This window comes from Jannaschia pagri, from assembly GCF_019655435.1.
In the GTDB taxonomy this organism is placed as follows: domain Bacteria; phylum Pseudomonadota; class Alphaproteobacteria; order Rhodobacterales; family Rhodobacteraceae; genus Jannaschia; species Jannaschia pagri.
The window spans coordinates 449,671-504,509 of record NZ_BPFH01000001.1; the positions used below are offsets into that span (position 1 = coordinate 449,671).

Sequence of the window (54,839 nt, forward strand, 5' to 3'; positions counted from 1 at the left end):
GAACCCGCACGGGGCGAACCCCTTCAGATTTTAAGTCTGATGTGTCTACCATTCCACCACACCCGCATGCCACGGAAGTAGGGCGAATGGTCCCAGCTTGGCAAGTCAGAGTTCGACGCCGCCCTGGTCGGGGGCAACGGGTAGGTCAAGAAAACGTCGTTCCGACAACCAGGGGTTCAGGGCCAAGGCCTGTCTGATCACCGCTTGCCCTTCGGCCACACGTCCCATGGAGATCAGGGTCAGACCCTTGCCGGAGATCGCGGCGACATGTCGTGGGTTCAGGGCAATGGCGCGGTCCAGGTCTGGCAAGGCCGCCTCATACCGGGCGGCCAAGAAATTCGCGAAAGCCCGTTGGTTGTAGCCCTCGGCGTAGGTTGGGCAGTAATCGATCAGGGCATCGAAGGCGTTCACCGCCCCCACCAAATCAAACGCTGCGCGGCGGGCCATACCGTCATCCAAGAGCGCTTGGGCCGTTTCGTCCGGTGCCCGGGTCCATTCGGCCCAAAGCAGCGCCGAGATTTGCCGCGCCTCCGCCTCCGTCTCCACCGATTGCACCCGTTGCAACAAGGCATCGACCGCGCCCGTGATATCAGGGGTCGGTGGGCACGCGGCGCTCACTGGCGCAGCGCAAAGTGTCAGGGCGAAGAGAACGGAACGCATCATACGGAGAGGATGTGTCCCGAAGGGCCGTTCAATCAAGAGCGTGGCCGAAGCCGCCTAAAAAGGCGCCACTTAACGGTCCGCTGCGGTTTCGACCGACACGGTCTTGCCAACGGGGGCAAAGGCCGGCGTGCGCGCGAACTCCGCGATCAGGGCGTCTAACTCCCCTTCCATCACGGCGGCTAGGGCGACCGGGCGTCCGTCCCATTCCGCCTTGGCCGAAATGACGGAGACGATCCGCACCTCGTCGTTATAGCTGACAAACACGGGCGCCCCGGAGGACCCAAAGTCGACGGAGCACGACAGCACCAAAATGTCCGCGTCCCGCGTCAGGATCTGGCAGGCTTCTTCCCGCGTGGGAGCCTCGGCCCGGTCTTTGGCGTAGCTGACGACCTGGACCGTCTGACCGGCGTTCACGCGAAACTGCGTTCGGAAAGGATGAACGTGGCCATTGCGAACGGGCCGGTCCAGTTCCAACAGGGCCATGTCACTGCCGACCCGTCCCAAGCGGTTTGCCTCGGCAAAGTCATAGTCGGGGTGCAAAACGATGCGGCGGATCCCGCGATAGGCCTCTGCGCGACCAAACCGCAATCCAGCCTGAAATTCGATGTCGGCAGCCTCCACACGTTCGCCGGTTTGTTTGTTGTAGAGGCAATGGGCGGCGGTCAGCACAACGTCAGGGGTCACCAGCGCCGCCGTACAAAAGCCCTCGCTGCCGAAGTTGAGGCGGCCCACGGCCTCCCACCCTCGGTTATCGTCAGCCGTGCTCAGCGTCTGTAGCCCCGTTCCCTGGGCGGCGAGCGGCAATGCCCCCGCGCACATGAGACCGGCGGCGATAAAAACCTTGCGCACAACTGACATAAACATGGAATGCCCTCCTTACCTTCACGTCAGGCGTAGGGGGGGAAACAGGCAGGACAGGGACCGGATTACCGCGCAGGTTGGAAACTTTCTTGGCGAAGGGTGACGGATTGCGTCGGTATTCAGGCACAATCGGGCATAAGCGCCGGGATCTGCCATCTTTCAGCAGCGCCTGGCCAGATCCGGCCGCCACCCCGCGCTACGAGAGGGCACCCACAGCGCGGCATTGGTCAAATGAGCGGATGCCCCAACCACCAGCTGGAGCACTTTGGTCTTTCAGGCGATCGACCTAGCGCAGCATCGGGACGGCAGGCTTGGCTGCTGCGCCCGGCTCAAAGGTCGCGATAGCGGGGGGGACCGGACCACCGGTTGCCCAATCGAGCAACTCCACCGTGTGAACTATCGGGACAGAGGCGGCAGACCCAATCTGCATCATACATCCAATGTTGCCAGCCGCGATAACATCCGGTTGCTTCGCCTCAAGGGTGGCGACCTTGCGGCGCTTCAACTCCTGACTGATTTCGGGCTGCATCAGGTTATAGGTGCCCGCACTGCCACAGCAGAGATGGGGATCCTTGGGCTCCAACACCTTAAAACCAGCCTGTTTCAGCAGGTCCTTGGGCGCCCCTTTGATCTGCTGTCCGTGTTGCAGGGAGCAGGCCGCGTGATAGGCCACGTGGAGCGGCCCAGAGCCATCGGGCCGCTTGGGCGTTTCAACAACGTCTTGCTTCTTCAAAAGCTCCAGCAGGACCTCAGAGACGTCCATGGTCAAATCGCTGACCGTTGCCGCATCTTCGGCCAAAGCATCGTTGCGGAACATATGGCCGTAGTCCTTGACGGTTGTGCCGCAGCCCGAGGTGTTGACCACGATGGCATCTAAGCCAGCCCCCCGCTTTTCCGTCATCCACGCGTTGATGTTGGCCGCCGCAAACCCGTGGGAGCTTTCGGTTTTGCCCATATGGTGGGTCAGCGCGCCACAACAGCCTGCGCCCTCGGCGACAACCACCTCCGCGCCCAGGCGCGTAAGCAAGCGGATCGTTGCATCGTTGATGTCCGTGTTGAGGGCCTTTTGAGCGCATCCGGTCATCAGCGCCACGCGCATCTTTTTGTCGGTGGCCGGAAACGTCTGCGGATCGTCGTTGCGGCTGACCGGAGGGATGGTCTTGGGCGCCATCTCCAGCATTGCGCGCAGGCGCGCATCGGGCATCATGAACGCGAAGGGACGACCAAGCTTGGCACCCAGCAGAGCTGCGCGGAAGCGCATGGGATAGGGCAAGATTTGCGCCAGGGTCCAACGCAACACCCGGTCCATCAGGGGCCGCTTGTAGGTCTTCTCGATATGCTCCCGCGCGTGATCGACCAAGTGCATGTAATGCACCCCTGATGGGCAGGTCGACATGCAAGCCAAACACGACAGGCATCGATCAATGTGCTTGACCGTCTTGGCATCCGCCGGACGGTCGTTTTCCAGCATATCCTTGATCAGGTAGATGCGCCCCCGGGGGCTGTCTAACTCATCCCCCAACACCTGATACGTGGGACAGGTCGCGGTACAGAACCCGCAATGGACGCAGGACCGTAGGATCTCGTTGGAACGGGCTGTAGAAGGATCAGCCAATTGCTCGGGGGTAAAGGTCGTTTGCATGTCAGGCCGCTCCACTCAGGAGACCACGGGGGTCGAACTTGGCGCGGATGCTGTCTGTCAGGGCCGCCAAGGCAGGCGCCTCAACGGGCAAAGCGCCGGATGCCGGACCGGTCACGCGCGTCGCATGTCCCGGCAGATCGCCGAGACGGGCCCGCAGGTCTGTCCCCGCTGTCACCCGCAGCCAGACAAGCCCCCCACCCCAATCGAGCAGCGATGCCTCGGCCTGTGCGCGGGCCACAACCTCGGGGCCATGGCTGGCCCGGACCGACACGCGCCAGATATCCCCTGCGCCTTGCACGGCCTGGGCATCGCGGATGGCCCGCCAATGGGCCTCGGACTCCCCCGGATCCAACCGGGTGACAGTGCCAAAGGACGCGATCACCTCCGCGAGCGCGGTGGCGCGATAATCGACCGAACCGTCGAGGCCTTCTAGCCGGAGCGATGTCTGCCCTGCCGCCGGATCATGGGCAGCAGCCGTCACCTCAAACGGGGAGCCAAGCGCGGCGGCCATGGCGCGCACCGCCGTCTCAACCGTGAGGCCGTTCACCACAAGCGTGGTCTGGGTCACCGCCGCAGGCAGCACCTTGAAGCTGACCTCCGTCAGCACACCGAGCGTGCCACGCGACCCCGCCAGCAATTTCACGAGGTCATAGCCGGTGACGTTCTTCATCACCCGCCCCCCGTTCTTGATGATCTCGCCAGCGCCATCGACAAACCGCACACCGATCAAGCTGTCGCGACAGGCCCCGGCCTGCACTCGGCGCGGGCCGGATACATTCATCGCCACTGCCCCCCCAATCGTCGGCTCACCCGTGGTGCCCAAAAGACCGCGATGGTCCAGGGGCTCGAACGGCAAACGCTGGTTTTCGGAGGCCAGCGCGGCCTCGATCTCAGCCATGGGTGTTCCAGCGCGGGCCACCAGGGTCAAAGCCCCCGGCTCATAGAGCGTGATCCCCGTCAGGCCGGAGGTCGACACGGGCGTCCCCTCCGATGGCACGTGGCGCGTTCCCCCGCCCCGGATGGACAGCGGCCCATTGGCCGTGCGGACGATCTCAGCCAGATCGGCCTCTGACGTGGGTTTCAACATGGGGGTCCTCAAATCGTCTGTGTGGCGCCCGTGATCGGGGCCAAATCGTCTCGCTGGTATGGGACAGTCCGCGCTGTCAGTGGCCTGCGGTTCGGCGCTCGGCTGTGGTGTCCAGAGGGAACACCTTTGCGGGGTTCAGGAGCCATTTGGGATCGAAAACATCCTTGACCCGCATCTGCGCTTCCATGTCGACAGCCGCGAATTGGTGGGTCATCAGATCCCGCTTTTCAATGCCCACGCCGTGCTCACCCGTGAGGCAGCCGCCCACATCCACGCAGAGCTTCAGGATCTCCGCACCCAGCGCCTCGCACAGCTCCAGGTCACCGGGCTTGTTGGCGTCATACATGATCAGCGGGTGCATATTGCCGTCGCCCGCATGGAACACGTTGCCCACCGCGAGCCCGTACTTCTGAGACAGCTCCGTTATGCCCGCCAGAACCCGGGGCAACTCGCTGACCGGGATTGTGCCATCTAGACACATGTAATCGCTGATCCGGCCCGTAGCGCCAAAGGCCGATTTCCGTCCCAGCCAGATCTTGGCCGCCTCGTCTGAGGACTGCGACTGGCGCAACTCAACGGGGTCATGCCGACGCGCAATCTCTTCGATCAGAGACAGCTGTTCGTCGATCTCATCGTCGGAGCCTTCCACTTCGACGATCAGCAGCGCCTCGCAGTCGGGATAGCCCGCCTTGGCGTAATCCTCGACGATCCGAATGATGATCCGGTCCATGAATTCGATGGCCACCGGCAACACGCCCGCCTTGATGATGTCGGCGACGCAAGCCCCCGCCACTTCCAGACTATCGAAACCGATTAGAACCGGTCGCGCGCCCTCGGGTTTGGGAAGGATACGCAGGGTGGCCTCAGTCACGACCCCAAGCTGTCCCTCGGATCCGCAGATCACACCGAGGAGGTCCAGCCCACCCGCGTCCATATGGGCGCCGCCGATCTCGACCACGGTGCCGTCCATCTGGACAAGCGTCACACCCAACAGATTGTTGGTCGTCACCCCATACTTCAGGCAATGGGCACCACCAGAGTTCATGGCGATGTTGCCCGCAATGGCACAGGCCAATTGGGACGACGGGTCCGGCGCGTAGAAGAAATCATCGGCCTCCACGGCGCCAGTCACCGCCAGATTGGTGCGCCCGGTCTGCACGCGGATGATGCGGTCGTCATAGTCGGTCTCCAGCACCTCCGTGAGGCGGGCGACACCCAAGATCACACTATCAGCCGTCGGCAATGCCCCCCCTGCAAGGGACGTGCCGGAGCCGCGCGGCACGACGGGCACATCCATCTCGTGGCAGATCCGCAGAACATCGGAAACTTCCTGCGTGCTCCGGGGCAAAACAGCCGCAAGAGGCGGGCAGCGATAGGCGGTGAGCGCATCGCATTCATAGGCGCGCGTCTCTTCCACGTCGGAGATCACCGCATCCTCAGGCAAGACGGTCAACAGTCGAGAGACAAGCTCGGCCTTGCGATCCAAGACAAGGGGATCTGGCTTTGGCATTTCCATGGGGACCCTCCCAGAGGTGCGCGGCTGGATTGGTAAAATAATATAACCAATTTCCCAGAAGGCAAGCGGAACGGCCTTTGCTAAGGGTGCGACATGCTCACGCTGCTACAATCGACCTTCACGCCGCTCGATCTTATGGCGCTCGGCTTCCTGCTGATGGCCTGGGCCGGGAGCGGCTGGTTGATCGAGAACCCGCCCGCCAAGCGCACCTCGGTCACGGTCCTTATGCGCGCCTATCGCCACGATTGGATGGTCGAGATGCTGACACGGCAACCGCGCATTTTCGACGCCGCCATACTGGACAGCCTGCGCCAAGGGACGACCTTCATGACCTCCGCCGCGATCATTGCGGTCGGGGGTGTCTTGGCCCTGGCCGGGAACGCGGAGCGGCTGGACAGCATCGTTATGGGCGTCGGAATCCAAGGCCATCCGGCGGTGTTTTGGCAAGTAAAGCTGGGCGTTGTGGCCCTGTTACTCACCTACGCGGTCTTCAAGTTCATTTGGTCAAACCGGTTGTTCGGCTACTGCGCGGTGGTCATGGCCTCGGTGCCCAATGACGTCGAAGACCCCCGTGCCCTGCCCCGCGCCAACAAGGCGGCAGAGATCAACATTCGCGCGGCGTTGAACTTCAATCGCGGTCTCCGCTCGGTGTATTTCGCCTTCACCGCGCTGGCCTGGGTGCTGGGGCCTTGGGGGCTTTTGATTGCGACGGCGGTTACCCTCCGAGCGGTGCTGTCACGGGAATTTGCCTCGACATCGCGGGGTGTCCTGCTGGATGAGTAGCCTATGAGATACGCCCTGCCCCTGCTGGCCTTTCTGGCTTGCCCCGCCTTTGCCGATTCCCCCGTGGTGGAGGGCGCAGTCGCAACGCCCTCGGCCAACGGATGGACCTTTTCTGTCACCGTGCGCCACGCCGACACCGGGTGGGATCATTACGCCGACGGTTGGTCGGTCCACGCCCCCGATGGGACGGAGCTGGGCTATCGCAAACTACACCACCCCCACGAGACTGAGCAGCCCTTTACGCGGTCGCTCGGCGGTGTGGAGATTCCGGATGGGATCGAGACCGTCGTGATCCGCGCCCATGACAACGTCCACGGCTGGGGCAAGGATCTCGTCTTGGAGTTGCCAGACGGGTAACCCGTCGTTCGGGTCAGACTGATGCGGTTTCCGGCCTTAGATCCAAGCAATGGCCTCAGAAATTGCCGTCGCGCGCATCTGTGGTTGCCACATAGGCCCTGTGCGCTTCACAAGAGTATAGAGAACGCGCGACCGCGGATAGGTGTGGCCACCTTCGCTGAAGTAAATGCGTGGCATTTGAAGGCCTGAGGTTGGGACACCGAACCGACACAAGGGGTGCGATTGAGGTCCCGACCGAAGCGCTTGGGAAGGTCCTGCGCCGATCTCGTCCGTGCCAGTAACCCTACAACGGGCCGACTCATCCCCAAATTACGAACGGCCTACGCCCGCCGTCAGGCGGAATGGGCGCCGTCTGCCAAAGACTTCACATATGCGAGCACGTCCGCGACGCTGTCGCCCTTTGCAATCCGTTCCACGATGGCAGAGCCGATGACGCAGCCATCCGCAACGCTGGCGATGTCCCGGGCGGCGTCGGGCGTTTTGATCCCAAAGCCGACGATCACGGGCAAATCCGTCGCGTCTTTGATGCGCGCCACCTCTGGCGCGACCTTCTCCGCGCTGGCGGAGCCTGCGCCTGTGATCCCCGTGATCGAGACGTAGTAGACGAAGCCCGAAGTGTTCTGGAGCACTGTCGGAAGCCGCGCGTCGTCGGTCGTGGGGGTCGCCAGGCGGATGAAGTTCAGACCGGCTTTCTGGGCGGGAATGCACAGCTCGCTGTCTTCTTCGGGCGGCAAGTCGACAACGATGAGACCGTCGATCCCGGCCTCTTTGGCCTGTTCGAGAAAGCGATCCACGCCGCGCGAATAGATCGGGTTGTAGTACCCCATCAGGACCACGGGCGTCGTGTCATTCTGCTTTCGCAGGGTTCGGACAATATCCAGCGTCGCATCCAGGGTCATGCCCCCTTCGAGCGCGCGCTGGCCTGCCAGTTGGATCGTCGGACCATCGGCCATGGGATCGGTGAAGGGCAGACCCAATTCGATGATATCGACGCCCGCCTCGGGCAGGCCGCAGACGATTTCGGTCGCGGTGGCCACATCGGGGTCGCCTGCCATGACGTAGGACACGAAGGCGCGGCGGCCTTCGGCCTTGAGACGGGCAAAGGTGTCGTCGATGCGGGTCATGGGCCTCTCCGGTTTGGTCGGCACGGGAGTGCGCCAGGAACGCGGGAAGGTCAATCGTTGGCCCCATCTGCTGGCGTGGGAATTGGTCAGGTGAGTGACCCAAGGCGCGCAATGGGCCGATTATTGGATGTATGATCTGGGTATGACCAGGGGGTGATCCCCGTCGGACGGGGTTTCGCGCGCCCTGCCCCGGCCCGATTGGTCAGAAAACCGGAGCAGGCCCTGGACCGGCCAGCCTCGCACCCCCACGTAAGACGTATGAATTATGTGCTCGCCATTCTGCTGCCGCCGCTGTCGATCTTTTTGGCGGGGCGCCCAATCCTGGGGATTGTGACATTCCTGATTTGGATTCCCGCTCTGCTGTTTTCGGGCGGGCTGACCCATCCGATGTTCATATTGCTGGCCTGGTTCATCATCTTTGAGCGGCGCAATCGGCATTTGCGATAAGGTCACGGGACGGCGCCCAGCCTGACCGGCGCGCCGGGGGTTTCACACCCCCGGACCCCCGTGGAGTATTTGCGCCGAGAAGAAGACAAGGGCCGCGCGGGCGCGTCAGAGTGGCTTGCCCCATGGCGGGTGCGAGGCTATGGCGGCGCGGGCTGTTAGCGCGGAGGGTGCCATGGGCTTTAAGATGGGGATTGTGGGGCTGCCGAATGTGGGCAAATCGACCCTGTTCAATGCGCTGACCCGGACAGCGGCGGCCCAGGCGGCAAACTTTCCGTTCTGCACCATTGATCCGAACGTGGGCGATGTGGCCGTGCCGGACGCACGGTTGGACAAACTGGCAGAGATTGCCCAATCGAAGCAGAAGATCGCGGCCCGCATGACGTTTGTCGACATCGCTGGGTTGGTGAAGGGCGCCTCCAAAGGTGAGGGGCTGGGCAATCAGTTCTTGGCCAACATCCGCGAAACCGACGCCATTGCCCATGTTCTGCGCTGTTTCGAAGACGGCGACGTCACCCATGTGGAAGGCCGGGTGAACCCGGTGGAAGACGCCGAGGTCATTGAGACCGAATTGATGATCGCCGACATGGAGTCGATCGAGAAGCGTCTTCAGGGGCTGCAACGGAAGGTGCGGGGCGGCGACAAAGAAGCCGTGCAGCAGGAGCGGCTGCTGAAGGACGCGCTGGCGGTTCTGGAAGACGGGCGGCCGGCCCGCACCGTCGATGTGGCAGAGGACGACCTCCGCGCTTGGGAGTTGCTGCAACTGCTGACGGCGAAACCGATCCTCTATGTGTGCAACGTGGACGAAGGCTCGGCCGCCGAGGGGAACGACCATTCGGCCGCCGTGGCCGCCATGGCCGAAGCCCAGGGTGCCGCGCATGTGGTGATCTCGGCCCAGATCGAGGAAGAGATCGCACAGCTGCCCGAAGACGACGCCGGGATCTTCCTAGAGGAAATGGGCCTGGCGGAAGCTGGCCTCGACCGGCTGATCCGGGCTGGCTACGCGCTGCTGTCGTTGGAGACCTACTTCACGGTCGGCCCCAAGGAGGCGCGGGCCTGGACCATCCCGGTGGGCACTAGCGCGCCGAAGGCGGCGGGCGTCATCCACGGCGATTTCGAAAAGGGATTCATCCGGGCCGAGACCATCGCTTACGATGATTTTGTAACCCTGGGTGGGGAACAACCCGCTAAGGAAGCGGGCAAGATGCGGGCCGAGGGCAAGGGATACACCGTCAAGGACGGTGACGTCATGCATTTCCTGTTCAACACCTGAGTCGCATCCGCCTGACGCAGGGGACGGTGCCACGACGCTCTGGCGGGGGCGGCGCACCGGTTCAGCCCACCGATAGGCGGGTCTCTGCCGATCTAGGGCCGCGCCTCCTCGTAATTATGGCCGAATTGTGGCGGCAGAACCCCAGTCCTCTCGGTTCTGTGATGGCAAGGCTCTGAAACCTTGCGCGACAGGGCGCGTTTTTCGCAGTAGCTTGTCAACGCGCCCCGCCGGACTAGGGGCCAGGTAAAGGAGCGAGAGATGCACAGACGCGATGTGATCATGGGTGGGGTGGCCGTGAGCGCACTGGGCCTGTCGGCAGTGGAGCCAGCAGCGGCCCAAACCATGCCCTTGTCGATGCAGCCCGTCGAAGTACGGATCCGCCCGGAAATCGCCCCGAACGAAGTTCACGTGATCCCCGATAGCTTTATGCTGTATTGGACGCTGCCTGGCGCGCGCGCCATCCGCTATATGGTGGGCGTTGGACGACCGGGGCTCTACGAAGCGGGCGAGTTCTATGTGGGCGCCAAAAAGGAATGGCCAAGCTGGACGCCGACGCCGGACATGATCCGCCGCGATCCGGCTGCCTACAAGCAGTATGAAGATGGGATGCCCGGTGGCCCAAACAATCCGTTGGGGGCCCGCGCGCTTTATCTGTTTGAGCCTGGCCGGGGCGACACCTTCCTGCGCATCCATGGCACGAACGCGCCGCGCACGATTGGCACGGCAGTGTCCAACGGCTGCGCCCGACTGGTGAACGATCAGGCCGTGGATCTGTATAATCGGGTGCCTATGCGCTCCCGCGTGGTCCTGCACCAAAAGCTCGCCTAGCGCGGCTATCGCAACAGGCCGCTTAGCTACGAAGGAAACGCTGCTAGATCTCTTGGTTCCGCGGCGTTTGATTTTGGGCGATTTGGATTCTGTCGTTTTCGGACAAGATAAACCGGTCACACGCAGATGTAAGAAACGCCTTGCGGGCCGGGCGCATCACGCATACCACCACAGGCGGAGGCGTGGCCGAGTGGTCGAAGGCGCTCCCCTGCTAAGGGAGTAGGCGGGAAACCGTCTCGAGGGTTCGAATCCCTTCGTCTCCGCCACTAATTCCAGACTGGTATGTCAGTTGGCGGTTCTGCAAGGGCGGGGCTCAAAAGACCCGCGCCCTGAACGTGTAAGTGGGAAAGCAAAAAGCCTCGGTGTGGTGTCGCGCGGAGGCTCGTTCTTATCTCGGCAACGTATCTGTCTCACGGCTTACGACCAAGCTGAAGCAGTGGAGCCCGCCGATACATGAAGTGTCGACCGCTCCTTACAAGGCCCCACAGAGAATCCAGCACATGTCACGTGACATCGTTTGGGACCGCAGTGACGGGATGTTTGCTGGCAACCTAGAGACCGCCAGCGCGATGATTTCAGGACCAAGGAACGTGTAAAAGCAAATGGATACGCAACCGTTGTGTCATCCGACCCGTGCACGATGCCCGCTCATGGGTCGACGCGCGTCATGACGTGCGCCGCCCACCTAACGCGATGGGTACAGTGGTTCTCGCCAGGTCAGGGCAAACAACATTCGCGGCGGTCTGACGAACGAGAGACAAGAAACACCAGCCCGCCCTTACTTGCCGTCCGGGTCCGGTTGACCCGTCCCCTTGAAGATGGCCTTGAATGGGAACACCCAGATGATGCCGAGAACAACGTACATCACGAACTCGACCGCCACCGGCAAGCGCGGCAGAAGGGCGACCAGGCTCACCGCCAGGATAATGTAGAGCGGCAGGCCAACCAGGAGGATCAAAAAAGACAGCCGCTTCCGCGCTTTATACGACAATGCCATGGCTGTCTCCTCCGATGGGTTTAGACCGATCAGTCTTCAAACGGATCGGTGACCAGGATCGTGTCCTCTCTCTCTGGCGAGGTGGAGAGTAGGGCGATCGGGCACTGGATCAATTCCTCGACCCGCCGCACGTACTTGATGGCTTCCGCTGGCAAATCGGCCCAGGTGCGTGCGCCCTCGGTCGACTGGGACCATCCCGGCATGTCTTCCCAAATAGGCGTGCAGCGGGCCTGCGCGTCGGCGGCGGTCGGCAGGTGGTCGATCCGCTCGCCGTCCAACTCATAGGCCACACAGATCTTGAGCGTTTCGAACCCGTCCAGCACGTCCAGCTTGGTGAAGGCGATGCCATTCACGCCGGAGGTGGCGCAGGTCTGGCGCACCAGCACGGCGTCGAACCAGCCGCAGCGCCGTTTGCGCCCCGTGACCGTGCCAAATTCATGCCCCCGCTCGCCCAGCCGCTGACCGTCCGCGTCATCGAGTTCGGCGGGAAAGGGCCCCTCCCCCACACGGGTGGTATAGGCTTTCACGATGCCCAAGACAAAGTCGATGGCGCCTGGGCCCATACCCGTGCCGGTGGCCGCTTGGCCTGCAATCACGTTGGACGAGGTGACGAAGGGATAGGTGCCAAAATCCACGTCCAAAAGGGAGCCTTGCGCCCCTTCAAAGAGAATGCGCTTGCCCGCGCGGCGCTTGGTGTCGAGCACCTTCCAGACCGGCGCCGCATATTCCAAGACAGACGGTGCGACCTCCTGAAGCGCGGCGACCAGGGCCGCACGATCCACCGGGTCCAATCCCAAGCCGCGGCGCAAAGCGTCATGGTGCGCCAGGGCGCGATCGACGCGGGCCTCCAAGGTGGCGGAGTCGGCCAGATCGGCAACACGGATGGCCCGGCGCCCGACCTTATCCTCATAGGCCGGGCCAATCCCGCGACCGGTTGTGCCGATCTTGGCAATGGCGTTCTGGCCCTCGCGCGCGCGGTCCAACTCAGAGTGGATCGGCAGGATCAGCGGCGTGTTTTCGGCGATCATCAGCGTGTCGGGCGTGATCTCGACACCTTGGCCACGCAGTTGGTCGATTTCCTTGACGAGATGCCAGGGGTCCAAAACGACGCCGTTGCCAATGACCGACAACTTGCCGCCCCGGACGATCCCCGACGGCAGCAGCGATAGTTTGTAAACCTCACCGTCAATGACCAGCGTGTGACCGGCGTTATGGCCGCCCTGGAACCGCGCGATCACATCCGCCCGTTCGGACAGCCAATCGACGATCTTGCCCTTGCCCTCGTCGCCCCACTGGGCGCCGACCACCACGACGTTGGCCATGCCTGACGTTCCCTTCGTTTGAAAGACCGCGCTCCCCCTAACGGACGATGACGTGACGCGAAACCCCAAGCCGTGCGCCCTGGGGTCTTGCGGTGCCGGGGCGTGGTCTCTAGGTAGCCTCTGATCCGAACCGAATGGGCCCCCCATGGAAACCGTCCTGCTTCTCGTCCACTTGATCGTCGCGGTCTGCCTGATTGGCATCGTGCTGCTGCAACGCTCCGAAGGGGGCGGCTTGGGCATGGGCGGCGGGGGCGGTGCCGTCACGGGGCGCGCCGCTGCAACGGCGATGACCAAGCTCACGTGGCTGTTTGGCACGGTCTTTCTCGTCAATTCGGTGATCCTGACGGTGTTGTCGGCGCAAAACGCCACCGGCAGTTCCGTCATCGACCTGCTGCCTGATGACGGTGCAGTCGAGGCGCCGGTTGTCCCGTCGGGCGAAAGCCTGTTGCCGCCGACGCCGGGCGACGCCCCTTTGACGCCGCCCCGGTCTGAATAACCAACACCTTGGGCCCACGCCCAGAATAGCCGCAGGATGTGGCCGGGCGCTGTTGCGGCCCGAGCGCTCTTGGTGTTATTCTTGAGTCCCGTGGGGTCGTGACTGGCAGATGCCAGTGCAACGCAATTCGCGGAGATTTCGAACATGGCGCGCTTTATCTTCATCACCGGCGGTGTGGTGTCTTCGCTCGGGAAAGGTCTTGCATCGGCGGCCTTGGGGGCCTTGCTACAGGCGCGTGGCTATACGGTGCGCTTGCGAAAACTGGATCCGTATTTGAACGTCGATCCCGGGACGATGTCGCCGTTTGAACATGGCGAAGTCTTCGTGACAGATGACGGGGCCGAGACCGACCTGGACCTGGGTCACTACGAACGCTTCACCGGGGTTGCGGCGCGGTCGACCGATTCGATCAGTTCTGGTCGCGTCTACTCCAACGTCTTGGAGAAGGAGCGCCGGGGCGACTACTTGGGCAAGACCATCCAGGTCATTCCCCATGTCACCAATGAGATCAAAGACTTCATTCGCATCGGTGAGGATGAGGTCGATTTCATGCTCTGCGAAATTGGCGGCACGGTGGGCGATATCGAAGGTCTGCCGTTCTTCGAGGCCATCCGGCAGTTCAGCCAGGAAAAGCCCCGTGGCGATTGCATCTTCATGCATCTCACCCTGCTGCCTTACATCGCGGCGAGCGGCGAGTTGAAGACCAAGCCGACCCAGCATTCGGTCAAGGAGCTCCGCTCCATCGGTCTGGCGCCAGACATTTTGGTGTGCCGCTCCGAAGGACCCATTCCAGAGAAAGAGCGCGAGAAGTTAGCGCTGTTCTGCAACGTCCGGCCCGAGTCGGTCATCGCGGCTCAGGACCTGAAATCCATCTACGAGGCGCCTCTCGCCTATCACCGCGAAGGCATGGACCAAGCCGTCCTAGACGCCTTTGGGATCAGCCCAGCGCCCAAGCCGAACCTGCGCCGCTGGGAAGATGTCGTGGACCGCATTCACAACACCGATGGCGAGGTCCGCGTCGCAATCGTCGGCAAGTACACCCAACTGGAAGACGCTTACAAATCCATTGCTGAGGCCCTGACCCACGGCGGCCTTGCCAACCGCGTCAAGGTTCATGTGGATTGGGTCGACAGCGAAATCTTCGAGTCCGAAGACCCCGGCCCCTTCCTGGAGCGGTTCAACGCCATCCTCGTCCCCGGCGGATTCGGAGAGCGGGGCACCGAAGGCAAGATCAACGCTGCCCAATTCGCCCGCGAAAAGGGCGTGCCTTACCTCGGCATCTGCCTTGGGATGCAGATGGCCGTGATCGAAGCGGCGAGAAATATGGCGGATATGGGCGACGCGGGCTCCGAGGAATTCGACCACGAGGACGTCAAATCCCGCAGCTACACGCCCGTCGTCTACCATTTGAAAGAATGGGTGCAAGGCAATCATAAGGTCACCCGCAAGGCCAATGACGACAAGGGCGGCACCATGCGCCTAGGCGCCTATGATGCCTTGCTGACCGATGGGTCCAAGGTTGCCGATGTCTACGGCGACACGGCCATCGAGGAACGGCACCGGCACCGCTACGAAGTCGACATCCGCTTCCGCGAAAAGCTGGAGGCCCAGGGTCTCATCTTTTCTGGCATGTCCCCCGACGGACGCCTGCCCGAGATCGTCGAAGTGAAGGACCATCCCTGGTTCATTGGCGTGCAGTTTCACCCGGAACTGAAATCGAAGCCCTTCGCCCCCCATCCTCTGTTCGCTGATTTCATCCGCGCCGCCAAAGAGCAGTCACGTCTGGTCTAACGCGCGCGCCGCGAAAATTGTAACGGCCACAAAGTTCTGCTTCCGACCTCTGCGGCGCGGGGGCAGTCTGCCCCCATGGGTTGCGAAGGGACCATGGGATGCTGAACTACGAAGTCTGGGACGTGTTCACGGACCGCGCCTTTGCGGGCAATCCGCTGGCCATCGTCGAGACCGATAGCGGTTTGACAACCGCGCAAATGCAGACGATCGCGCGGCAGTTCAACCTATCCGAGACGATCTTTCTCATGCCGCCCCGGGACCCGGCCCATTCCGCGCGGGCCCGGATCTTCTTCCCGACCGCTGAAATCCCGTTTGCGGGGCATCCGACGATTGGAGCTGCGATGTTCCTATCCCAGCGCACGGGGTCGGACCTCATCACGCTGGAGGAGGAAGCCGGCTTGGTACCAGTGCGCATCCGCGATGGCATTGCGGAGTTCACTGCACCGGTCGTACCGCACGCCCATGGCGGGCCCTTAACGGCGGATCTATGCGCCAAGGCCTTGGGGCTCAGCCTGTCTGACATCGGGCCCCTAGCCCCCGGCGCCTTTGCCGGTGGACCCGCTTTCGCGTATGTCCCCGTCCGGGACCGCGCCGCACTCGCCCGGGCCAAGCCGCTGGAACCCGCCTGGTCAGAGCTTATGGCAGCGGGGGATGTGGACAGCGCCTACCTCTACGATCCCGATTTCAACAGCCGCATGTTTGCGCCCACGGCTGGCATCGCCGAAGATCCGGCTACGGGCTCCGCAAGCGCCATCTTGGCTGCGCATCTTTTGGCAAACGGGTCTCTCGACGACGGGACCACGGACCTGGCGTTGACCCAAGGCGAAGACATGGGGCGCCTCTCGCGGATCGGATTTTCTGCCGACGTCGCGGACGGTGCCCTAGTGGCAGTCCGCATCTCAGGCCAGGCTGTACCTGTCGCAGAAGGCCGTATCAGAATCCCAGGGTAAACCGTCGGGTCAGACCGATTCGGGCGGAGACCTGATCGTCATCCACGGTAATCGGGCTGTCGGCAGCATCGTTGCGAAGGCGGTCGTAGCGCACCGCCGCGTCAATGCCCCAGCGGTCGTTGATCTGATACCCGGCGCCGATTTCGATCCCAGTGGACAGCAAGCCGCCGCTCGCCTCGAACGGGGCGAAGGCAGAGGCGCCCGCCTCCCCGGGGGTCACGCCAAAATAGGTCGCTGCATAATCGCTGTCGCCGAAGAAGGCGCGCGGACCGGCCCGTAAGGTGAGACGGTCAGACGGCCGCAGAAAAACGTCCGCCCCCAATTCACCCACGAAGGCTTCGTGGCCAATGGCACCGTATCGCACATTGCCGAAGACCTCGAAATTCTCGGCGCTGTAGCGCAAGCCAGCGCCCAGTTCGAGCGAGGCATCCACGTCATTCAGGCCCGCAAGCTCGGCATCGTCGCTGGCGCTCCGCTCTCCGATGTAGCGAAAAGACCCAGTGACGCCGAACCCGCGTGGCTCATAGAGGGGATCCGGGTTACCAATCGTAAACTCGCCCAGCCGCAAGTAATTCAACTCAAACCCGACGTCCGCTGAGGCATCGCTGGAATCGGAGCCGAAGTACGACGGCGCGACACCAACGCCGCCCCGCAGCGTAAAGCCGAGGGCCGGGCCGCTGCCCTGTGTCGACAAAACCGTCCGACCCGGATCACTCCCAAGCGGGACCTGGCGATCCGCTTCCTGGGCAGAGGCCAAGGAGGTCAGGCCAGTTAGGATCGCAGCGGCAAAGGCGACGGAACGGTTTGGCATAAGGACGTAACTTTCAGCAGGCAGACGCATCCCGCGTCTCGTCCTTACTTAGCACAGGATGCCCCAACCGCACCTCAAACTTCCGTTAAAATGAGTGACATGCCTAAGATCCCCGGCTAGCCCGGTGATATGTTGTCATATCAGCACAATTATCACGCAGGAAACGCGGCGGATGTCCATAAGCACGCTCTGCTGGCGACGACCTTGGCCTATATGACACGCAAGGATAAGGCCCTGACCTACATGGAAAGCCATGCGGGGCGTGGCCTCTATGACCTGTCTGATGCCGCAGCGCGGCGCACCGGCGAATCTGATGCGGGTGTCACGCGACTGTTGACCCGGTTTCCGCCCGATCATCCCTGGCGCGAAACCGTGGAGCGGACGCGTGCCATCCACGGCAGTACCGCCTACCCCGGGTCGCCCTTGATCGCGCAACATCTGTTGCGCCGCTTCGACAGTATTGAACTGGCCGAACTCCACCCTCAGGAATACGCGCGCCTGGTTGAGGCCATGCCAAAGGCGCCAAACACCCGGCTGCACAAGCGTGACGGCTTGGAAATGGCGAAGGCGCTTACCCCGCCAGACCCGCGGCGGGGCTGCTTGATGATCGACCCGTCGTGGGAGATGCGCGACGATTATGGGACACTCGCCAAGCTGGTTCCGCTGATCCATCGGAAGTGGAACGTGGGCGTGATCCTGTTGTGGTATCCGCTGCTCGCCGATCAAAGGCACAAGCCGATGGTGAGCGCGTTGCGCGCCGCCATCCCGGACCTGTTTATCAGCGAGGTTCGCTTCCCACCGGCGCAGGCTCACCACGGGATGCAGGGCTCTGCCATGGCTGTGGTCAACACACCCTGGGGATTGGAGCAGGCCGCCCAGGACATCGCGCACATCTTTGAGAGGACATAGCACCATGGCAAAGGGATATTGGATCGCCCACGGACGGGTCGACGACGTCGAAAAGTACGACCTCTACCGTGCGGCGAACGCAGCCCCCCTCGCAGAATACGGCGGGCGGTTCCTGGTCCGCGGCGGCGCGCGCGAAACCGTCGAGGGGACCGCCCTGCCCCGCACCGTTGTGATAGAGTTTCCAAGCTACCAAGCGGCGCTCGACTGCTACCGGTCCGAGGGCTACCAGGCGGCGCTCAAACTCCGACAGGGCATCAGCACCTCGGACTTGGTCATCGCAGAAGGGTGGGAGGGCTAGGCGTCCCTGGCCAGAAGGAGCCAGCCTCCCTATATCAGTCCCATGTTTGCTGACTTGCTTCGGCGTCTCACCGCGCCTGCCCCCGACCGCCTTCCCGAACCCGATGCACGTGTGGCGCTGGCCGCGCTGATGGTGCGTGTCGCGCGCAGTGACGGGGATTACGCCGCAATCGAAGTGGCGCGGATCGACCGCATCCTGATGCGGCGCCACGGTCTAGACGCCAGCGCCGCCGCAGACCTGCGGGCCCAGGCCGAAGCCTTGGAGGCGGAGGCCCCCGACACCGTGCGCTTTACCAAAGCGATCAAAGACACTGTCTCGCTGGAAGACCGCATTGCCGTGATCGAGGCGCTCTGGTCCGTCGTCTTGGCCGATGGCGCCCGCGACGCGGAGGAGGACGGATTGCTCCGCCTCTTGGCAAACCTGCTCGGAATTAACGACCGAGACAGCAATCTGGCACGCCGCCGGGTCGAAGCGCAGGAGTGATCCAATGATCGCCAGCCTCGCCTGGTACCCCGCCGCGCGGACGGGCTGGGACAGTCTGTGGCGTGGTATCCGCGAAGACTTGGGCTTTGGTCCGTCTGACCTGACCTGGCCAGATGACTTCGCACGCCATTGGCGCGATCCAGACTTGCTCTTGGCGATGACCTGCGCGCTGCCCATGCAGCAGGGACTAGCCGACAGCGTTCACGTCGTCGGCAGCCCCGTCTGGGACGTGCCAGGCCTGCCGCCAGGGCAGTACGCGTCGCACATCGTCACGCGACCTGACGACACGCGCGCCTTAGCCGATGTCGCTGCCGATGGTCTCGCCGTCAACGGATGTGACAGCCAATCGGGCTATGGCACCTTGGTCACTGCTGGCCTCGTCATGGGACCCGGCGACGTGGTTGAAACCGGAAGCCATGCAGCCTCCATGGACGCGGTGGCCAGTGGGGCGGCGGGCCTGGCCGCCATTGATGTAGTCACCTGGGCCCTGGCGCCCCGGTCGGACCTATCCATTCGGGCAACGACGCCCCCCACCCCGGCCTGTCCGTTTATCACCGCGCGCGCGGATTGGGTTGCGCCGCTGCGTCAAGCGATCACCCGGGCCATCGCCCGTCAATCGCCCAGAGATCGGGCAGCCACGCGTCTGGTGGGTCTGACGTCGCTGGACCCGGAGGCCTATGCCACCTGCCGCAACGCCCCCCATTGCAATCGGGAAGATTCTGCTGCGTAAACGGGTAGTCTACCCGCCACGACAGGTCCCCCGTTGTCAAACCGTCCCCCCGTGATCGAGATCCGTGCCTTACACAAAGCCTATGGTCCGCTGGACGTGCTGCGCGGTGTGGATCTGACGGCCTGCCAAGGGGAGGTGGTGTCGTTGATCGGGTCCTCGGGGTCCGGGAAATCCACGCTGCTGCGGTGCGCGAACCTGCTGGAAGACAGCCAAGCCGGTGAGATCCTGTTCTGCCAGGAACCAGTCACCTGGCGCGGCAGCGGCCATGCCCGCAGGCCAGCGGACGCCGCGCAGATCACACGCATCCGCACGAACCTGAGCATGGTGTTTCAGTCCTTCAACCTGTGGTCCCATCTCACGATCCTACAGAACGTGATGGAGGCGCCAGTTCAGGTCCTGAAACGCGACCCCGCAGAGGTTGAGGCCAAAGCGCGAGACTACCTTGCAAAGGTCGGGATCGCCGACAAAGCCGACGCCTGGCCCGCGCAATTGTCCGGCGGCCAGCAACAGCGCGCGGCGATTGCCCGCGCCCTCGCGATGGAGCCGAAGGCGCTCCTGTTCGATGAACCGACCAGCGCGCTGGATCCGGAGTTGGAACAAGAGGTCGTCAAGGTCATCAAAGCCCTGGCCGAAGAGGGCCGGACCATGGTGATCGTGACCCATGACATGAAGCTGGCCGCCGACGTCAGCGACCATGTCATCTTCCTGCATCAGGGCAAAATCGAAGAGGAGGGTCCCCCGGCCGACCTGTTTGGATCCCCCAAATCGGAGCGGCTGCGCGGGTTTTTGGCGGCAACCGCCCATTAAGACTTCGGGACTGTCCACCAAAGGGCGGCCCACAACACGGAGAGAAAAACCATGAAACTGATCCTGTCTGCCCTGGCGTTGACCGCCACCACGACCATTGCCCTAGCCGATGGCCATAGCGTTGTGCGCATGGGGACCGAGGGCGCCTATGCCCCCTACAACTTCATCAACGACGCAGGCGACATCGACGGCTTTGAGATCGAGCTGGGCAATGAACTCTGCGCCCGCGCCGAATTGACCTGTGAATGGGTCACGAACGAATGGGACTCGATCATCCCAAACCTGACATCCGGCAACTACGACACGATCATGGCCGGGATGAGCATCACCGACGAGCGGGACGAAGTTATTGACTTCACACAGAACTATTTCCCGCCCGCCGATAGCGCCTATGTCGGTCTGACCGCCGACGCCGACACAACCGGTGTCATCGCGGCACAGACCAACACCATCCAGGCGGGCTTCGTCGCCGAATCTGGCGCCACCCTGTTGGAGTATGCGACCTACGACGAAACCATCGCCGCCGTCCGCAACGGCGAGGCCGATGCCGTCTTCGCCGACCGCGACGCCCTTGTCCCAACGGTCGAGGAATCGGGCGGTGAGTTGAGCTTCGTCGGCGAAGGCGTGCCCCTGGGCGGGGGCGTCGGCATGGGGGTCCGTGAAAGCGACGGAGAGTTGAAGGCAACCTTCGACGCCGCCATTACCTCCATGAAGGAGGACGGGACGCTGAACGCCCTCATCGTGAAGTGGTTCGGCGAAGACGCCGCGACCTACGAATAAGGTCAGTGCTCCGGGGGTGGCTGGTCCGCCCCCGGAGCCATTCGGCGCGCGCATGTGGCAGATGACAGAGACGGTCGACACGTCCGCGGGGCGCGTCGCTTGGGGGGCCGCTGGACAAGGCCCTGCCCTGGTCCTGGCCCATGGCTGGCCGTGGTCATCCTACACATGGCATCGCGTCATTCCCGCCTTGGCCCGTCATGCCCGCGTCAACTGGTACGACATGCCGGGGTTCGGAGCCTCCCAGAAGGACGGACCACGGCCCGCGTCGCTCGATACCCAAGGCGAGGTCTTCGCAGAACTGCTCCTCCGGTGGGGCCTGGATCAGCCCAACGTGGTGGCCCATGACTTCGGTGGGGCCGCGACCCTGCGCGCGCATCTTCTGCATGGGTGCGACTATGGCCATCTGATCTTGATGAACGTCGTGGCCATGCGGCCCTGGGGATCTGCCTTCTTCGATCACGTGGGGCGCCATGTGGACGCCTTCACGGGCCTGCCGCCCCATATTCACGCAGCCATCGTCCGGGCCTATATCGAGGGCGCTCTGGTCCGGCCCTTGCCCGACGAAGAACGCGTGCGCTTGGCCGAGCCATGGCTATCGGAGGAAGGCGCCCGGGCGTTCTATGCGCAATTTGCCCTCGCCGATGAGGCGTTCACGGCAGAGATTGAGCCGCAGTTCGGCGCGCTCCGCTGTCCGACGTCGGTCCTGTGGGGCACCGATGATCCCTGGATTCCCCTGGCGCGCGGTCAGGCGCTGGCGGACCGGATCGGAACGGAATTGCAGCCCTTGGACGGCCTGGGTCACCTGCCCCAGATGGAGGTGCCGGAACCGGTTGCCCGAGCGCTTTTGGATATCCTGTCGGAGATGGAGTGATGTTCGCCTTCTGCACCGATCCATCGACCCTTGATGGTCTCGCCTGGTTGGCCTGCTATCTGACAACTGGCAAACATATGGCGTTCTACGGGGCCTTCGGCACCGTCCTGATCCTGCTCGCCGTGACTGCGCCAACGGCCCTGGCCTTCGGGTTCGGGGGCGCCGTCGCTGCGCGCAGCCGCGTGGCTCCGATACGCTGGTTCGGCAAAGGGTATATCGCGATCGTGCGCGGTGTGCCCGATGTGGCCTTCTTCCTGTTTTTCGTCATTGCCCTGGACCAGGCGTTTGAATGGCTGCGGCATCACGTGAAATGCCCCGATTGGACGGACCCAATCCGGCAAGGCACGGATTTCTTGGTCTGTCCCGAGGCAAAGCTTCCGCTCGGAACGGCGCCACAATGGGTCCACGAAGGGTATGGGTTCGCCCTTGCGGTGCTAACCTTCGCCATCGTGTTCGGAGCGTTCGCGGCAAACGTCCTGTTCGGCGCCATGCGTGCAGTACCCCGCGCACAGGTGGAGACGGCTGCGGCCTACGGCATGACGCCTCGCCAAACGTTCCATCGCGTTATTGTGCCGCAGATGTGGGTCTACGCCCTGCCGGGTTTGGGCAACCTCTGGATGGTTTTGATCAAGGCGACACCGCTTTTGTTCCTCTTGGGGGTTGAGGACATCGTTTACTGGGCCCGGGAATTGGGGGCGGCCAAGACGCCCAGGTTCTCCGACTATCCACACCCGGACTGGCGGATGTGGTACTTTCTATCGCTTCTGGTGTTTTACCTGGCGTTCACCCGCGTGTCCGAAATCGCCATTGCGCGCTTGTCGGATCGGCTGGCGCGGGGGCAAGCTACGGCAGCCGGTGAGCGCCTTCGGAAGGAGACCCCATGAGTGTTCAACCAGGACCGCCTCCGGTTGACCGGAGGCCCGCCCGCGGTGCACCGCGGGCCAGGGGATTGTGATGGAGGACTGTCTCCAAACCCTTGCTGACTATGGCCTGCGCTCCCTCGGGATCGGGGAGCGGCTGTTGCCGCGCAGTGATTTCACACTCTGCCAGCAGGTGGTCCTCATCGGATCCGGTATGATCTGGAACGTCTATTTCGGCATCATCGCGCTTGTGACGGGCTTCGCCTTGGCCACGCTTGTGGCCGTGGGCAAGGCATCGGCACATCCGCTGGCCCGCAAGCCGTCAGAATGGTTCATTTTTCTGTTCCGAGGCTCACCGCTCTTCATCCAGTTCTTCTTTGCCTACTTCCTGTTTCTCTCGCTGAAGCAGGTCGTGCCCTGGACCGAACCCCTCTCTTCGGCCTGGGCAGGCGCGCTCGTGGTGCTGTTTCTGAACACGGCAGCCTATTCGGGCGAGATCTTCTACGGTGCGCTCCGGTCCGTTCCTAAGGGCGATCTGGAGGCCGCGGCCGCCTATGGCCTGACGGGGTGGACGCGGTTTCGCCGGATCACCTGGCCGACCATGCTGCGCTTGGCGTGGCCCGCCTATACCAATGAAGCGGTGTTTTTGTTCCACGCGACGACGCTGGTTTTCTTCACGGGGTTCCCCGCCCGCCAGCAAAAGGGGGACGCGCTCTATTATGCCCAGTACTTCGCCGACAAGACGTTCAACCCCTTCGTGCCCTATCCCATCTTGGCAGGGTATTTCGTCCTGCTCACCCTCATAATCTTGGGAGTCATGGGGTTGGTGAACGCTCAGCTACAGCGCCACTTGCCACTGGACCGGACGCAGCGGCGACCGCGCCTCCTGCCCCAGATCATGCGTTGACCGATTGCGTTCGATGGCGGCGCCCGCAGAGACCTCGGGGCACCTTCGTCGGACAGGTCAGTCATTCCCGCTAGCACGGCCCCCCCAGCACCATGGCCCAATACGGGCCACCCCGCCCCTCAGCGCGAGCCACCGCCCCGTGGGAGAGCGTGGGATCCAGGATATTGGCGCGGTGCGGCGGGGAGGTCATCCACGCGCGAACCACAGCGCGACCGGTCCGTTGGCCCGCCGCGACGTTTTCGGCAACATAGCAACCGGCAAAGCCGGCAGCCCGCAAGCGGTCAACCAAGCGCGACCCGCCGGGTCCGTCGTGCCCCGCCCGCCGCACCCGGGCCATGTGGTTCGCTTGCACCTGGGCCGCTTGGGCCAAAGCAGGGGCAATGCGCAGCGGTGGCAGCCCAGCCTGCACCCGTGCTTGCGACGCGAAAGCCAGGGGGTCCGCCTTGGCAGGTGCGGCCAAAGTCACAAACAGAAAGAAAACGAACCTGAGCATCAGCAGCCCTCCTCCTCGCTGCATACACCCAATTCCCTACCAAAGCCCTACAGCGGCACAGGCTGTGGCCACCCGCCCCCTCCTCCGACCTTGCGAAACGACCTGCTTTGTCCGAAGTCTGAGGCGACCCTTCGTTCCGTCCGCCCGAGGTTCCATGCACATCGGCATCCTTCTTGCTGGCCATGCCCCAGATCCGATCCGCGCCGCCCACGGGGATTTCGACGCTATGTTTGCGCGCTTGCTCGCCGATCAGGACATTCACGTCACATCCTTTGATGTGGAACAGATGGTATTTCCCGAAACCCCGCGCGATGCGGACGGCTGGCTCATCTCCGGCTCGCGCCACGGTGCCTATGAGGATCACCCGTTTATCCCGCCGTTGGAGCAGTTTATCCGTGATGCCCACGACCAGAGAACACCCCTGGTCGGCATCTGTTTTGGGCATCAGATCATTGCGCAGGCCCTGGGCGGGGTCGTCGCGAAGCACCCGGACGGCTGGACGATCGGTCGGCGGAGCTATGCCACCGACCGAGGGCCTGTGACGTTGAACGCCTGGCACCAGGATCAAGTCATCGTACCGCCAGAGGGCGCGCGGACGCTGGGACATCACGCGGAATGCCCCCATGCGATCTTGGCCTATGACACCGCCCTGACGGTCCAAGCGCACCCGGAGTTCGATGCCGCCACCCTAGAGACCTATGTCGCCTTTAGGATGGGCTCTGACGCCTACCCAAAAGACCGCCTTCAGGCCGCCCGAGACGGCGCCGGCCCCGTGGACCAAGGGCGCCTCGCCTCGGCCATCGCTCGCTTTTTCAAGACCGGAGAGGCCTATGTCTGACCATCCTGGCGCCCATTGGCTGACCCATATTCCGGACCACGCCACGGCCTATCTGGAAGGCCGCCGCCTGGATGAGGTGGAATGTATCGTCGCGGACCTCTCGGGCATCGCCAGGGGCAAGGCGATGCCCGCAGCCAAGTTCGCCAAACAGGCAAAGTTCTACCTTCCCAATTCGATCTTTCAGCAAACGATTACAGGGGATTGGGCCGAAGACGGGGATGCCGCCTTCCTAGAGCCGGACATGGTGCTGACCCCCGATTTCGCGACCACCAGCGCGGCCCCCTGGACCGCCGATTGGACGGTGCAGGTGATCCATGACATGCACGACCAAGCGGGGGTGCCTGTCCCCACGGCCCCCCGCAATGTCCTGAAACGTGTCGTCGATCTCTATACGGCGCGCGGCTGGAAACCCGTCGTCGCCCCGGAGATGGAGTTCTACCTGGTTGCGCGGAACACGGACCCCTCCAAGCCGGTCGAGCCGCCCATGGGTCGGTCTGGCCGCCGGGCCGCAGGGCGACAGGCCTATTCCATGTCGGCGGTGGATGAATACGGGCCGGTCATCGACGACATCTACGACTTTGCCGAAGCCATGGGTCTCGAAATCGACGGCATCCTGCAAGAGGGTGGCTCTGGCCAGGTGGAGATGAACCTGCGCCACGGGGATCCGGTGAAGCTGGCCGATGAAATCTTTTACTTCAAACGCTTGATCCGCGAAGCCGCGCTGCGCCATGATTGTTATGCGACCTTCATGGCCAAGCCGATCCAGGACGAGCCTGGCAGCGCCATGCATATCCATCACTCGGTGGTGGACGTGGCGACGGGCGAAAACCTCTTTGTCTCCGGGGATGGGACCGAAACGCCAGAGTTTCTGCACTTCATCGGTGGCATGCAGAAGCACCTGCCCTCGGTCATTGCGATCCTGGCGCCATACGTGAACTCTTATCGCCGTTATGTCAGGGACTTCGCCGCCCCGATCAACCTGGAATGGGGGCGCGACAACCGGACAACGGGGCTGCGCGTGCCGGTGTCGGAGCCTGCGGCCAAGCGGATCGAGAACCGGATCGCTGGCATGGATTGCAACCCCTATCTGGGCCTCGCGGCGTCGCTTGCCTGTGGCTACCTGGGCCTTGTGAACAAGATCGATCCGGCGCCGCAGTTTACCGGCGACGCCTACAACAGCGCCGATGGCATCCCGTCGCATTTGTCCGAAGCACTCGATCTGTTTGAGACGGCGCAGGAAATCCACGAGGTCCTGCACCCCGATTTCGCGCGGGTCTATGGGGCCGTGAAACGCTTGGAGTACGGCGCGTTCCTGCAAGTCATTTCCCCGTGGGAGCGGGAGCACCTGCTACTGAACGTATGAGCTGGCTGCACGCCAACGGCGATGACGGGACCTGGCCGCGGACCTGGTATGCGGACGGCTTGGCGTTGCCCGCGCCCTACGCGCCTTTAGTTGGCGCAGCCACGGCAGATCTCTGCGTGATTGGCGCCGGGATCACGGGGTTGTCGGCTGCGCTCCACGCCGCTGAGGCCGGGATGTCGGTCATTGTGCTTGACGCCCAAAGGGTCGGTTGGGGCGCGTCGGGCCGGAATGGGGGCCAAGTGGGATCGGGGTTCAACTGGGACCAGGACCGGCTTGAGGCGCGGCTGGGGCCCAAGGCGGCCCGGGCCCTCTGGACCGTGGCGGAAGAGGCTAAGTCACTGACGAAACGCCTTATTCACGCCCATGCACCAGCGGCGGATCTGCGCCCGGGCATCCTGTCGGCGGTTAGAACCGAGGCAGAATTGGCGGGATACGCCGAGTGGGCGGAGGGCATGAACCGTGACTATGGCACGGCCTATACGGCCCTTGATCGGAGCGATCTGGAACACAGGATCGGGACGACGGCCTATGCGGGCGGAATACTCGATCCATCCGCCGGGTATTGTAACCCGCTTGCCTATACCCTCGGTCTTGCGCGGGCCGCGGCAGCGGCAGGCGTGCGCATCCACGAAGGCTCTGAGGTGACGCGCATCGGGGACCGGGTCGAGACCGCTGCGGGCGCGGTCACCGCCCGGTTCACCCTGCTTGCGACCAACGGATACGCGCCTCACCTGTTGGCCAAAACAGCGGCGCGGGTGTTGCCGATCAATAACTACATCGCGGTCACGGCCCCGCTTAAGACACCGCCCTTCGACCCCAGTTTGGAACCCCCAGCGGTCGCGGATTCCCGCTTTGTCGTCAATTACTTCTGGCAGACCCGGGATGGCCGGCTGGTCTATGGCGGAGGGGAAAGCTACGGGCGCCGCTTCCCCTCGGATATTGCCGGTCGGGTGCGCCGTAACCTGCGCCGCGTGTATCCGCACCTCGCGGATGTGGCCTTTTCCCATGCCTGGGGCGGGACACTCGCGGTCACGGCGACCCGTTTGCCCTACGTGGCCGAGGTGGCGCCAGGGGTCTTCTCGGCCGGGGGGTATTCAGGCCATGGGCTCGCGCTCTCGGCCCTCTGCGGCGCAACCTGCGTGGACGCCATGCGCGGACAGCGGGACCGGTTCGACGTGCTGCGAACCCTACCGGTGCCCGCCCTGCCCGGGGGCCGCTGGCTCGGGCCCTTAGGGGCACAGGCAGGGATGCTGCTGGGCGCGGTGGCGGACCGGTTACGGCCCTAGAGGGACGTACACCCCCTGTGCAGACGCCTGTACACCGTCTGTGCAAACGTCAGGGACCTCGTCACACGGCCAAACAGACGTGGATCCACCGACAAAGCCGACAGGTAAAACGGCGCACCGTCGGTGAAGCATGGAGACGCGCGCCCGGTCGTCCGCTCCTTCAAATGGTCGTCCAAAACGCTGAGCCGTTCGGGGTGACGATGCCCGTGACCCGGCCCTGCCAGCGGGGCAGTCATGGACCTATCCCGCCTCGCGCCAATCCGCGTTCGCCAGTTGGCCAATTTGTAAGAGCAAGCAACGACGCCGTCCGACCGTCACTTCCACCCGAATGTGTCGACTGGGGGTGGATGAACTGGAGGGAACCACGGACGAAGCGTGGGCGCGCAGAAACTGCGAATGGTTCGGCGGCGTCGGCCTACCAGATGGAGTTGAACAAATGCTTGAAATGGCGCGCTGGGGAGGATTCGAACCCCCGACCCCTTGATTCGTAGTCAAGTACTCTATCCAACTGAGCTACCAGCGCACTACGGGGGTGCGAATAACTGTCCGGTGCGGCGGGCGCAAGGGCCAAGTGACCGGAAACCGCGGCAGTTCGGGGAAGATCCCGCAGATGGTCGCGCGCTTGGGATCAAGCCCCCTGCCACAGACCGACTAGGCCGAGCCACGTCAGACGCACACCCGCCACGGCCAAGACGACCCGCACCAGCCAAACAAAGGCCTGCGCCCCGAGGTAGCGGTGCAAAACCGTGCCCAAGGCAACGCCCACCAAAAGCGCCGGGGAGAGCCACAGGCTAACCGTCAAAGTCTCCGCGCTCAGATGGCCCATTGCCCCATAGGCCACCGTTTTGATGGCGTTCATCGTGAAAAAGAACATGGTGTTCGTTCCGACGAAGACTGCCTTTTCAAGGTTTTGGCGCAGCAAGATGCCCTTGACCGGAGGACCGCCCGCATGGGCGACGAAGCTGGCGAACCCCGACAACATGCCCAGCGCAAAGACGGTGATAGGCGTTGGCTGCGCTGTGTCTGTCCGCACCCACAGGGCCTGAGCGACGAAGCCCAATGCCAGAAGCCCGATCCCAAGGCGCACCATATCCGGGTCCAACGCCACGAAGCCGCCAGCCCCGAGCGACAGCCCCAGAAGCGCGCCGGGCAACAGCATTGCGACCACAGCGGGGCGCCACCGGGCGCGGTATTGGACGACGATCAGGATATCCATGGCCAAGAGGATCGGCATCAAGACCGACGCGGCCAGTTGGGGCGACACGTGGAGGCTGAGCAATGGCACTGAGAGGACGCCAAGCCCCCCTCCGAACCCGCTTTTGGAAATACCGGTGAGGAGGATACAGGCCGTTGCGAGGGCGTAGAACGTCAGGTCCAAGTTCATCTTGCCCGCGTAGCAACCGGCATAAAAGCATCAAAACGATTTGATTTGCATCTTAAAATCGCAGTAGCTGATTTTATGGATCTCAATGCCCTGGAAAGCTTCGTCCTCTCGGCAGAGACGCTGAACTTCAGCCAGACGGCCCAGCGCCGCAACACCGTGCAATCGGCGATCAGTGCCCAGATCCGAAAGCTGGAACAGGAGGTTGGGCATAAGCTGTTCGACAGGGGGCGCGGCAAGGCGATGACCCTGACACCGGAAGGCCGCGCCTTGGCGGTTCAGGGCCGCCGCATCCTTGGTTTGGCCGATGAGGCGGTGCGGAGCCTGGACACCGCCCGTCAGGCGCGCCCCCTTCGGTTGGGCACGACCGTCACACTGGCGCTCTCGGTTGTGCCGGAGGCGCTGGCGGAAACAGCTGGCCAAACCCGTGTGGAGATTGATTGTGATCGAAGCGACCGGTTGTTGGCGAGACTGGACGCGGGCGACATCGATGTGGCCCTGATGATGGATCAGGGGCGGCGCAGCGACCGGGCGATGGTCGTCGACATGCCCCTTGTCTGGGTGGCGGCCCATGGCTTTGCCCTGGCCCCAGACGCCGACGTTCCGCTGGTCTTTCTGACCGATGGCCGCGACCTGCGATCCCATGCGTTTGCCGCCCTGGACCGGGTGGGGCGGCGGGGGTTTCTGGCACACCTCAGCCCCCATCCCATCGGTCTGCGGGCGTTGGTGCAGGCTGGTCTAGCGGTGACGATCATGCCCCAGGCCGCCGTGAGGGAGCCCTTGTATCGCGTGAGCAAGACCGCCGGCCTGCCGGCTTTGCCCCGCGTGGCCCTGTCGCTTTATCGTCGGACAGGTGCGGATGTGCCGGGGACAGAAGCGCTAACCGCGGGAGTGCGACGCGCGATTTGCTCCGGCGATGGACCGGGTCCCTAGGCGAAAGCGTCGCCCACGCCGCCCTTCGGCAGGTGGACGCAGAACACGGTACCCTCGGGTCCGGTCGACTGGAGCGCGATGTCGCCCCCGTGGCCTTGGATCAACTCACGCGCGATGGCGAGGCCAAGGCCCGTGCCGCCTTTGCGAACGGATCCCTGGAAGGCCTGGAACAGATTGTCTTGTGCCCGCTTCGGCAGACCGGGTCCGGTGTCAGCCACGTGCAGGGTCCAACCTGTTTCGTCTTCGGCGGCTGAGACGCTGATCTGGCCCGTCCGGCCCGTCGCTTGGATGGCTTGGCGGGCGTTACGGATCAGGTTGCCGACGACCCTGTGCAACTGCTCGGGGTCGGCCCGTAGGGTCAGACGGGGATCCGCCTGATGGGTGATGGCGACCTCCTCGGCAGGAACGGACAGTTGCTCGGCCTCGCAAACCTCGGTCAAAAACTCCCCCGCTGAGATGTATTGCAGGGCTGGCGGCGCCTCTTCCGCGCGACCAAAGGCGAGGGTCCCCTCGGTCAGATTGACGGCGCGCGTGAGGGAATTGACGATCTTTGGCGCCACGCGCTTGACCGTGGGATCGTCAACCATTTCCAACCGGTCGCCCAACAACGTCGCCGTCGTCAGGATGTTGCGCAGGTCATGGCTGATCTTGGCCACGGCGCGGCCAAGCTGGGCCAACCGTTCCTTCTGACGCAGGCTTTGGGTGAGCTGGGTTTCCAAAGATTGGAGGGTCGTTTCTGCCTCCCGCAACTCAGCCACACGCGACCGGGGTTCGATGACGCGCCGACCGTCTTCGGGCGCTTCGGCATAGCGGTTCATCTGTCGGACGAGGGATTTGATCGGCATCACCATCAGGCGGCGGACGGCCAAGAACAGAAAGACCGATGTGATGACGGAGATCACCAGACTGAGCCACAGAATGTTGATGCCGTATTCGATCATGGCCTTGTGCAGACCACCGGTATCAATGGCGGCTTCGATCTGCATCCCGCCGCCGCGTGCGGGTTCCGCGATGACGCGAATGACCTCGGGCTCGGTCGCCACGAAGCGCAACATGGCGTCGCGCATGAGGACAAGCGGGTCGGCATCGCGCAAGTCGACCGTTTTGGCCACGGGTCCCGGAAGGTCGGAGGACAGCACCAGCTGACGCAGGGCGTCACGGCGGAGGACGACGTTGAGAACACCCGCGTTTTCCAGGAGTTCCACCTCAACCTCGGGGTCAATCATCTCGTCCGTGCCCAACAGGGCCAGGGCGGCGATCTGCGCACGCTCCATCCGATTGGTCAGGTAATCGACGCGGAAACGCGCGATGGATGGGACGAAGATCATGACCTCTGCGATCATCACGAAGATGACCGCAAGGATCAGGAAGCGTCCAGAGAGAGATGTCAGCATCGCTTGAGCCGCTATTGTTCGATCTCGTTATGGCCCCTGTCTCTGCCGGAGAACAGAGGGCGCGCGGTTTGCCCGGGGGGCCTCGGGTTTCGACCCGAGGCAGCCCCCCGCGTGCGCGGGGGGCATCGCGCCCCTCAGGCCTAGGGCAAAACCTTTTGGACGAAGCGCACCACGCGCTTCACGGTCTCGTTTTCGAACAGGCGCGGCACGTAGTATTGACCCGCCGCCCGTTTGGAGATCTCGCCCAAGGTGGGATAGGGCGCGACCATGGCCGCCACAGCCCCGATCTTGAGCTTGTTGGCCAAGACAAGCGCCCAGAGGCCGATCAACTCACCCGCCTTTTCACCGGCGATGGAGGCGCCCACGGGCCGACCCTTGACCACCATGACCTTTATGAGGCCTTCGGTCTTACCTTCGGCAATGGCGCGGTCGTTCTCGTGATACGGGAAGCGCAGGACCTCCACCGCGTGTTTGCCGTGAGCCTTGATCGCCTGGGCCTCGGTCAGACCCACCTGGGCCAGTTCCGGCTCGGTATAGGTGGCCCAAGGGATGTGATCGGTGCGGGCCTTGGCGGGCAGGCCAAACAGGATCGGTCTGATGACCGTCGCCCCGTGGTAGCCCGCCACATGGGTGAACTGAAACCCGCCAGCCACGTCGCCGATGGCATAGACCTTTTTGTTGGTGGTGCGCAGATCGGCACCAACCCGGATTGCGCGGTCGTGTTTGATCCCCGCCGCATCCAGGTTCAAACGGTCGATATTGGCCTTGCGCCCGACCGCCATCAACAAATGCGTCCCGCTGTAATCCCCCTGAGAGGTATGTACAGTCACAGCACCCGCCGCACCGGAGACACGCTCCGCCTGGGCACCTTCGATAATCTCGACCCCCTCGGCGCGGAGGCGCTTCAGCACAACCTCGGCCATCTCCGGGTCGTCCTTGCCCAGGGCTTTGCCGCCTTCGATCACGGTCACCTTACAGCCGAGCCGCACGTGGGCCTGTGCCATCTCCATCCCGATGGGGCCACCACCGACCACAATCAGGTGCGCAGGCTGCTCCATCAGGTCAAAGATCGTCTCGTTCGTCTCGTAGGGAACGTCGTCGAGCCCTGGGATCGGCGGCACGAATGGCGAGGATCCCGTGGCAATCACCACGCGCCGGGCTTTGATCCGGTAAGCGCCCGCCTCCACCGTGTCTTTATCGACGAAGCGCCCGTATTCGCGGATCACGCGCACGCCGAACCCCTCGAACCGTTCCTGGCTGTCGACGGGGGCGATGGTCTCGATCACCTTGTGGACGTGCTGCTTGGCCTCGGCATAGCTGACCTCGGGCATGACGGGGGTGACCCCAAACTTTTGCCCCGTCCGCATGGCTTGGGCCTGCTTGCCTGCCGCGATCAGCGCCTTCGACGGTACACATCCGAAGTTCAGGCAGTCGCCGCCCATCTTGTGGCCCTCCAGCAGGGTGACATCTGCCCCCATCTGGCTCGCACCTGCGGCAAAGCTCAGCCCGCCACTGCCCGCGCCGATGACCAGCACATCTGTCTTGATCTCTTCCATCGCCGGCTCCTTCACCGTCAGCATTTCATCGGGGGTGGTCTGCATGTTCATGGATCAGGCCTTACGAAAACGTTTCAAAACGATTGGCAGAAGGGCCAGCGCGGCCAGTCCCAGGATTGGGCCCAAGATGTGTGGCTCGAAGATGATGCCGAAGTTTGGCGTCTCTCCCTGGGCGAAAACTTCGCCCAGACCGGCGCCGACCCAGGTGTAGACCAGGCCACCCGGCAGGATCCCGAAGAAGGTCGTCAACACGTATTTCGGCAGAGACACCCCGACAAAGGCTGGGATCAGGTTGGCAACAAAGAACGGCACCGCCGGGACCAGCCGCATGATGAACAAGTAGGAGGTCTCATCTTCGCGGATGCCGTCCTTGATCTTCTTCACCGCCCCGCCCGAGGCGTCCATCTTGGCAGCCAGGCGGTCGCCGAGGCCAAACTTGGCCGCCAGGAAAATGGCCGTCGCGCCGATGGTCGCCGCACCGGCGTTGAACACGACACCCGGAAACAGCCCAAAGAGGAACCCACCCGTCAGCGTCGCGATGGCGGCGCCTGGCAGAGAAAAGGCCACAATCAAGATATATGCCCCCACGAAGGTCAAAGCCGTCAGCAGGTAATTGGCGTCACGGAACGCGATCAGTTGCTCGCGGTTATCGGCCAAGGTTTGAAACGACAGATAATCCCGCAACGTCACGGCGCCCGCGATCGCGACGATGGCGACAATCGCAAGGGGCAGATATCGGGCGAGGCTGGCTTTGGGCTTGGGGGCTTGGGTCATCGTGGGATCAGACATAGCAGATGGGTCCAGTATTTGGGGTACGGAGGCCGGTCGAGGGCCGTGCTGGAGACGTTCCTGACGCCAAGACGGGCACGGGGATACCCGGTCTCACGCGCACGTGTGGCGCCGTGTTCCCTAGCCCGGCCAAAAGGGCGCAATGTTTCAAGATATGGCGCGGACGCCGCAGGGTCTGTCACAAACCGCCGCATCCCAGATTAGCGCCCATGGCCCGTTGACAGCCAAACGCCCCTCGCCTAAACGCCGATTTCCAGTCGCAAACGCCGTCGATTCACCTCGAATCCGGCCAGTTAACCCGGAGAGAAGGCCATGAAACGCACCTTCCAACCCTCCAACCTTGTCCGCAAGCGGCGGCATGGTTTCCGCGCGCGCATGGCCACCAAGGCCGGCCGCAAGATCCTGAACGCCCGCCGCGCACGCGGTCGGAAGTCGCTGTCGGCTTAAGTCCCCTTGGGGTCTGAGAGTGTGACGCCGGAGGTGGAGCCATCTCCGGCTTTTTTGCGTGTCCTGACCAAACGGGCGCAGTTCTTGGCCTTGGCCCGGGCGCGCCGCGTGCCGGCAGGGGCATTCCTGCTGCAGGCCCGCAACCGGCAAGACGATGACCCCGCCGTTGGCATTGGCTTTACCTGTTCCAAAAAGGTCGGCAACGCCGTGGCCCGCAACCGCGCCAAACGGCGCCTACGCGCTGTCGCACGCGCCGTCCTTCCCCAGGGCGCGCGCCACGGGTGGGATTACGCGCTGATCGGACGTGCCGAAGCAACGGCTGCGCGCCCGTTCAAAGACCTCTGCGCCGACCTGACCCGCGCTCTAGACCGGGCCCATGGGCAAAACGGCGCCGCATCCGCGAAAACTCCGGCGCCCCAGGGCGAGCCCAATCGTTAACCTGTGATTAAGGTTAACAGCCGCCCCCTTCGATGTTCCTTCAAATATGCTGGCGCCCGGGATGCCGCGGGCCCTGCCCCCTATCGGATGCGACCAAGACATCACTGGGTGGGGTGACATCGCGCGCCAGCCATGGCTTGGTCACCCGAATGACACCGCTCGCTCGCATTTTGTCTTGGCCCGTTCACGCCTATCGCGCGATGTTTTCGCCCCATGTGGGGCATAACTGTCGGTTCCACCCGACCTGCTCGGCCTATGCGCTGGAAGCCCTTGAAAAACATGGCGGGATCAAAGGCGGATGGCTGGCCCTGCGGCGTATCCTGCGCTGTAACCCGCTCGGGGGATCGGGCATCGACAACGTTCCCGACTGAGGCATCGGCGGAGCATCAAAGACCGCGCCCGAAAAAAGTGCTTTGGACAACGCAAAAACTGGCGTAGACGCTACGTCAGGTGCCACACACACGCGGAAGGAGGCCCGGATGTATCAATCTATGCAAACCCGTCGCCCCCTTCCTTGGCCAGGCTGCGCCCGTGCGGGCGTAACCCGAACCTGATACTGCACCGCCACCGCTCCGTTTAGGGGCATCCCCACCAACAGATCGACGTCCACGTGACCCTAACGGGGCATTTGCGTTTGGCTCGATCCCTTTCCCAAAAAAGGCGCCGGTGCGATCACCGGTGACATCCTATGAACGTTATCCATTTGCCGCCTCGCAACAGGCGAGACCCCCTCGACGCCGCCATTGCGCTGCACGGTCCCAGGTATGTCCTGATGGCAGCCATGCGCGCCATGCTGCGACCGCGTGCCAGGCCGCCGGACACCACGCCGCCGGTCAAGGTCGACCATATCTCGGATCATATTCGGCGCGATATCGGTCTGATGCCCCGCGGGCCCGCACCGGATTGGACGCGTCACCCGTTCTGAGCACCACCCGGTGACACGCCCCCTGGGACAGCCGCCCCGCCTTTGCCGTAGCGGCTGTCGCCTCCAACACGTCTCCGGCGCCGTCCGAAGGCCTCAGCCGATCTTGCCAAAGAGACGCGCGAACACCGGCGCGCCCAGGATCACGACCACCAATCGCAGCACGTGGTGGGCGATGACGAAGGCCATATCCGCCCCGACGATGAGGGCCAGGACCGTCATCTCTGCCTGACCACCCGGGGCGAAGGCCAAAACGGCCTCCAATCCCGGGGCCATCCCCAGGGCATAGATCCCCTCGACGAAGATCAGCGTCAGCACCATCAAGATCGCGCAAAACCCGAGGCCCGCCAGAACGTCGCGCCGCACCTCTGCAAGGGTGATGCCCGCGTATTTCGTACCCACGGCCATACCAATGAAGAACTGCGCCGCCCAGATCGCCTCGGCCGGGGGCCGGTGTTCTAGCAGGCCGGTCAACGCTGCCGCTGCCGTCAGGGCCATGGGGCCGAGGATGGAGGCGCCGAACAGGCCAACGGCTTTGGCAACGCGCCACCCGACAAGACCGCAGAGCCCCATCAACGCCATCTGCGTCCACGGCAAGGCGCGCGCCGGAACACCGGGCGGGTTCGACAGGTCTGCCTGCCAGACGAATACCAGCAAGACAGGTAAGATCACGACAATCACCAAGACACGCGTTGCGTGGACGAGGGATAGGCTGCGCACATTCGCGCCCGCCTCCTCGCCAAAGACGAGCATATCTTGCAGCCCGCCGGGCATGGTCGCGTAGTAACTGGTGGGGAAATCGTAACCGCAGACTTTTCGGAAGTAGGGCACACCGGTCAACCCGATGCAGGCGACCATAACGGGCACCAGCAGCAGCGTGGGCCAATACCCGGCCATGGAGACCAGCAGCGCGGGCGTGAAGGTGGCCCCAACCGCCACGCCCAGGACGGTGCGCATGGTCTCGTTCACGATGGGAATACCGCCGAGGGGCGCCCCGGCGAGGGCGGCCACAAGACATCCGGTGATCGGCCCAAGCAGCCAGGGCAGCGGCAGGCCAAGTAGATGAAATCCCGCCACGCCGAGTAGGGCAATGACAAAGGTGCCCGTGATCCTTATCACGACCCCACCGCCATCAGACGATGCTGGAACGGGGCGTTGGAATGAGTCCCGGCCGGTGCGTCCGTGCCCCCGCCCTGGATGGTTTTCCGTATTGCTTGGAGTCGATGGAAGACCGCGGCCAGGACATTTCCGTCGCCAACTGTCCTGCGACCGTTCGACGAAAGACATGGATCAGGGTTCCCACGCGGGGCGCTCCCATGGGACCTGCGATCCAGCGCAACCGCCAAATCGGCACTAGTCTGGTTGGAACCCAGCAAGACGATAGCTAGGGGCCGTTTGGCCGCAATCTTTGCCGGGGTGCGGTCAAACAGGCGGCTCCTGTGGATCTCAAAAACGTCGGCAAAGGAGTTTCGAAGCGCAGCCGTAGCAATGAGACGGCAATGCTCCAGCCCAGCGTCCGCTACCAGGCGGCACCCGTTTCCAGACACGGGCCAGCTCGACGCGGTTCTGCTATCGATGACCTCTGTCTGACGTGGGCGCGCGCCCTCACCGAAGCGGCTCGCCCCCATCGCGACGAGTGCAGCGGAGTGATCGGCCTCCCCGCGGAAGACCTCCTGAGACGGCCTGAACATGCGTGTCCGTATCGCAAGGCAAGCCACATAGCCAGCATCTGGACACCTCACAGCCCATCAGAAAAGGGCTTACGGCACAGGGGCGGGCTGCTACCGTGGTGCGTGATCTCAGGGAGGGAGAGGGGAAATGGTCCAACTATCAAAGACCGCCATGGCGGCAGCTTGCGGCCTTGCGATGATGTCCTCGGCCGCTGTGGCCTGCCCGGATGTCCGTCAAAATGGCGCTTACGGGCGGTACACCGGGTCGGATCTCTATGATCCGAAGTACTTCAATGTGACCGCCGGGGGGAACTATAGCCTGAAACGGCAGTGTGGCGGCATCTACAAACAGTTGCGGAGCGATAGGGGCGAAGGGTTCTTTCCGATCCCACCGGATTTCACCTTGGAGACGCCGGGCCTGGCTGGGTTCACCCTTGTCGTGGCAGTGGTCAGCGAATGCGACAGCACCCTGCTGATCAATACACCCGCTGGGAATTGGTATTATGACGACGATGACAATGGCAATCTGGACGCGATGATTTCGCTGACGTCCCCATCATCGGGCATCTTGGACATTTGGGTTGGCACAGCCGATGGCGCCTATTGCGATGCGCAATTGCGCCTAGAGACGTTCTGACGGAGGCCCGCCAACCAAGCGCGTGCGGGCCGTCTCAACCGGCCCGCGGCATCAGACGGGCATACCGCGCAGAACCTCGGCCAGGGCAGCCCCATGCATGTCCCGGTCCCGGGCGCTGCCTTGAACCTGCGGACGGGGCAGGCTGATCTTGACGACGCCCAGATCAGGCAGGTCGAAGCGCTTGACCTCTGTCACACCCAGCCGGGCGGCGAAACGGTCCGTGGGGATGCCAGCAATCACCTCAAACCCGTCCGCGTCGCAGAAAATGTCGATCGTGATCCAGAACGGCCCCGCATTCTTGGACCGGATGCGATTGGCATGGGTGCCAAGATCAGACATCGAACACCTCCAACCGGAAACCATCCATGGGGTCATCCAGGGGCAAGACATGGTGCAGAACGAACTCGTACTGCGCACCAAGATCGACCTCGGGCGGCGAAAAGGGGAACGCGAAGGTGGGCATCGGCTCTTCGGCAGTCAGAGGATGATGCAGCAGCAGCGGGTTCACGGTCTTCGCCACCTCACGCGCAATGGCCGCGTCGGACGCAATGACCTGGGCCATGACGCCGATTTCATTGGGCGTTGCGGTCCCAGGCTCCAACGGGCCAAGGGTGGCGTCTAGGCCGATGCGGCGCAGCTCCAGATCGTAGGTCACATCGCCCAACCGATCCGCGATCTTGGCACGCGCCCGGTCTTCGAGAGAGGCGCACCAAGCGTCGATTTGGGCCACGTAGCGCGGGTCCCGGACCAACACGAGCGACATGATCCCCTGCCCCACCACCCGCGCGGCCTCTAGCTTGACGGTGTAGGGGGCCGGTCGCCAGATAGCGCCTTCCACCCGGACGGATTTGCCCTGCCCCATGTAGGTGGCGCCGCTCACATCCAACGCGCCCCCTGGCTCATGCAGCAGGATCGGGTCGGAGTTCTCGTAGAGCAGGTGCGCCGCCACCGTCCGTTCGGTCGCGACGCTGGCCTCGGCCATGGGGGTCACGGTGAAACCGGTGGCGTCAAAGGCAATCTCGATCACGCCGGTGTCGGGATGGGTGCAACACAGCGCGCCGCATTCCCCAACCTTGGCGCCATGCCAGCAGGCGCCGGGGTCGCAGCCAACGGCCAGGGGCAACGCCGCGATGATCGCCGTATCGGTGGTGCGCCCGCAGATGACGATATCGGCGCCCGTGGCCAGCGCCTCCTGCACCTGTTCGGCCCCGGCGAGCGCGACGATGTTCGTGCACTCCGACAGGTCGGCGGCACGGGTGGCGGGGGCGCCCGGCAGGGGCGTGACGATGTCCCAGACCTCTGACAGGGCCTCCGCATCGCGGTCACTATAGAGAACCGCGACTCTGGCACCGCGCCCGGCCTCGGTCAGGCACTCCTGGGTGATCTCTAACAGCCAGTCGACCGCATCGCCCGCGCCGCAGGTCCCGGCCGTGCCGATCACCAGGGGACAGCCCGCGCGGTGCGCCGCGTCGATCAGGATCGCCCATTCGGCCTTGGTCTGCGCGCGGGAATACTTGCTGACCCCGCGCCCCAGATAGGCGGGGCCGCTGTCCGTGGACCCTCCGTCGATCGCGATGATGTCCGGGCGCCGCGCCAACCCCGCCTCTAGCGCGTTGGCGTCCCAGCCGAGGCCCAACGCCCCCGCCGGGATCAGAACCCGAACCTCTGTCATGTCTGGACCCCCATATCAGGCGCTGTCGGGCACCTGCGGTTTGCGCAGGATGCGGCGTAGGAACATAGGCGCAATGAAGCCCAGAAACGCCGCGATGAACAGCCCGATGCTGATCCCGGAGGAAAACAGATAGGTCCAATCCCCGTCAGAGAGCACCATGGCATCCCGCAGCTGCTTCTCCATCTTACCGCCCAGAAGGATGCCCAGGATCACCGGAACCGTCGGGATGTCGAGCTTGCGCAAGACGTATCCCAAGACGCCGAAGACGACGACCAGCAGCAGATCGAAGTAGCTGCCGGTGAGGGAGTAGATCCCCACGAAGCTGACCATGGTCACGCCGGGCATCAGAATGGCGGGCGGCAGGTCCAAAATCTTCACGAAGATCTTAACCATGGGGACGTTCATCGCCAACAGGACGAAGTTCGCGATCAAGAGCGAGGCGATCAGGCCCCAAACCACGTCGGGCCGGTCTGTGAACAACGTTGGCCCTGGCGTGATGTTGAGCGTCACCAGAACCGCCAGCAAGACGGCAGTGGTCCCGGACCCAGGCACGCCAAGCGTCAGCATGGGGACCAGCGCGCCCCCAGCGGCGGCGTTGTTGCCCACCTCTGGCGCGGCAATGCCCTTGGCAACGCCAGTGCCGAAGCCGCCCTTTTCGCCCGCGATGCTCTTTTCCGAGACATAGGTCAGGAAGGACCCCAGCGAGGCCCCTGCCCCCGGCAGAACACCGGCGACAAAGCCGATGACCGACGACCGGGCCATGACCCACCGGGTGGACCAGATCTCGCCCCAGGGAACGGTGACGCGGCCCAGCACAATGTTGAGGGCGCCTTGCTTGCCGTGCTTTTCGATGAAGAAAAACACCTCGGACACCGCAAACAGGCCGACGATGGCCACCAGGAAGTCGATCCCGTCATAGAGGTGCAGGTTGCCCCCCGTCAGCCGCGCCATACCGGAGTTGGGGTCGAGGCCGATCATTGCGATCATAATCCCCAAACAGGACGCAAACGCCGCCTTGGCTTGGTTCTTGGAGGCCACACCGCCCAGGGTGCAAAACGCCAGCAGATAGAGCGCGAAGTATTCGGCAGGCCCGAATTGATAGGCCACGCGGCTGAGCATGGGGGCCAGCAGCATCAGGCCGATGGTCGACAGCGTCGCGCCGACGAATGACGCAACGCCAGAGATCACCAGCGCGTCGCCGGGCCGCCCGTTCTTGGCCATGGGATGCCCATCGAGGCAGGTCATCATCGCCGGTTCATCGCCTGGGATGTTGAGCAGGATCGAACTGATCCGACCGCCATACATGGCGCCGTAGTAAATCGCCGTCAGCAGGACCAGCGCCGCGACCGCGTCGAGGCCCAGCGCGAAGGTCAGCGGGATCATGATCGCCACGCCATTGGACGGGCCCAGGCCCGGCAGCGCGCCGACGATGGTGCCGATGAAACAGCCCAGAACGGCCAGCATCAGCGTGAACGGAGAGAAGGCGATCGAAAAGCCGAGCGCGAGATTTGCCGCGATATCCATGGCTCAGAGGATCCCCCGCGGCAGGCCGATCAAACTCAGCCCTAAGACGAAGCGGAAGACTAGGAACAGACCAATGGACAGCCCCACGCCGGTCAGGGCAGCGATTTTCGGCTTTGGGTTGATCTGCCAGGACAAGGCCCCCGCCACGATGGCCGTGGGCAGCAAGAACCCCAGGGGCCGCAAGGCATAGGCATAGCCCACCAGCAGCACCGTCGAGAGGGCAAGCGCCCCCAGCGCCGGCAGCGCTGGCCATTCGGGTTCGCCATCGGGCTTGAGCATCATCATCGCGCCACAGATGGCCGCCACCAGGCCCACCGCCATGGGAAAGGTGCGGGACCCAAGGGGGTCGGAAAAGAATGGCGTCGCGATCTGAGCCGCACTCGCCACGTAGGCGAGCGAGCCGATAATCACGACAGCGCCGAACACTCGGTCGCTGGCAAGCATGTCGGTCTCCTGACTGGATGCGGGCGAGATGCGCACAAGGTGGCCGTCGCCACGGGACAGTCGGGCGGCACAGATCAGCGCCGCCCGATGCAATGCGGCCTGTTACTGGATCACGCCAATCTCGCGGGACAGCGCCTGCACGTCGGCGATGTTCTGCGTGATGAAGGCGTCAAAGTCGCTGCCGGTGATCAGGAACGGCGCCAAACCGTTGGCGGCCATGGCCTCGGCCCATTCGCTGCTCTCGCCGACGGCTTGCAGCTTGTCGGCCCAGGCTTGGTAGTGGTCGTCCGAGACGCCCTTGGGCACATACAGCCCGCGCCAGTTCACCGCGACCACGTCGAGGCCCTGTTCCTTGGCGGTCGGGATGTCGTCGAAGCCGGGCACACGTTCCTCGGTCAAGACAGCCAAAACGCGCACATCGCCCGACTGAATAAAGCCCACGACCTCGGACATGTCGCCGGTCATGCCCTGGGTGAAGCCACCCACGGTCTGGGTGATCGCATCCGCGCCGCCGTCGACACCGATATACTTGATGGAGCGCACATCCTCGATCCCCGAGGCTTGGGCCAGCTGCAGCACCTTCAGATGGTCAAAACCCCCCGCAGCGGAGCCACCGGCGAACGCGACCGAACTCGGGTCCGCGGCCATGGCGGCCAGCATGTCGCCCAGGGTCTGGAACTCGCTATCGGCGCCCACGACGATCACGCCAGGGTCCGCCCCGATGGCGCCCAGGAACCGAACCTGATCGGCTGTCGCGCCACCAAAGGCGTTTTGGGCCAAGCGGGTGGCCGTGGCCTGGCTGGCCGCGACGATCAGGTCTTCTTCGCTGCTCCGCTCATTCACCACGGATTGGAACGCGAGGCCGCCGCCCCCACCGGCCATGTTGGTGACCTGGACAGGCGTATCGACCTGACCGATGTCGTATAGGATCTTGCCGATCTGGCGGCAGGTGAAGTCCCAGCCGCCACCGGGGTTCGCCGGGGCGATACATTCGGCAGCCGTCGCAGTGCCGCCCACAAAGAGCGCGGCGCCCGTCAGCAGGGCGCGAAAGGTATAGGTCATTGTCGTCCTCCCAAAGACTTTGCGGTCCCCATCCTCCGGGGGGACCTTAGTGGGGGTTGTCCCCCTGACGTGACACCAACCTGTCGTGCTGGGAAAATCAATGCCTATCGTGAAATTCCTTTGCGCGGCGCCGACCGTCGGCGGTTGCCTGCGACGCCTCGAAGGGATCTCGCCCTCAGATGGCGCCAGCCTTGCGGAGCGCCGCGATCTCGTCCGGTGATAGGCCCACCTCGGTCAGCACAGCATCGGTATCGGCGCCCAACTCTGGCGGCGGTGCGTCGACGTGCGGTGCGCAGCCATCGATATGGAGCCCCGTGCGAAACGCCCGCACTGGCCGCCCATCGTCCAGTTGGTACTCCGCGATTTGATCCCGGCCCTGGACCTGCGGATGGGCGAGCGCGTCCTCCACCGTCAGGACACGACCGGCGGGGACCCCGATGGCGTTCAACTCCGCCTCCCATGCGGCGGCGGGTCTGGTGGCTAGAACGGCGCCGATGCGGGCGTTGAGGTCATCGCGATTGGTTTTGCGGTTCAGCCGCGTCGCAAAGCGTGGATCCTCGAGCATATCGGCGAGGCCCAGGTGCCGGGCCAGCGCCTCCCATTGCTCTTGCTTGTTGGCGGCCACGTTCAGAGGACCATCAGCGCAGGTATAGGCTGCCGAGGGTGCGGAGGTCAGGTTCTCGTTCCCAGCAGGCACCGGACGTACACCACCGATCAGCCAGTTTGAGACGGCCCAGCCCATGGTGGCCAACAAGCTGTCCAGCATGGAGACGTCGATAACGCAGCCCCTTGGGCGTGCGTTCAACGCCGCCGTGATGGCCATGGCCGCCGTCAAACCGCCTACCGTATCGCTGACCGGCCAACCGGCCCGCTGCGGGGCGCTCTCGGCATCGCCGGTTATGGCCATGGCCCCGGACATGCCCTGCACGATCTGATCGTAGGCCGGGCGGTCGGCCAGCGGTCCGCTTTGGCCGAAGCCCGAGATCGCGCAATAGATCAGGCGGGGGTTCACCGCGCGCAGCCGATCCGGCCCGACGCCAAGTCGATCCATTACACCGGGTCGGAAGTTCTCAACCAGGACATCTGCCCCCTCCACAAGCCGCTCCAACAGGCTCCGCCCCTCCGACACCTTCAGGTTCAGCGTGATCGACCGCTTGCCAGCATTGGGCGCCAGAAAGCTGATGCCCATCCCGCGCGCCGATAGCGCTTCGTCTTGGCCCAGTTGACGGGCCAAATCACCGGTTCCCGGCACCTCGACCTTAATGACCTCGGCACCGAGGTGAGCCAGTTGATGGCACGCGAAGGGCCCGGCCAGGACATTGGTTAGGTCAAGGACGCGGATACCGGCAAGGGGGCGGGTGGGTTCCATGCAAGCCTTAAAGCCGGTCCGCCACCAACGTTCCAGTCTCTCTGTCCGCGGTGCCGTCGGGATCTTTCCGGCGCGGCGCAGGGCCGATACGCTCCGCCCCAGACGGGAGAGGGAGAACAAACATGGACATGGCAGGACAGGTGGCCGTCGTCACGGGCGGCGCCCAGGGGATTGGCCTAGCAGTGGCCCAGCGCCTGGCAGGTCTTGGCGTCCGGGTCGCCAGCTGGGATCTGGGCACGGGCAACGCCGATGCCATGGCCCAGGTTGAGGGCGCCATCGCCGTCCCCTGCGATATCGCCGACTATGCCTCGGTCACGGCGGCCTTGGCCGAAACCATAGAGCGGTTGGAGCCCCCCGCCATCGTCGTGAACTCTGCGGGCGTGGCGGGGCCGAATGCGCCTGTGAAAGACTACGGCCTAGAGGACTGGAGCAGGATCGTTGCGATCAACCTGACGGGCACGTTCCACGTCAACCGCGCGGTCATTCCCGGCATGCAAGCCGCCGGATATGGCCGCATCCTCAACATTGCCTCCATCGCCGGGAAGGAGGGGAACCCCAACGCCTGCGCCTACTCCGCCTCCAAGGCAGGCGTGATCGGCTTCACCAAATCCCTGGGAAAAGAGGTGTCGGATCAGAACATCGCCGTGAACTGCGTCACACCAGCCGCGGCGCGCACGCCGATCTTTGACCAGATGAGCCAGGAACATATCGACTACATGCTGTCGAAAATCCCGCGGGGCCGGTTTCTGGAGGTGGAGGAAGCTGCCGACATGATCGTCTGGGCGGTGAGCCCCGCCAACTCATTCACCACCGGGGCGGTGTTCGACCTGTCGGGGGGACGTGCCACCTATTGACGAGGCGCCGGGGGTTTGCGTCGCGTTCGGATATGCATACACTGACGTACGCACCAAGTCGGAGACCCCCATGGCCCCAGATGCGCCTCGCCCGCCCCGGTCCCGCACCGCCGCCGACGTATTGCGGCGTCTGATCTTCGACGGAGAATTGGCGCCCGGGTCCGACCATTTGGAGACGGAGCTTGCCACCCGGCTTGGCATGTCCCGAACTCCGATCCGCGAGGCTGCGGTCCAACTGGCCGCGCAGGGCCTGGTAGAGTTGCGTCCACGAAAGGGGCTGCGCGTGCTGCCGATCTCGCCCGAGGACATGCGTGAAATCTACGAAGTGCTGACCGAACTCGAAAGCGGCGCCGCTGGCCGCGCCGCAGAGCGGAGCCATGCGCCCGGGGTTCTCGATGAATTGGAAGCGGCGATTTCCGACATGGACGCTGCGCTGGACCGGGACGACCGGGATGCTTGGGCCGATGCCGACGATACGTTCCACCGGCTGCTTATGCGGCTAGGCGGCAATACGCGGGCCGAGGCGGTCGTCGCGATGCTGGCCGATCAAGTACGCCGGGCGCGGGCCGTGACGCTCTGGTCGCGCCCGCTGCCGGTGCAGTCAAACGCCGACCACCGCGCCGTCTTGGATGCCATCCGCCGGGGCGATGCGGAGACCGCCCGGGCCATCCATCGCACCCACCGCGAAACGGCGGGGCGGATGTTGCTGGACCTGATTTCGCGCGCCCGCCTCAAGGCGATTTGATGGCCCCACTGGGCCAAGACGGACTGGTCCTATGGCGAGTCGCGGAAAACACCCGACGCCCAATCCCTGCGCGCGTCGCCCGCCAAACCGGCGCATTTTCGAACATACTGGGGCTATTCTCGCGCCAATGCCGAGCGATGTGCTAAAATTTTAGGCATATTCGCGCAGAATTCCATAGCGGTTTTGCAGAACTGTGGCCCCGCGCCGGGCGGCCCCTCAGGGTCCGGCGCGTCAACAATGGGGACGAAACATGACACGCACGCCACTTCTGACCGCAGCCCTCGCGCTCGCCACCGCGCCCGCCCTCGCCGACTGTCCGGTGAAGGTAGGTGTGCTGCACTCCCTCTCGGGAACGATGGCCATTTCCGAGACCACCCTCAAGGACACCGTCGAGATGCTCGTCGATCAGCAAAACGCCGCTGGTGGCCTGCTGGGGTGTGAGATCGAAGCGGTCGTCGTCGACCCCGCCTCCGACTGGCCGCTGTTTGCCGAAAAGGCGCGCGAACTGCTGACCGTCGAAGAAGTCGATGTCATCTTCGGCTCCTGGACGAGCGTGTCGCGCAAGTCGGCGTTGCCCGTCCTGGAAGAACTCAACGGCCTGATGTTCTACCCCGTCCAGTATGAGGGCGAGGAAAGCTCCAAGAACGTCTTCTACACAGGCGCCGCCCCGAACCAGCAGGCGATCCCCGCGGTCGACTACTTCCTGGAAGAGCTGGGCGTTGAGCGCTTTGCGCTGCTGGGCACCGACTACGTGTATCCGCGCACCACGAACAACATCCTGGAATCCTACCTGAAGTCCAAGGGCATCGCCGAAGAAGACATCTTCGTGAACTACACGCCCTTCGGTCACTCGGACTGGGCCACCATCGTGGGTGACGTTGTTGAACTGTCCGAAGACGGCCGTCAGGTCGGCGTGATCTCGACCATCAACGGCGACGCCAACATCGGCTTCTACAAAGAACTGGCCGCCGCCGAAGTCAGCGCCGACGACATCCCCGTCGTGGCCTTCTCGGTGGGTGAGGAAGAACTCTCCGGTCTCGACACCACCGACCTGGTCGGTCACCTGGCCGCCTGGAATTACTTCCAGTCCGCCGAGTCGGAGGCCAACGAAGAATTCGTCGCCGCCTGGAAAGAGCGCATGGGCGAAGACCGTGTAACCAACGACCCGATGGAAGCCCATTACATCGGCTTCAACATGTGGGTGAACGCGGTGACCGCCGCCGAAACCACCGACGTCGACGCTGTACGCGAGGCCATGTACGGCCAAGAGTTCCCGAACCTGACCGGCGGGACCGCCGTGATGCTGCCGAACCACCACTTGGCCAAGCCGGTCCTGATCGGTGAAATCACTGAGGACGGCCAGTTCGACATCATCTCGCAGACTTCTGAAGTGCCGGGCGATGCCTGGACGGACCACCTGCCGGAATCGGCGGTCCTGACCTCTGACTGGCCGGGCCTGGGCTGCGGCATGTACAACACCGAGACCGAGACCTGCGTGCAGATCCAGTCGAACTACTAAGAGCAACCGGGCCATCGCGTGATGCGGTGGCCCAATCATACGCTCCCGTAGGGCGGGGTTCGCCCCGCTGTCCCTCCCACTGAGCGGAGGACGGCGGGATGGACCCCGCCCTACGCCCCTGCCCCGGACCTGCCCCATGCGACTGATCCTTGCCCTCGTCCTGATGCTGACCGGACTGCCTGCGATGGCGCAAAACGGCCCAGTCCAGACCCTGCTGCAAACCTACGCCGATGACATCGCCAAGCCGTCGCGCCGCACCATCCAACCGGTGCTAGACGATTTGGCTGCAAGCGGTCTGCCTGCGATGCCGTCGTTTCTCGAAGCCTGGGCGGACAAGGGCATCGTTCAACGGGACGAAGACGGACTCTTCTTCTACGGCACGCGGGAAGGCGACATCTACGTCCTCCGGTCCGTCGAAGACGGCAGCGACGCCGGTGAGGTCGGGCGCCGGGAGGCGAGCGAGTTGAAACCCAACGCAGGTGTCCGCCGATTGATCGGCACGGCGCTCGTACAGTTCCAATTGAACGACCCCGACCCGGCGCGCCGCCGCGCCGCCCTCGAAAGCCTGTCGCGCAGTCCCTCTGCGGACCTATTGGAACCCCTCCGCGCCTCCATCGAAGGCGAAGAGGATCCCGCACTGCGCGCCCGCAAGGTCGCGTTGGACCGTCTTATCACCGTCCGCTTCGGCACGGACCTGGACACCCGATTAGCCGCCATCGATTGGATGTCGGACCAAGTCTCGCTTGAGGCCCGCGCCGCGCTCAACGGTCTGCTGACGACCGACCGTATCGTCGGGGCGCCGGACGCCGATGCCAATGTGGCCCGCGTCCTGACCGTTGGCGATGATATCACCGAGGCAGATGCCCTTGCCCTGCTCGCGGATGAGGACATCCTGCCGCCCGAGGTCACCCGCGCCGACCGGGATGCTGCCCTGATCGCGGCCCTCGACAACGGGGAGGTCGCGGGAACGCCGGTGCATACCCTCAACACCGAGGCCGCCCGTTGGACAGCCTACGAAGAACTTGCTGCCGCGGGCCAAGTGCCCGCCCGCCCGCCCGAGGATGCTGTCGCCACCCTGTTGGCGGAAAACCCCATTTCCGAGGTTTACGACGAACCCGATCCGACCATCACCGCCGCTGCCGAGGCCGCCCTGGCCGAAGTCACCTCCCGCGTGGCGCGCGCGCAAGCGGCGGACCTGGGCCTCGACGCGCTCAGCCTTGCGTCGATCTATTTCCTAGCGGCCATTGGCTTGGCCATCACCTTCGGCGTGATGGGCGTGATCAACATGGCCCATGGCGAGTTCATCATGCTGGGCGCCTACACCGGCTATGTGGTCCAACAAGTTGTGCCCGATTACACCGTCTCCCTGATCATCGCGCTGCCGCTGGCCTTCGTGGTCGCGGCCGCTGCTGGCGTCGCCCTCGAACGGCTGGTGATCCGCCACCTGGCCCACCGCCCCTTGGAGACCCTTTTGGCCACCTTTGGGATTTCCGTCGCTGTGCAACAGATCGTCAAAAACGTCTTCGGCACCCAGGCCGTGCCCTTGACCTCGCCCGATTGGCTGGCCGGCGCTTGGGTGGTGAACGATGTGATCGGCATCAGCTATATCCGCATCGGGATTTTCGTTCTGGCCCTGATCTTCCTGGGAGTCCTCGTCTACATCCTGCGCCGCACCCGACTGGGCCTAGAGGTCCGTGCCGTCACCCAGAACCCGGGCATGGCCGCCAGCCTGGGCATCGACCCCGACCGCGTGGGCATGGCGACCTTTGCCCTGGGCTCAGGCATTGCGGGTGTCGCAGGTGTGGCCATCGGCCTCTTCGCACAAGTCACCTCCGAGATGGGCGCGGGCTACATCGTCCAAAGCTTCATGACCGTGGTCGTCGGCGGCGTTGGCAGCGTCTTCGGCACGCTCGCAGGCGCTGGCCTCATCGGCGGGCTGCAAAAGGGGATCGAGTGGCTCAACCCCTCCAACACCCTGGCCGCACAGACATACATGATCCTCTTCATCATCCTCTTCATCCAGGTGCGCCCCCGCGGGATCGTCGCCCAGAAAGGAAGACACGCCCAATGATCCAGCCTGTCCTTCTTCTCGGCGAAAATACTCCGGGGGTCCGGGGGCTGGCCCCCGGCGCCTGCCACCGGAGAGGCACCCCATGTTGATCCGCAAGCCGTCTGTCTTGGTGTTCCTCGCCAGTTTGGCATTGATCACAATCGTGGCCACGGTCCTCGCCCAGGCGGGCCTCGTGTCCACATCGTTTGTAAAGCTGCTGGGCAAGACGTTGTGCCTGTGCATCGCGGCCCTCGCCATGGATTTGGTCTGGGGCTACACGGGCATCCTGTCCCTTGGGCATTTCGCCTTCTTCGGAATGGGCGGCTACGCGATCGGCATGTGGTTGATGTGGGACCGGACCGAAACGATCGTTACAGGGACCCTGGCCCAATCGCCCCTGCCGCCCACCCCGCTGGAGATCGAAGAAGCCATCGGCACCCAGATCTTTGGCGTTGTGGGATCGTCGGACGTTCCCTGGCTTTGGGCCTTTGCGGGGTCCCTGCCCCTCCAACTGGCCTTCGCCGTTCTGGTCCCCGGCCTGATTGCCCTGGTCTTCGGATGGTTGGCCTTCCGGTCCCGTGTCACGGGCGTCTATCTGTCGATCCTGACCCAAGCTGGGACCTTGGCCCTGTCGCTCTGGCTGTTTCAAAACGACAGCGGACTGCGGGGCAACAACGGCCTGTCCGGTCTGCAGAATATCCCAGGGCTGGAGAGCGTCTCGCAGGCAGTCCTATCGCTCTGGTTCCTCTGGGCCTCAGCCGCCGCACTGGCGGGCGCCTACCTGTTGGCGCAATGGACGGTGTCGGGGCGCTTCGGCTCCGTCCTCCGGGGTATTCGCGATGATGAGGCGCGGGTGCGCTTTCTGGGGTACGAGGTCGAACACTACAAACTGGCCGTCTTCACTGTCACGGCCATGCTCTGCGGTTTGGCGGGCGCGCTCTACTATCCGCAGGCGGGGATCGTGAACCCGGCTGAAATCGCACCCATCGCCTCGATCTACTTGGCGGTCTGGGTCGCCATTGGTGGGCGTGGGCGGCTCTATGGGGCGGTCATCGGCGCGGCTGTGGTCAGCCTTGCCTCATCCTGGTTCACCGGCGGCGGCGCGCCAGACATCAACCTGGGCTTCTACGTCATCAAGTGGACCGACTGGTGGCTCGTCCTGCTGGGCCTCAGCTTTGTTCTGGTCACGCTCTATGCGCCAAAGGGCCTCGGCGGGTTGGTCGATCTTTGGACGGGGCGCCGGTCCCGTAATGTGGGCCCGATGGGACCTGACGTGGGCGCCCTACGCTCCAAGGAGGAACAGGCATGAGCGCACTTCTCGAAGTCTCAGGCGTCTCGAAGACCTTCGACGGGTTCAAGGCGATCAACAACCTTTCCTTCAGCGTCAATGAGCCGGAGCTTCGCGCCATCATTGGGCCGAACGGCGCGGGCAAGACGACGTTCATGGATCTGGTGACCGGCAAGACCCGGCCCGACAGCGGCGAGATCCGCTATGGGGAGCTGTCCCGCGACCTGACCAAACTGTCCGAGGCCCGGATCGCCCAAGCGGGGATCGGGCGAAAGTTCCAAAAGCCCACGGTCTTCGAGGATCAGACCGTTTCTGAAAACCTCACCATGGCGCTCAAGGCCACCCGCAATCCTGTGACCGTCCTGACGAAGCGGCCCGATGAAAGCGACCGCGTCGCCGACCTCGCGGCGCGCGTGGGGTTATCGGACACATTGGAACAGCGTGCGGGGATCCTCTCGCACGGGCAAAAGCAGTGGCTAGAGATTGGCATGCTCCTGGCGCAGGAGCCGCGGCTGTTGCTGGTCGACGAACCCGCCGCCGGGATGACCAGTGCGGAGCGGGAGCGGACGACCGCCATGCTGGTCGAGGCTGCCAAGACCCGCGCGGTGGTCGTGATTGAACACGATATGGAATTCGTGCGCCGCCTGAACTGCCGTGTCACCGTGCTGCACGAAGGCTCGGTTCTGGCCGAAGGCTCGCTCGACCATGTCTGCGCCGATCCGAGGGTCATCGACGTCTATCTTGGGCGACCGGAGGAGGCTGCGGATGCTTGAAGCCAAGGGGATCACGCTGCGCTATGGCGGCAGCCAAATCCTCCATGGGATCGACCTGAGTGCCGAAAAGGGTCAGGTGACCTGCGTCATGGGCCTGAACGGGATGGGGAAAACATCGCTGTTAAAGGCGCTCGCCGGGCGGCACCCGATGCAGGGGACCGTCACACTGGACGGTATGCCCCTGCCCGATGGTGCAAAGGCTCGCGCCCAAGCGGGGATCGCCTATGTGCCCCAGGGACGCGAAGTGTTCCCCGCGCTCACGGTGGCCGAAAACCTGGAAGTGGGGTTTGCCTGCCTGCCCCGGGCCGAGCGTCGCGTGTTGCCCGAGATCTTTGACCTCTTCCCCGTGCTCGCAGAGATGCGTGGCCGGCGCGGCGGCGATCTCTCGGGCGGACAGCAACAGCAGTTGGCCATCGCGCGCGCGCTGGTGACGCGCCCCAAGGTGCTTCTACTGGATGAGCCAACCGAGGGCATCCAGCCGAACATCATCGCGCAAATCGGAACGGTCATAGCCGGGTTGCGGGATCGCGGTGACATGGCCGTCGTGCTGGTGGAGCAGCGGTTCGACTTTGCCTGGGGCCTGGCCGACCGGATTGTTGCACTGCGCCGGGGAGAGGTCCTGCGCGACGAAGCACGCGCCGGTGCGGTGCGCGAAGAGGTACTGGCGGATGTGTCCGTCTGACGGTGCCGAGCCGGTCTGCGGCCGAAACAGGGTTGCGAAAAGGGTCTGACGTTAGAGGGGGGCGCTGCCCCCCGCCTGCGGCCCCCCCGGCATACTTTTGGAACATCGAAGGGTGGAGGCGCGCATTTTAACCGAAGTTTCGTAAAATCGGCCTTGATGATGGTGCAGCCGAGGGCCGCCCGAAGACGCCGGTCACGGCGGATGAGGGCACCCTAGCGTTGCGAGACCTGCCAGGTCGGATTTATCCAAGGCTCTGCATTGGAGCGCGGCAGAGGGGGCCGACCCAAGATATGGTCCGATGCTTTCTCCCCCACCATGATGGACGGCCCATTCAGGTTGCCATTGGTGATCCGGGGAAAGATCGAACTGTCGGCCAGGCGAAGCCCCTCCACCCCAATCACGCGGCACTCCGGATCGACCACAGCCATGGGGTCATCTTTGGCCCCCATCTTGGCCGTTCCGCAGGGATGGTAGGCGCTCTCCACATGGTCGCGGATAAAGGCATCCAACTGGTCGTCGGTCTGGACCGCCTCGCCAGGCTGGATCTCCTGCCCTCGGTACGGTGCAAAGGCGTCTTGGCTAAAGATCTCCCGCGTGAGGCGAATGCAGGTGCGAAAATCCTGCCAGTCCCGCGTGTGGCTCATGTAGTTGAACAAGATCGATGGCGGGGCCACCGGGTCCGCGCTGGTCAAGCGGATCCGGCCCCGGGACGGGGAGCGCATTGGACCAACGTGGGCCTGGAACCCATGCCCCTCAGCCGCCGCCTGTCCATCATAGCGGACGGCGATGGGCAGGAAGTGAAATTGAATGTCAGGATAGTCGACGCCGGGTTGGGACCGGATGAATCCCGTGCTCTCAAACTGGTTGGAGGCGCCTGGTCCGGTCCTCGTAAAAAGCCAGCGCGCCCCGACGTAGGCTTTGCCCAGAAGGTTCCAATACTTGAATAGGCTCACCGGCTGCGTAGCGGCCTGCTGGATGTAGAGCTCCAGGTGATCTTGGAGGTTCTCGCCAACGCCGGGCCGGTCGGCCACGACCTCGATCCCGTGCTCCGCCAGATGCACGGCGGGGCCAATGCCTGACAGCATCAGCAGCTTGGGCGAGTTGATGGAGGACGCCGCCAGGATGACCTCCGCGCGTGCCCCAATGACCTCTGTCGTGCCACCGCGCGCAATCTCAACGCCGGTCGCGCGGCCATTCTCGATCACGATCCTTCGGGCGAGGCCGCGAATGAGAGTACAGTGTTCCATTTTCAGAGCGGGCTTCAGGTAGGCGTTCGCCGCCGACCAACGCCGTCCTTTGTAGACCGTCATCTCGAAGGGGCCGAACCCCTCCTGCTGGCAGCCGTTGTAATCGGCGGTCACCTCATAGCCCGCCTGCCGCCCCGCCTCGGTAAAGGCGCGGGTCAGCGGATTGGTCCGTGGGCCGCGGGTGACATGGAGCGGCCCGTCGGTGCCGCGCCAATCGGGGTCACCGCCATGGCCCGCGTCGTCCCAGGTTTCTTGCCGTTTGAAGTAGGGCAGCACATCGGCATAGGCCCAGCCCTCCGCCCCGGCGTCTGCCCAATGGTCGAAATCCTTGGCATGGCCGCGCACGTAGACCATTCCGTTGATGCTGCTGGAGCCACCGATGACCTTGCCCCGGGGGGTCGCCAGCCTGCGCCCGCCCAGGTGCGGCTCCGGCTCCGATTGGAAGCCCCAGTCGTACATTTTCATGTTCATGGGGTAAGACAGGGCGCCCGGCATCTGGATGAAGGGGCCCGCATCCGAGCCGCCGAACTCCACGACGATCACGGATTTCCCGGCCTCGGCCAGGCGATAGGCGATGGCGCAGCCCGCACTGCCCGCGCCCACGACAACGTAATCTGCCCGCATCAGGCGCCTCCGAATAGGACGCCGTGCATCACGCGCCCCGGAATGAGAGTGAAAAGCCCCGTAAGGATGAGGCCGAGGGCATAGAGCTGGATCACCGTTCTGCGGTGGGCGGCGATGTTGCCCGTGCGGGCCGCCACAACCATGCGCACGAGGCTCACCAACACCAGGCAGGACAGCAGGTGGATGGGCGAGAATGGGCCAATGAGTCGGAACGTGTGGATCCAGAATGACGTAATCGCCACGACCGCCATGACACCGACCCAAGCCCAGCCCAGGATCCGATGGGGCAACGTGCCCTTCGGCAGGGCGAATTGCACGGCGCCGAGGCCGAGCGCCGCAAAGGCCGCCATGGCGTGGGGCGGGATTGGCATGTCCGCCTGCCAAAGCGGCGTCCAATCCATCAGTAAGCGGCCTCGACAGGGGACATGCCCACATAGACCGTCTGCACCTCGGTGAAGTGATCCATAGCCACACGCGCGTTCTCGCGCCCGATGCCCGACTGTTTGCTGCCGCCAAAGGGCATGCCCGGTGGTGTCAGGTTGTACTGGTTGATCCAGCACGTCCCGGCCTTCAACTGCGCCACCACGCGGTGGGCGCGGGTGATGTCCGCCGTGAATAGGCCCGCGCTCAACCCGAAGACCGTCTCGTTGGCGCGGGCGATAACCTCGGCCTCGTCCTCGAACGTCAGCACTGACATGACGGGGCCAAAGATCTCTTCGCGCACGCAGGCCATGTCGTCCGTCAGATCGGTCAAGACGGTGGGCGCAATCCAGTATCCGTCGCGTTCCAGCCGCTCGCCGCCCGTCAGCACGGTCGCCCCCTCGGCGCGGGCGCGGTCCAGATGGGCGAGCACGATCTCCATCTGCGCCTCGGTGGTCATGGGGCCGAAGTCGGTCGTCTCGTCCATTGGGTCGCCAAGGGTTGCGGCCTGGACCCGCTCCACCAGCCGCGCCAGGAAAGCGTCGCGCAGACCCGACTGCACAAAGACCCGAGTCCCGTTGGAGCAGACCTGCCCCGACGAATAGAAGTTCGCGTTGATCGCGCCCGAGACGGCACTGTCCAGATCGGCGTCATCGAAAACGATCAGGGGGGACTTGCCACCCAATTCCATCGTGACCTGTTTCATCTCGGCGGCGGCGGCGGCATAGACCTTGCGCCCCGTGGAGACCGAGCCTGTCAGCGACACCTTGGCGACGCGCGGGTCCGTGGTCAGCGCCGCGCCCACGTCGCCCTGCCCCTGGATCACGTT

Annotated in this window: 57 protein-coding genes and 3 tRNA genes (2 of these 60 only partly in view); 34 read left to right on the forward strand and 26 right to left on the reverse strand. The window is 64.0% G+C overall.

Going from position 1 to position 54,839, the window contains the following annotated elements; genetic code table 11:
• From K5R33_RS02280 to K5R33_RS02305, 6 genes are all read right to left on the reverse strand, one after another.
• A tRNA-Leu gene (locus tag K5R33_RS02280) sits at positions 1-66 on the reverse strand; it reaches 17 nt to the left of the window's first position.
• Between the two features lie 39 nt (positions 67-105).
• Positions 106-663 (reverse strand): tetratricopeptide repeat protein, encoded by a 558-nt coding sequence (locus K5R33_RS02285; RefSeq protein ID WP_255588398.1) that lies wholly within the window; start codon positions 661-663, stop codon positions 106-108.
• A 69-nt stretch (positions 664-732) separates the two neighbouring features.
• Entirely contained in the window at positions 733-1,527 is a 795-nt protein-coding gene (locus K5R33_RS02290) for a trypsin-like serine peptidase (RefSeq protein WP_255576079.1), read from the reverse strand.
• A gap of 283 nt (positions 1,528-1,810) precedes the next feature.
• Positions 1,811-3,166 (reverse strand): glycolate oxidase subunit GlcF, encoded by a 1,356-nt coding sequence (gene glcF, locus K5R33_RS02295; protein WP_220747343.1) that lies wholly within the window; start codon positions 3,164-3,166, stop codon positions 1,811-1,813.
• Between the two features lies 1 nt (position 3,167).
• On the reverse strand, positions 3,168-4,253 hold the full coding sequence (locus K5R33_RS02300) for an FAD-binding protein (protein WP_220747344.1): 1,086 nt from the start codon (positions 4,251-4,253) through the stop codon (positions 3,168-3,170).
• Positions 4,254-4,329: 76 nt separating this feature from the next.
• Positions 4,330-5,769 (reverse strand): FAD-linked oxidase C-terminal domain-containing protein, encoded by a 1,440-nt coding sequence (locus K5R33_RS02305; RefSeq protein ID WP_220747345.1) that lies wholly within the window; start codon positions 5,767-5,769, stop codon positions 4,330-4,332.
• Between the two features lie 93 nt (positions 5,770-5,862).
• Here K5R33_RS02305 and K5R33_RS02310 point away from each other — a divergent pair, with 93 nt between their 5' ends.
• Positions 5,863-6,552: a DUF599 domain-containing protein gene (locus tag K5R33_RS02310; protein WP_220747346.1), complete on the forward strand. Its 690-nt coding sequence runs from the start codon at positions 5,863-5,865 to the stop codon at positions 6,550-6,552.
• 3 nt (positions 6,553-6,555) lie between these two features.
• Positions 6,556-6,909 (forward strand): hypothetical protein, encoded by a 354-nt coding sequence (locus K5R33_RS02315; RefSeq protein WP_220747347.1) that lies wholly within the window; start codon positions 6,556-6,558, stop codon positions 6,907-6,909.
• Between the two features lie 332 nt (positions 6,910-7,241).
• Here the strand turns inward: K5R33_RS02315 and trpA are convergent, their stop codons facing one another.
• Entirely contained in the window at positions 7,242-8,033 is a 792-nt protein-coding gene (gene trpA / locus K5R33_RS02320; RefSeq protein WP_220747348.1) for a tryptophan synthase subunit alpha, read from the reverse strand.
• Positions 8,034-8,291: 258 nt separating this feature from the next.
• On the opposite strand from trpA, the gene K5R33_RS02325 reads away from it, so the two are divergent.
• From K5R33_RS02325 to K5R33_RS02340, 4 genes are all read left to right on the forward strand, one after another.
• Positions 8,292-8,480, forward strand: a complete 189-nt coding sequence (locus K5R33_RS02325; RefSeq protein ID WP_220747349.1) for a hypothetical protein — start codon at positions 8,292-8,294, stop codon at positions 8,478-8,480.
• 172 nt (positions 8,481-8,652) lie between these two features.
• On the forward strand, positions 8,653-9,750 hold the full coding sequence (gene ychF, locus K5R33_RS02330; protein WP_220747350.1) for a redox-regulated ATPase YchF: 1,098 nt from the start codon (positions 8,653-8,655) through the stop codon (positions 9,748-9,750).
• 258 nt (positions 9,751-10,008) lie between these two features.
• On the forward strand, positions 10,009-10,578 hold the full coding sequence (locus tag K5R33_RS02335; RefSeq protein WP_220747351.1) for a L,D-transpeptidase: 570 nt from the start codon (positions 10,009-10,011) through the stop codon (positions 10,576-10,578).
• Between the two features lie 176 nt (positions 10,579-10,754).
• Positions 10,755-10,844: transfer RNA gene (locus K5R33_RS02340), tRNA-Ser, on the forward strand.
• A 512-nt stretch (positions 10,845-11,356) separates the two neighbouring features.
• On the opposite strand, the gene K5R33_RS02345 is transcribed toward K5R33_RS02340, so the two are convergent.
• Positions 11,357-11,575, reverse strand: coding sequence for a DUF2842 domain-containing protein (locus K5R33_RS02345; protein ID WP_220747352.1), 219 nt, complete (start codon positions 11,573-11,575; stop codon positions 11,357-11,359).
• A gap of 29 nt (positions 11,576-11,604) precedes the next feature.
• Positions 11,605-12,897 (reverse strand): adenylosuccinate synthase, encoded by a 1,293-nt coding sequence (locus tag K5R33_RS02350; RefSeq protein ID WP_220747353.1) that lies wholly within the window; start codon positions 12,895-12,897, stop codon positions 11,605-11,607.
• A 145-nt stretch (positions 12,898-13,042) separates the two neighbouring features.
• Between K5R33_RS02350 and secG the strand changes: the two genes are divergently transcribed.
• From secG to K5R33_RS02365, 3 genes are all read left to right on the forward strand, one after another.
• Complete coding sequence (secG, locus tag K5R33_RS02355; protein WP_220747354.1) at positions 13,043-13,393, forward strand: preprotein translocase subunit SecG; 351 nt, start codon at positions 13,043-13,045, stop codon at positions 13,391-13,393.
• Between the two features lie 144 nt (positions 13,394-13,537).
• Positions 13,538-15,184 (forward strand): CTP synthase, encoded by a 1,647-nt coding sequence (gene pyrG, locus K5R33_RS02360; protein ID WP_220747355.1) that lies wholly within the window; start codon positions 13,538-13,540, stop codon positions 15,182-15,184.
• Between the two features lie 98 nt (positions 15,185-15,282).
• Positions 15,283-16,134, forward strand: coding sequence for a PhzF family phenazine biosynthesis protein (locus tag K5R33_RS02365; RefSeq protein ID WP_220747356.1), 852 nt, complete (start codon positions 15,283-15,285; stop codon positions 16,132-16,134).
• Here the strand turns inward: K5R33_RS02365 and K5R33_RS02370 are convergent.
• A complete protein-coding gene (locus tag K5R33_RS02370; protein ID WP_255576076.1) occupies positions 16,118-16,975 on the reverse strand; it encodes a MipA/OmpV family protein in 858 nt (285 codons plus the stop codon). The genes K5R33_RS02365 and K5R33_RS02370 overlap by 17 nt on opposite strands.
• A 99-nt stretch (positions 16,976-17,074) precedes the next feature.
• Here K5R33_RS02370 and rlmJ point away from each other — a divergent pair, with 99 nt between their 5' ends.
• The 9 genes from rlmJ to K5R33_RS02415 all read left to right on the forward strand — a co-directional run bounded on the left by rlmJ (position 17,075) and on the right by K5R33_RS02415 (position 23,590).
• A complete protein-coding gene (rlmJ, locus tag K5R33_RS02375; protein ID WP_220747357.1) occupies positions 17,075-17,854 on the forward strand; it encodes a 23S rRNA (adenine(2030)-N(6))-methyltransferase RlmJ in 780 nt (259 codons plus the stop codon).
• A 4-nt stretch (positions 17,855-17,858) separates the two neighbouring features.
• Positions 17,859-18,152: a DUF1330 domain-containing protein gene (locus K5R33_RS02380; protein WP_220747358.1), complete on the forward strand. Its 294-nt coding sequence runs from the start codon at positions 17,859-17,861 to the stop codon at positions 18,150-18,152.
• Positions 18,153-18,194: 42 nt separating this feature from the next.
• Positions 18,195-18,635 carry a tellurite resistance TerB family protein gene (locus K5R33_RS02385; protein ID WP_220747359.1) on the forward strand — a complete coding sequence of 147 codons (441 nt, stop codon included), beginning with the start codon at positions 18,195-18,197 and terminating at the stop codon, positions 18,633-18,635.
• A gap of 4 nt (positions 18,636-18,639) precedes the next feature.
• Positions 18,640-19,365, forward strand: a complete 726-nt coding sequence (locus tag K5R33_RS02390; protein WP_220747360.1) for a phosphate/phosphite/phosphonate ABC transporter substrate-binding protein — start codon at positions 18,640-18,642, stop codon at positions 19,363-19,365.
• A 33-nt stretch (positions 19,366-19,398) separates the two neighbouring features.
• A complete protein-coding gene (locus K5R33_RS02395; protein WP_305067739.1) occupies positions 19,399-20,172 on the forward strand; it encodes an ABC transporter ATP-binding protein in 774 nt (257 codons plus the stop codon).
• Between the two features lie 51 nt (positions 20,173-20,223).
• Positions 20,224-20,952 (forward strand): transporter substrate-binding domain-containing protein, encoded by a 729-nt coding sequence (locus K5R33_RS02400; RefSeq protein ID WP_220747361.1) that lies wholly within the window; start codon positions 20,224-20,226, stop codon positions 20,950-20,952.
• A 52-nt stretch (positions 20,953-21,004) separates the two neighbouring features.
• Positions 21,005-21,823, forward strand: coding sequence for an alpha/beta fold hydrolase (locus K5R33_RS02405; protein ID WP_220747362.1), 819 nt, complete (start codon positions 21,005-21,007; stop codon positions 21,821-21,823).
• On the forward strand, positions 21,823-22,707 hold the full coding sequence (locus K5R33_RS02410; protein ID WP_220747363.1) for an ABC transporter permease: 885 nt from the start codon (positions 21,823-21,825) through the stop codon (positions 22,705-22,707). The genes K5R33_RS02405 and K5R33_RS02410 overlap by 1 nt, the downstream gene beginning before the upstream one ends.
• Before the next feature lie 70 nt (positions 22,708-22,777).
• Positions 22,778-23,590, forward strand: a complete 813-nt coding sequence (locus K5R33_RS02415) for an ABC transporter permease (protein ID WP_220747364.1) — start codon at positions 22,778-22,780, stop codon at positions 23,588-23,590.
• A 70-nt stretch (positions 23,591-23,660) separates the two neighbouring features.
• Here the strand turns inward: K5R33_RS02415 and K5R33_RS02420 are convergent, their stop codons facing one another.
• Entirely contained in the window at positions 23,661-24,083 is a 423-nt protein-coding gene (locus tag K5R33_RS02420) for a CAP domain-containing protein (RefSeq protein ID WP_220747365.1), read from the reverse strand.
• Between the two features lie 154 nt (positions 24,084-24,237).
• Between K5R33_RS02420 and K5R33_RS02425 the strand changes: the two genes are divergently transcribed.
• From K5R33_RS02425 to K5R33_RS02435, 3 genes are read left to right on the forward strand one after another with little or no spacing between them, the layout of a single operon-like run.
• Positions 24,238-24,921, forward strand: a complete 684-nt coding sequence (locus K5R33_RS02425) for a type 1 glutamine amidotransferase (protein ID WP_220747366.1) — start codon at positions 24,238-24,240, stop codon at positions 24,919-24,921.
• Complete coding sequence (locus K5R33_RS02430) at positions 24,914-26,284, forward strand: glutamine synthetase family protein (protein WP_220747367.1); 1,371 nt, start codon at positions 24,914-24,916, stop codon at positions 26,282-26,284. Before K5R33_RS02425 ends, K5R33_RS02430 begins: the two co-directional genes overlap by 8 nt.
• Positions 26,281-27,570, forward strand: a complete 1,290-nt coding sequence (locus K5R33_RS02435; RefSeq protein ID WP_220747368.1) for an NAD(P)/FAD-dependent oxidoreductase — start codon at positions 26,281-26,283, stop codon at positions 27,568-27,570. Before K5R33_RS02430 ends, K5R33_RS02435 begins: the two co-directional genes overlap by 4 nt.
• 446 nt (positions 27,571-28,016) lie before the next feature.
• On the opposite strand, the gene K5R33_RS02440 is transcribed toward K5R33_RS02435, so the two are convergent.
• Positions 28,017-28,093, reverse strand: a tRNA-Arg gene (locus K5R33_RS02440).
• Positions 28,094-28,198: 105 nt separating this feature from the next.
• The gene (locus K5R33_RS02445; protein WP_220747369.1) at positions 28,199-28,954 is read right to left on the reverse strand and encodes a sulfite exporter TauE/SafE family protein; all 756 of its coding nucleotides are present in this window, start codon (positions 28,952-28,954) and stop codon (positions 28,199-28,201) included.
• A 75-nt stretch (positions 28,955-29,029) separates the two neighbouring features.
• Here K5R33_RS02445 and K5R33_RS02450 point away from each other — a divergent pair, with 75 nt between their 5' ends.
• Positions 29,030-29,884: a LysR family transcriptional regulator gene (locus tag K5R33_RS02450; protein WP_220747370.1), complete on the forward strand. Its 855-nt coding sequence runs from the start codon at positions 29,030-29,032 to the stop codon at positions 29,882-29,884.
• On the opposite strand, the gene K5R33_RS02455 is transcribed toward K5R33_RS02450, so the two are convergent.
• The 3 genes from K5R33_RS02455 to K5R33_RS02465 form a co-directional block, all read right to left on the reverse strand.
• Positions 29,881-31,278 carry a sensor histidine kinase gene (locus K5R33_RS02455; protein WP_220747371.1) on the reverse strand — a complete coding sequence of 466 codons (1,398 nt, stop codon included), beginning with the start codon at positions 31,276-31,278 and terminating at the stop codon, positions 29,881-29,883. The genes K5R33_RS02450 and K5R33_RS02455 overlap by 4 nt on opposite strands.
• A gap of 140 nt (positions 31,279-31,418) precedes the next feature.
• On the reverse strand, positions 31,419-32,834 hold the full coding sequence (locus K5R33_RS02460; RefSeq protein WP_220747857.1) for a dihydrolipoyl dehydrogenase family protein: 1,416 nt from the start codon (positions 32,832-32,834) through the stop codon (positions 31,419-31,421).
• A 54-nt stretch (positions 32,835-32,888) separates the two neighbouring features.
• Positions 32,889-33,623 (reverse strand): TVP38/TMEM64 family protein, encoded by a 735-nt coding sequence (locus tag K5R33_RS02465; RefSeq protein ID WP_255576073.1) that lies wholly within the window; start codon positions 33,621-33,623, stop codon positions 32,889-32,891.
• A gap of 312 nt (positions 33,624-33,935) precedes the next feature.
• On the opposite strand from K5R33_RS02465, the gene rpmH reads away from it, so the two are divergent.
• The 4 genes from rpmH to K5R33_RS02485 all read left to right on the forward strand — a co-directional run bounded on the left by rpmH (position 33,936) and on the right by K5R33_RS02485 (position 35,433).
• Positions 33,936-34,070 carry a 50S ribosomal protein L34 gene (gene rpmH / locus K5R33_RS02470; protein ID WP_012177012.1) on the forward strand — a complete coding sequence of 45 codons (135 nt, stop codon included), beginning with the start codon at positions 33,936-33,938 and terminating at the stop codon, positions 34,068-34,070.
• A gap of 54 nt (positions 34,071-34,124) precedes the next feature.
• Positions 34,125-34,508 carry a ribonuclease P protein component gene (locus K5R33_RS02475; RefSeq protein WP_308442973.1) on the forward strand — a complete coding sequence of 128 codons (384 nt, stop codon included), beginning with the start codon at positions 34,125-34,127 and terminating at the stop codon, positions 34,506-34,508.
• Positions 34,509-34,657: 149 nt separating this feature from the next.
• Positions 34,658-34,879: a membrane protein insertion efficiency factor YidD gene (gene yidD / locus K5R33_RS02480; RefSeq protein ID WP_220747373.1), complete on the forward strand. Its 222-nt coding sequence runs from the start codon at positions 34,658-34,660 to the stop codon at positions 34,877-34,879.
• A gap of 317 nt (positions 34,880-35,196) precedes the next feature.
• Positions 35,197-35,433 carry a hypothetical protein gene (locus K5R33_RS02485; protein WP_220747374.1) on the forward strand — a complete coding sequence of 79 codons (237 nt, stop codon included), beginning with the start codon at positions 35,197-35,199 and terminating at the stop codon, positions 35,431-35,433.
• Positions 35,434-35,526: 93 nt separating this feature from the next.
• On the opposite strand, the gene K5R33_RS02490 is transcribed toward K5R33_RS02485, so the two are convergent.
• Positions 35,527-36,549, reverse strand: coding sequence for an AbrB family transcriptional regulator (locus tag K5R33_RS02490; RefSeq protein ID WP_255576072.1), 1,023 nt, complete (start codon positions 36,547-36,549; stop codon positions 35,527-35,529).
• A 699-nt stretch (positions 36,550-37,248) separates the two neighbouring features.
• Here K5R33_RS02490 and K5R33_RS02495 point away from each other — a divergent pair.
• On the forward strand, positions 37,249-37,737 hold the full coding sequence (locus K5R33_RS02495; protein ID WP_255576071.1) for a hypothetical protein: 489 nt from the start codon (positions 37,249-37,251) through the stop codon (positions 37,735-37,737).
• Between the two features lie 51 nt (positions 37,738-37,788).
• On the opposite strand, the gene K5R33_RS02500 is transcribed toward K5R33_RS02495, so the two are convergent.
• The 6 genes from K5R33_RS02500 to K5R33_RS02525 form a co-directional block, all read right to left on the reverse strand.
• A complete protein-coding gene (locus tag K5R33_RS02500) occupies positions 37,789-38,076 on the reverse strand; it encodes a DUF4387 family protein (protein WP_220747376.1) in 288 nt (95 codons plus the stop codon).
• Positions 38,069-39,409 (reverse strand): acyclic terpene utilization AtuA family protein, encoded by a 1,341-nt coding sequence (locus K5R33_RS02505; RefSeq protein WP_220747377.1) that lies wholly within the window; start codon positions 39,407-39,409, stop codon positions 38,069-38,071. The genes K5R33_RS02500 and K5R33_RS02505 overlap by 8 nt, the downstream gene beginning before the upstream one ends.
• A 15-nt stretch (positions 39,410-39,424) precedes the next feature.
• Entirely contained in the window at positions 39,425-40,933 is a 1,509-nt protein-coding gene (locus K5R33_RS02510) for a tripartite tricarboxylate transporter permease (protein WP_220747378.1), read from the reverse strand.
• Positions 40,934-40,936: 3 nt separating this feature from the next.
• The gene (locus K5R33_RS02515; protein WP_220747379.1) at positions 40,937-41,377 is read right to left on the reverse strand and encodes a tripartite tricarboxylate transporter TctB family protein; all 441 of its coding nucleotides are present in this window, start codon (positions 41,375-41,377) and stop codon (positions 40,937-40,939) included.
• 102 nt (positions 41,378-41,479) lie between these two features.
• Positions 41,480-42,439, reverse strand: a complete 960-nt coding sequence (locus K5R33_RS02520; protein ID WP_220747380.1) for a Bug family tripartite tricarboxylate transporter substrate binding protein — start codon at positions 42,437-42,439, stop codon at positions 41,480-41,482.
• Positions 42,440-42,614: 175 nt separating this feature from the next.
• Entirely contained in the window at positions 42,615-43,808 is a 1,194-nt protein-coding gene (locus K5R33_RS02525; protein ID WP_220747381.1) for a CaiB/BaiF CoA transferase family protein, read from the reverse strand.
• A gap of 122 nt (positions 43,809-43,930) precedes the next feature.
• On the opposite strand from K5R33_RS02525, the gene K5R33_RS02530 reads away from it, so the two are divergent.
• From K5R33_RS02530 to urtE, 7 genes are all read left to right on the forward strand, one after another.
• A complete protein-coding gene (locus K5R33_RS02530; protein WP_220747382.1) occupies positions 43,931-44,662 on the forward strand; it encodes an SDR family NAD(P)-dependent oxidoreductase in 732 nt (243 codons plus the stop codon).
• A gap of 70 nt (positions 44,663-44,732) precedes the next feature.
• Positions 44,733-45,407, forward strand: coding sequence for a GntR family transcriptional regulator (locus K5R33_RS02535; RefSeq protein ID WP_220747384.1), 675 nt, complete (start codon positions 44,733-44,735; stop codon positions 45,405-45,407).
• Positions 45,408-45,657: 250 nt separating this feature from the next.
• Positions 45,658-46,926: an urea ABC transporter substrate-binding protein gene (gene urtA, locus K5R33_RS02540; RefSeq protein ID WP_220747385.1), complete on the forward strand. Its 1,269-nt coding sequence runs from the start codon at positions 45,658-45,660 to the stop codon at positions 46,924-46,926.
• A 136-nt stretch (positions 46,927-47,062) separates the two neighbouring features.
• Positions 47,063-48,997 (forward strand): urea ABC transporter permease subunit UrtB, encoded by a 1,935-nt coding sequence (urtB, locus tag K5R33_RS02545; protein WP_220747386.1) that lies wholly within the window; start codon positions 47,063-47,065, stop codon positions 48,995-48,997.
• Between the two features lie 82 nt (positions 48,998-49,079).
• Positions 49,080-50,285 (forward strand): urea ABC transporter permease subunit UrtC, encoded by a 1,206-nt coding sequence (urtC, locus tag K5R33_RS02550; RefSeq protein ID WP_220747387.1) that lies wholly within the window; start codon positions 49,080-49,082, stop codon positions 50,283-50,285.
• Positions 50,282-51,037 (forward strand): urea ABC transporter ATP-binding protein UrtD, encoded by a 756-nt coding sequence (gene urtD / locus K5R33_RS02555; protein WP_220747388.1) that lies wholly within the window; start codon positions 50,282-50,284, stop codon positions 51,035-51,037. The genes urtC and urtD overlap by 4 nt, the downstream gene beginning before the upstream one ends.
• On the forward strand, positions 51,030-51,719 hold the full coding sequence (gene urtE, locus K5R33_RS02560) for an urea ABC transporter ATP-binding subunit UrtE (protein WP_220747389.1): 690 nt from the start codon (positions 51,030-51,032) through the stop codon (positions 51,717-51,719). The genes urtD and urtE overlap by 8 nt, the downstream gene beginning before the upstream one ends.
• A 212-nt stretch (positions 51,720-51,931) precedes the next feature.
• Here urtE and betA read toward each other — a convergent pair whose 3' ends face one another.
• The 3 genes in view from betA to betB are tightly spaced (each overlapping or abutting the next) and all read right to left on the reverse strand, a layout consistent with a single transcriptional unit that may run on beyond the window.
• Entirely contained in the window at positions 51,932-53,590 is a 1,659-nt protein-coding gene (gene betA, locus K5R33_RS02565) for a choline dehydrogenase (protein WP_220747390.1), read from the reverse strand.
• Complete coding sequence (locus K5R33_RS02570; RefSeq protein WP_255576067.1) at positions 53,590-53,991, reverse strand: DUF2306 domain-containing protein; 402 nt, start codon at positions 53,989-53,991, stop codon at positions 53,590-53,592. The genes betA and K5R33_RS02570 overlap by 1 nt, the downstream gene beginning before the upstream one ends.
• Positions 53,991-54,839, reverse strand: the 3' portion of a protein-coding gene (gene betB, locus K5R33_RS02575; protein ID WP_220747391.1) for a betaine-aldehyde dehydrogenase. 612 nt of this gene lie beyond the right edge of the window; only the last 849 of its 1,461 coding nucleotides appear in the window; its start codon lies off the right edge, out of view; the stop codon is at positions 53,991-53,993. The genes K5R33_RS02570 and betB overlap by 1 nt, the downstream gene beginning before the upstream one ends.

What these genes read in the sequence shown, in the direction of transcription:
- K5R33_RS02460 (WP_220747857.1), bottom strand. Translation starts at nt 32,834, where the DNA reads ATGGAAGAGATCAAGACAGATGTGCTGGTCATCGGCGCGGGCAGTGGC.
- K5R33_RS02385 (WP_220747359.1), top strand. Translation starts at nt 18,195, where the DNA reads ATGTTTGCTGACTTGCTTCGGCGTCTCACCGCGCCTGCCCCCGACCGC.
- K5R33_RS02335 (WP_220747351.1), top strand. Translation starts at nt 10,009, where the DNA reads ATGCACAGACGCGATGTGATCATGGGTGGGGTGGCCGTGAGCGCACTG.
- glcF (WP_220747343.1), bottom strand. Translation starts at nt 3,166, where the DNA reads ATGCAAACGACCTTTACCCCCGAGCAATTGGCTGATCCTTCTACAGCC.
- betA (WP_220747390.1), bottom strand. Translation starts at nt 53,590, where the DNA reads ATGCGGGCAGATTACGTTGTCGTGGGCGCGGGCAGTGCGGGCTGCGCC.
- rpmH (WP_012177012.1), top strand. Translation starts at nt 33,936, where the DNA reads ATGAAACGCACCTTCCAACCCTCCAACCTTGTCCGCAAGCGGCGGCAT.
- K5R33_RS02410 (WP_220747363.1), top strand. Translation starts at nt 21,823, where the DNA reads ATGTTCGCCTTCTGCACCGATCCATCGACCCTTGATGGTCTCGCCTGG.
- yidD (WP_220747373.1), top strand. Translation starts at nt 34,658, where the DNA reads ATGACACCGCTCGCTCGCATTTTGTCTTGGCCCGTTCACGCCTATCGC.
- urtB (WP_220747386.1), top strand. Translation starts at nt 47,063, where the DNA reads ATGCGACTGATCCTTGCCCTCGTCCTGATGCTGACCGGACTGCCTGCG.
- urtA (WP_220747385.1), top strand. Translation starts at nt 45,658, where the DNA reads ATGACACGCACGCCACTTCTGACCGCAGCCCTCGCGCTCGCCACCGCG.
- secG (WP_220747354.1), top strand. Translation starts at nt 13,043, where the DNA reads ATGGAAACCGTCCTGCTTCTCGTCCACTTGATCGTCGCGGTCTGCCTG.
- K5R33_RS02520 (WP_220747380.1), bottom strand. Translation starts at nt 42,439, where the DNA reads ATGACCTATACCTTTCGCGCCCTGCTGACGGGCGCCGCGCTCTTTGTG.
- K5R33_RS02415 (WP_220747364.1), top strand. Translation starts at nt 22,778, where the DNA reads ATGGAGGACTGTCTCCAAACCCTTGCTGACTATGGCCTGCGCTCCCTC.
- K5R33_RS02405 (WP_220747362.1), top strand. Translation starts at nt 21,005, where the DNA reads ATGTGGCAGATGACAGAGACGGTCGACACGTCCGCGGGGCGCGTCGCT.
- K5R33_RS02495 (WP_255576071.1), top strand. Translation starts at nt 37,249, where the DNA reads ATGGTCCAACTATCAAAGACCGCCATGGCGGCAGCTTGCGGCCTTGCG.
- pyrG (WP_220747355.1), top strand. Translation starts at nt 13,538, where the DNA reads ATGGCGCGCTTTATCTTCATCACCGGCGGTGTGGTGTCTTCGCTCGGG.
- K5R33_RS02400 (WP_220747361.1), top strand. Translation starts at nt 20,224, where the DNA reads ATGAAACTGATCCTGTCTGCCCTGGCGTTGACCGCCACCACGACCATT.
- K5R33_RS02315 (WP_220747347.1), top strand. Translation starts at nt 6,556, where the DNA reads ATGAGATACGCCCTGCCCCTGCTGGCCTTTCTGGCTTGCCCCGCCTTT.
- K5R33_RS02345 (WP_220747352.1), bottom strand. Translation starts at nt 11,575, where the DNA reads ATGGCATTGTCGTATAAAGCGCGGAAGCGGCTGTCTTTTTTGATCCTC.
- urtE (WP_220747389.1), top strand. Translation starts at nt 51,030, where the DNA reads ATGCTTGAAGCCAAGGGGATCACGCTGCGCTATGGCGGCAGCCAAATC.
- K5R33_RS02290 (WP_255576079.1), bottom strand. Translation starts at nt 1,527, where the DNA reads ATGTTTATGTCAGTTGTGCGCAAGGTTTTTATCGCCGCCGGTCTCATG.
- K5R33_RS02515 (WP_220747379.1), bottom strand. Translation starts at nt 41,377, where the DNA reads ATGCTTGCCAGCGACCGAGTGTTCGGCGCTGTCGTGATTATCGGCTCG.
- K5R33_RS02505 (WP_220747377.1), bottom strand. Translation starts at nt 39,409, where the DNA reads ATGACAGAGGTTCGGGTTCTGATCCCGGCGGGGGCGTTGGGCCTCGGC.
- K5R33_RS02450 (WP_220747370.1), top strand. Translation starts at nt 29,030, where the DNA reads ATGGATCTCAATGCCCTGGAAAGCTTCGTCCTCTCGGCAGAGACGCTG.
- urtC (WP_220747387.1), top strand. Translation starts at nt 49,080, where the DNA reads ATGTTGATCCGCAAGCCGTCTGTCTTGGTGTTCCTCGCCAGTTTGGCA.
- K5R33_RS02530 (WP_220747382.1), top strand. Translation starts at nt 43,931, where the DNA reads ATGGACATGGCAGGACAGGTGGCCGTCGTCACGGGCGGCGCCCAGGGG.
- K5R33_RS02500 (WP_220747376.1), bottom strand. Translation starts at nt 38,076, where the DNA reads ATGTCTGATCTTGGCACCCATGCCAATCGCATCCGGTCCAAGAATGCG.
- K5R33_RS02365 (WP_220747356.1), top strand. Translation starts at nt 15,283, where the DNA reads ATGCTGAACTACGAAGTCTGGGACGTGTTCACGGACCGCGCCTTTGCG.
- K5R33_RS02420 (WP_220747365.1), bottom strand. Translation starts at nt 24,083, where the DNA reads ATGCTCAGGTTCGTTTTCTTTCTGTTTGTGACTTTGGCCGCACCTGCC.
- ychF (WP_220747350.1), top strand. Translation starts at nt 8,653, where the DNA reads ATGGGCTTTAAGATGGGGATTGTGGGGCTGCCGAATGTGGGCAAATCG.
- K5R33_RS02350 (WP_220747353.1), bottom strand. Translation starts at nt 12,897, where the DNA reads ATGGCCAACGTCGTGGTGGTCGGCGCCCAGTGGGGCGACGAGGGCAAG.
- K5R33_RS02325 (WP_220747349.1), top strand. Translation starts at nt 8,292, where the DNA reads ATGAATTATGTGCTCGCCATTCTGCTGCCGCCGCTGTCGATCTTTTTG.
- K5R33_RS02370 (WP_255576076.1), bottom strand. Translation starts at nt 16,975, where the DNA reads ATGCGTCTGCCTGCTGAAAGTTACGTCCTTATGCCAAACCGTTCCGTC.
- K5R33_RS02305 (WP_220747345.1), bottom strand. Translation starts at nt 5,769, where the DNA reads ATGGAAATGCCAAAGCCAGATCCCCTTGTCTTGGATCGCAAGGCCGAG.
- urtD (WP_220747388.1), top strand. Translation starts at nt 50,282, where the DNA reads ATGAGCGCACTTCTCGAAGTCTCAGGCGTCTCGAAGACCTTCGACGGG.
- K5R33_RS02435 (WP_220747368.1), top strand. Translation starts at nt 26,281, where the DNA reads ATGAGCTGGCTGCACGCCAACGGCGATGACGGGACCTGGCCGCGGACC.
- K5R33_RS02380 (WP_220747358.1), top strand. Translation starts at nt 17,859, where the DNA reads ATGGCAAAGGGATATTGGATCGCCCACGGACGGGTCGACGACGTCGAA.
- K5R33_RS02510 (WP_220747378.1), bottom strand. Translation starts at nt 40,933, where the DNA reads ATGGATATCGCGGCAAATCTCGCGCTCGGCTTTTCGATCGCCTTCTCT.
- K5R33_RS02310 (WP_220747346.1), top strand. Translation starts at nt 5,863, where the DNA reads ATGCTCACGCTGCTACAATCGACCTTCACGCCGCTCGATCTTATGGCG.
- K5R33_RS02300 (WP_220747344.1), bottom strand. Translation starts at nt 4,253, where the DNA reads ATGTTGAAACCCACGTCAGAGGCCGATCTGGCTGAGATCGTCCGCACG.
- rlmJ (WP_220747357.1), top strand. Translation starts at nt 17,075, where the DNA reads ATGTTGTCATATCAGCACAATTATCACGCAGGAAACGCGGCGGATGTC.
- K5R33_RS02465 (WP_255576073.1), bottom strand. Translation starts at nt 33,623, where the DNA reads ATGTCTGATCCCACGATGACCCAAGCCCCCAAGCCCAAAGCCAGCCTC.
- K5R33_RS02445 (WP_220747369.1), bottom strand. Translation starts at nt 28,954, where the DNA reads ATGAACTTGGACCTGACGTTCTACGCCCTCGCAACGGCCTGTATCCTC.
- K5R33_RS02425 (WP_220747366.1), top strand. Translation starts at nt 24,238, where the DNA reads ATGCACATCGGCATCCTTCTTGCTGGCCATGCCCCAGATCCGATCCGC.
- K5R33_RS02525 (WP_220747381.1), bottom strand. Translation starts at nt 43,808, where the DNA reads ATGGAACCCACCCGCCCCCTTGCCGGTATCCGCGTCCTTGACCTAACC.
- K5R33_RS02390 (WP_220747360.1), top strand. Translation starts at nt 18,640, where the DNA reads ATGATCGCCAGCCTCGCCTGGTACCCCGCCGCGCGGACGGGCTGGGAC.
- K5R33_RS02535 (WP_220747384.1), top strand. Translation starts at nt 44,733, where the DNA reads ATGGCCCCAGATGCGCCTCGCCCGCCCCGGTCCCGCACCGCCGCCGAC.
- K5R33_RS02485 (WP_220747374.1), top strand. Translation starts at nt 35,197, where the DNA reads ATGAACGTTATCCATTTGCCGCCTCGCAACAGGCGAGACCCCCTCGAC.
- trpA (WP_220747348.1), bottom strand. Translation starts at nt 8,033, where the DNA reads ATGACCCGCATCGACGACACCTTTGCCCGTCTCAAGGCCGAAGGCCGC.
- K5R33_RS02455 (WP_220747371.1), bottom strand. Translation starts at nt 31,278, where the DNA reads ATGCTGACATCTCTCTCTGGACGCTTCCTGATCCTTGCGGTCATCTTC.
- K5R33_RS02430 (WP_220747367.1), top strand. Translation starts at nt 24,914, where the DNA reads ATGTCTGACCATCCTGGCGCCCATTGGCTGACCCATATTCCGGACCAC.
- K5R33_RS02570 (WP_255576067.1), bottom strand. Translation starts at nt 53,991, where the DNA reads ATGGATTGGACGCCGCTTTGGCAGGCGGACATGCCAATCCCGCCCCAC.
- K5R33_RS02285 (WP_255588398.1), bottom strand. Translation starts at nt 663, where the DNA reads ATGATGCGTTCCGTTCTCTTCGCCCTGACACTTTGCGCTGCGCCAGTG.